This window comes from Nocardia sp. NPDC019323 (genome assembly GCF_044389845.1).
GTDB classification, from domain to species: Bacteria; Actinomycetota; Actinomycetes; order Mycobacteriales; family Mycobacteriaceae; genus Nocardia; species Nocardia implantans.
In genome coordinates this window covers 464,256-521,926 of the sequence record NZ_JBIRYN010000003.1, presented here as the reverse complement: position 1 = coordinate 521,926, position 57,671 = coordinate 464,256, and the positions used below count along the sequence as shown (strand labels likewise).

The following is a 57,671-nucleotide window of genomic DNA, read 5'->3' as shown; positions in this document are numbered from 1 at the left end:
ACGATTCCGCCCAGCGAGAATCCCACGCAGATGGCTCGGTCGATTTCCAACGCGTCGAGCACGGCCGCCACGTCGTCGGCGCAGTCCTCCAGGGTGAACCGCTGCGAGCGGATGCCGCGCCCGTGCCACCGCTGGTCGAACAGGATGACCCGGTACCGCCGCGCCAGCTCCGCCAACGACGGAAACCAGGTGAGGTACGCGGTGCAGGCGGTCGCGTGCAGGAGCACCAGCACGGGCGCGTGCTCGGGTCCGGGGATGTCGACCACGTAGGTCCGGCCCCGGCCCGCCAGATCGACCAGGCGGCCACCGGGCACCTCGGCGATGTCGGGCACCCGCAGGCGTCCGCCGAATCGCGTCACGCCGCGGCCGGAGTTCGTCATAGCGCACCTCCCGAGTGCTCACATGGGAGATATTTTAGAACACGTTCTACAGAGAGGCCCACCGCTGGTCGTCAGCCGAGGCATCCCGAGTGCCGCCTTCCGGGCGAGTTGTCCATTCCGTCGCGACCCATGACCGCCGACGCGGACGCGCCTGAACCTTCGCGCACCACGCGCGCTCCGTCAGGACCCGGCGAAGGGGACCCGGCCCAGACTTCGTCGAGGCGGCGTCGCAGCTCCCGTGAACACCACCCTTCTCCGTCGACGTACCGGCACGTTCGGATCCTTCGCGGCCACGTCGGCTCCGGATGGCCCGATTCGGGCATACGGACCGCTCACCGGGACGCGAAGACGATCGCGCCGTCACCGGCGACCGTCTGGGCTACTGTCGCGAGACGCGCCACCACGAGGCGTGTTTCTGTAACGTGTTACAGACGATTCGAGAGACGGAGGTACCCCGGATGGGGCGGTTGACCGGCAAGGTGGCGTTGATCAGCGGCGGAGCGCGCGGAATGGGCGCGGCGCACGCCAAGGCCCTGGTCGCCGAGGACGCGCGCGTCGTGCTCGGCGACGTGCTCGACGACGAGGGCGCCGCGGTCGCCGCGGAACTCGGCGACCACGCCGCCTACGTCCACCTGGACGTGCGCGAGCCGGACGACTGGCGCAAAGCCGTCGGCACGGCGGTGGAGCGATTCGGGTCGCTGAGCGTACTGGTGAACAACGCGGGCATCGTGAACGGCAACCTGCTGGTGGCTTTCGAATTGGCCGAATGGCAGCGGATCATCGACATCAACCTCACCGGCACATTCCTCGGGATGCAGGCCGCGACGCCCGCGATGATCGAGGCGGGCGGCGGCTCGATCATCAACATCTCCTCCGTCGAGGGCATGCGCGGCAGCCCCGGGCTGCACGGCTACACGGCCACCAAGTTCGCCGTGCGCGGGCTCACCAAATCCACCGCGCTGGAGCTGGCGCAGTACAAGATCCGGGTGAATTCCGTGCACCCCGGCCTGATCCGGACGCCGATGACGGAGAACATCCCGGATGATTTCCTGCAGATCCCGCTCGGCCGCGGCGCCGACCCGTCCGAGGTCTCCGCGCTGGTGACCTTCCTGGCCAGCGACGAATCGTCGTACTCGACCGGCGCCGAGTTCGTCATCGACGGCGGTCTGACCGTGGGCGTCCCGCACAAGAGCTTCTGACTCACCCGCGGGTGGCCAGCAGCGCGAGCGGCGGCAGCGCCACCAGCGCCACGGCCACGGTCGCGTTGCTCCACTTGTAGGCCACCAGCAGCGCGGCGAATTCGCGCAGGAAGGCGCTCGGCAAGTAGTAGAAGGCGGTTCCCGCGCCCGTCACCTCGGCGTCGAGGTCGAGGCGGCGGGCCAGGATCGCGGTGCGCAACATGTGGAAGTTGCTCGTCACCAGCACCATTCGCGTGCTGGGCCCGCGCTCGCCGAGCAGCCGCTTGGTGAAGAGCAGATTCTCCTCGGTCGTCCCCGACCGGTCCTCCAGCACCACGCGGTCTCCCGGCACGCCCCGACCGATCAGGTAATCGGCCATGGCCGATGCCTCGGAGACCTTCTCGTCGTCTCCCTTGCCGCCACTGGCGATCAGCAAGGGAGCCCGGCCCGCATCGGCTTCGGCACGGTAGACCTCGATCGCCCGATCCAGGCGTGCGGCCAGCAACGGCGGCACCTCGCCGCCGGCCAAACCGGCTCCGTGCACGACGATCGCGTCCATTCCGGGACGGTAGGGCAACAGTCCGTAGCAGAGCGAGTACAACAGGAACGCCGCGAACAGGAATCCGGCATAGCTGATCGCCATCGTCAGCGAGGCCAGAAGCACCATCAGCCAGACGTTCTCGGTCAGCAGCGCGAAGACGAGCACCACGTAGGGCGCCAGCAGGGCGAAACCGAGTCCGAGCGGCAATAGATTCGGAAGACGCCACCCCTCCCGCCGCACCAGTTGTGCGCCATTGGCGATGGACAACCCGGCCAGCACCAGCACCAGCACCGGCGACAGGAGCACCGTCAGCGGTGCGAGCACCACGGTGGCATCGCCCTCGGTGATCCGGCCGACCACCCAAGCACCCACGAACCCCAGTCCCAGAAGCAAGAACACCCCGTGCCCCAGCCGCCTGCGGTCCCTGCCGAATCGCACCGCGAACACACCGAGCAGGACCACGCCGACCAGCAGAAGCACCGGGCCACGGTAACCGAGGGGTGCGCGGCGCGCCGCCCCCGTCCACGAGCGGCGCGGCGACCTCGGCTTTTCCCGATCTTTCCCCTACAGTGTGCGAGTCCGGGCATCGGTCGTAGACGACCGGTGTCCGGCTGCATTCGGCTTCAGCACACCAGCGTTACGGAACAGCACGTTGTGATGAAGGGGAGTCGACGAAAAACATGCTTCGATTATTCATCGCCGCCGCGGCGGCCACCCTCTGTGTGATCGCACCGCAAGCCGCGGCGCAACCGATCTACCCAGCACCGGATCCCGATCCGTTCTACGCCGCTCCGGCCGGACTGGACCGAGCCGCACCGGGCGAGGTCCTCGCCGTGCGGCCGATGCCCGCCCTACCGACGTTCCCCGGCTCGACGGTCACGATGATCAAATTCCGCTCCACCAACTCGGCGGGCGAGCCGATCGCGGCCACCACCACCGTCCTGACCCCGCAAAATCCCGCTCCCGGTAGGCCGCTGCTGTCCTATCAGCACATCATCAACGCGCTCGGCACCCAGTGCACGGTGTCCCGCGTGCTCTACACCAGCGACCCCAACCTGGAGATCCGCGAAGCGCCCGCCCTCAACGCTCTGCTGCTGCGCGGGTGGTCGGTCGCTCTCCCCGACCACCTGGGTCCGACCAGCGCGTACGGCGCCGCGAAACTGGGCGGGATGATCACGCTGGACGGCCTCCGCGCCGCACGGCAGGTCGGGGAACTCGGCCTGGCGGACAGCCCGATCGGCCTGCTCGGATATTCCGGCGGCGGCATGGCGAGCGCATGGGCGGCCGCGCTGGCGCCCACCTATGCGCCGGAACTGCCGCTCGTCGGAGTCGCGTCGGGCGGGGTGCCGATGAATCTGGTCAAGATGATCGAGGGACTGGGCTATGCACCGCACGCGGTGTTCGGTCTCGCTTTCGCGGCCGCCCTGGGACTGGAGCGCGAGTACCCGACCCGGCTGCCGGTGAGCGATCAGCTCAACTCGCTCGGATTGTCGGTTCGCGGCCGAATCGCCAACAGCTGCACCAACGAGATCCTGCTGGTCGGGGCCGGGCGCGGCATCGTCGACGTCGCGGCCTCCAATTCGCTGGCCGACGACGAACGCGCGCGCAAGGTGCTCGAGGAGAACAGCCTGGAACTTTACGGAGACATCCCGGCCACGCCGGTCTACCAATGGCGTGCGGAGCAGGACTCTCTCATCCCAGTGGACTCGGTGGACAACACGGTGCGGCGATATTGCGCCGCGGGCACCCGAGTGCAATACGAGAAATTCCTCAGCCCGGATCATCTGTCCGCGGCGGTGCTCGGCATACCGTCCGCCCTCAGCTGGCTGGAAGCGCGCTTCAAGGGCGTTCCAGCGCCGAGCAATTGCTGAGTCCGGCCCGGCGGTAACTCACCGCCGGGCCGGTACCTGGCCGTCACCGAACGGCCATATCGCATCTCACGCCGTGAGTCAGGCGTCCTTGCCGCTCTCGTACGCGCTCTGGCGAGCCTCGTCCAGATCCGCTTCGGCGCGGGCCTTCTCGGCCTCGGCTTCCTTCTGCGCCGCATCGCGCTGGGATTCGGCCTTGTCCTGCTGAGCGCGACCCTCGTTCTTCAGGTCCGCGTCACCGGTGACGACGCCAGCGGCTTCCTTCGCCTTCCCCTTGACATCCTCGACAACCCCTTCGACAGCTTCCAGGGGTCCGCTCCGATGCTCCGGCATCACTACCTCCCAATTCCTCGTCGGCTGACATGCGTCGCATACCCGCCTCCGGCGCGGACAATCATGCTGTGACCGTCGCCACCGAACGGCGCATCGACGCCGGTGCGGCGGCTGCCCTCACCGATCGCGCAGCGCGGAGACGGTGGCGACGATCAGCCCAAGCACCAGGGCCGCGACGATACTCCCGGCGAAGGCGGCCACACTCGGATCTGTGAGCACAGCCGCGCCGGCGAACGTGACGGCGAATGGCAGGAGCAGGAACGAAATGAGGGCAATGGTGGTCTGATTGCGGCGATCGCGGTCCTCGAAGATACGTCGGCGTTCCTCGGTGCGGCGCTGCCGTGCCTTTGCTTCGGCGAGCGCCTCGTCTTCCAGACGAGCGCGACGAGCTTGCAGATAGCGCGAGATATCGTCCAGATCGGCGACAACCTGTGCGTAGAGTTCGGTCATCCGATGCTGGCGTTGGAAGGCACGCAGCACGTCCGCGACCTGCACCCCGCGTTCGGAGACGTTGTTCCACCATAGTTTCGCGCGCGTATCGAGGATCTCGGCTTCCAGCGTCTCGACCGGCCCCGCCCCGGTGCGGTCCACCCGGATGTCCGCGATGCTATCTGCGATGCGGTGCAAGGCGTTCAGTTGCAGTGAGCCGAGCAGAACGGCGTCCAAGTGGATCGACCGCACGTAAGCGCGTGCGACGGTGTGGAAGTCGGTGGTGTCGGTCGAGGTCAGCGCGGTGTAGTTCACACCGTCACGCAGAACGAGCGCGCGCCAATCGCCCGAGAGGTGGACGGTATCGTCGAAAATTCCCGGATCGCCAGGGTCGGGCAGGCCGTCGGCTACGGACGTGCCGGACGCCAGGAACCATTGCCACCGTCGCGTTTCCGACCAGCACCCCAGTGTCGTCGGGTCGGGAACCGGATCCGGCATCCGATCGCCTGCCCAGTGGAGGTGGCTGACGACGCGAGGTCGCCCGGACTCGAACGACACCTCGCCGACGAGCGCGGACAACCATCGGCGGCCGTCGCCGCGCGCTTTGGTCAATTCGGACAAGACCTCGACGGGCTGCTCCGACAGCTGTACATGCGCGACGGCGTAAGCACTTTCCGGACTCAGCAGCACTTCCCAGCCGTGGACGGTCGCACCGTGCAGGTCCGGCGCCGCTCCGATCGTCTGCCGGTACCAGCGGCCGGTGCCCCCCACCGCATACTGTGCGCCGTACAGCGCGTCGTGCACGCGGGCCGAGAAGTACCCGGCTCGAGCGGTGCGGTCGGCGACCGCCGCTTCGCCCCCGCGCTCGGCTACGGAGCCGATTTTCGGGATCGGCACCGGAAACGGGCCGGGGAACCAGCCACAGGCCGAGGGCGTGCGATCGGCCGTCCAGCGCACCTGGAAGATCAGGCATGCGAATACATCAGCGGCCACGGCTTCTCCTGATTTCGGCGGTCACCGGCCTAGTAGCCTTCGAAGGAGAACGCGGCGGCGAACTGCTCCGCTTTCGGGGACAGCGGTGCGTTCTCGAGCACGGTCTTGACGTTGCGCAGCACCTCGGCGACGCCGGTCAGCAGACCGACCTGCAATTTCGTCCATGACTCGGCGTCGTCGTTCGCGAGGACTTTCCTTCCGGTCAATCTGAGGCAGATTCCCCCGAGAATTTCGGCATCCTCCGGATTGATGGAGGCGTGACCGTCGTTGTTCCGGAACCGCCGGACGGCATCCATCCGCCAATCGCGAATCGCCTCGCGGACCCCGTCGATCGGATACCGATCCTCGGGCTTCTTGGGGAGCTCGCCCTTGAGTCGCTTGTCCAACGCCTCGCCGAAAGCCTGCTGGCAGTGAATGATCCAGGCCGTGAAGTCGTGCGCGCCGTGCAGCGGACGCCCGAGCCCGAGCAGCCTGTCTTCGTGCAAGGAACCGAACAGTTCATCCGCACCGCATCGGCGCGAGAGATCGTTCAGGTGGGTCCGCAGATCCAGCAACTCTTCGGACAGTTGCTCCAGTCTCCGCCTCGCCTCGCGATCGACTCGCAGACCCGCGGGATGAAGTATGTCGATCGTCGACTGCAACCTGCCGCCGCGAGGACCGGGTGGTTTGCCGACGTGGTGCGCGACGCCGGTGCCCAGATCCGCGAAATATCCGTGCAATACGTCCACACCGCCGGTCCGGCTCGGGTCGCCACCGCCCACCCGCACCAACTCCCGCAGCAGTGTGTGGTTCGGGATCAACCATTCCTGTGGATCGCCCTCGCCCGGTGGACGGTTCGTCCGCCACCAGCGCATGAAGGTGTCGCGCTCACCGATTCCGACGGCATGAAGGTTGATGCTCAGGAATTCGTGCAGTTCCTCCATCAGCGAGACGGGGTCGGTCACCGCGACCACGGCCTCTCCCGCGCTTTCCTCGCCCTGCTCGTGCCAGTCGGCTCCGTCACTGACCAGGACGATCAATCGGTCGTTACCCGGCACGCCATGGCGGTGCAGCAAGTCGGACGCGAAATGCAGTGCCTGCCCGATGTCGGTCGCCGCGTTCTCCGGTCGCAGCAGGCTGATAGCGCCCTGGAAGTCCCGCAGGGTCCGCTCGTCGTCAGGACCCTGGATCTCGGCCATGGAGCCCGACCGGGGAAAGACGCACATCGACGTAGTGGTGAATTTCACCAGAGCGATACGGGATACCCGGCCGGTGACATGCCGACGGATCTCGACCATATCCAGGAGGGAACGTTTCAGAGCTTCCATCCGCGAGATGAAGCTCGATCGCCGCTGCGACCCGAAACCGACCACCTCGGCCTGATACGCGATGTCGCTCCAGCCCATCGACCCGCTGCAATCGGCGAGGATCACGATATCGACCCCGTTGCGATTGCCGGCCAGGAACACGTCCAGTTCGGTCTCGGTGTCGATGTAGCAGAGGTCCGTCCGCTCCCGCCCGGAGCGGTCGAAAACCTGACGCACCCGGAACGACTCGCCGTCGGCGGATACCCACGGATCGCCGCCGAGATGAACCTGTTGTCCCACAAGGTCTTGCGCGTTGCGCAGCTGCTTGCACACGTCGTCCAGGCGGTTCTCGGTGAGCGGTTCCAGGACGATCCGCGCGGCCGGTTCGCAAGCCAGCGTGCTCAGGCGCCATCCGTGCTCATCAATCACTTCCAGCCGCAGCTGGTCCACCAGTTCCGTGCTGACGACGACGGACCCCTCCGGGACCGAAGGCGAGACGACGATCCGCACCGTCGCCTGCCGTGACGAGCCGGCGCCCACCTCGAAGACGCCGATCCGCGCGATGTCCGCCCCACCGGCCGTGCCGTGGCCGTCCACGGAGCGGACCGCGACGATATTCGCGCCGACGAGACCGTCGCCTTTCGCGACCTGCAATGTGTGCCGCCGGTTGTCCCATACGGTCGATGTCATCTCTCCTCCACTTTGACCTCGACACCGAGGGCTTTCGACGCCGCTCGACGCTCCGCGCCGCCGCGGCCGATGAACCTGCCCTTGTAGTCCGGCTCGACATGCACAAACAACAGGTTGGACCGAGGCCGGTAGTCCGAGAAGCCGATGTGGTCCGCGACCTCGGCGCGGCCGCGCGCCCGCAACCAAGCGGTGAGTCGATCGAAGAGTTCGCGGCCACGTCGCTCGGCTATGGCGGCGGCAGCCACGTCCGCAGCGCGAAGTTTCTCCTGTTCCTGCAACAGGCGACGCATCACGCTTTCCGTGCGGCTCTCGCGCTGGAGTTCGGCGAACATCCGGTCGATGGAAGCTATGTCCAGCTTGCGCGAGCGGGAGTTGATGACGATATGCCTGACGATCGTCAGCCGAGGCAAACTGATATAGGCGCGCTTGGCTCCGGTGCGCGGGCCGCGCCGGCGGTTCGCGGTTCCCGCCACGATCTGGAAGACGATCTGGCGGTCCTCCAGCGATTTCAATCGGCGCGCGTGTTCCGGGCACAGCCCCAGCCCTCGTTTGTGGGGGCCGAAGATCTGCCAGCGATAAGCGTGCTTGGCACACGCCGCGTTCCCGCAGGTCCTAGTCCTGCCGTCGGTGACGAACTCGCACGCGATGCTCCCGGTCGAGGTGCATCCCGGTCCGGCGCATTCCGGGAATTCCTTCCGGTAACAGTCCGGGCAGTACGACAGGTCGGCGGCGCCGGGATGCGCGACGCGATGCCGGTCACAGAAAGCGTTGCGGCCGCGGCAGTTGTCCCCGTTGCACCGGAACGTAGCCGCTGCTCCGCACGCGCAACTCGGCCGATGACGCGCACAGGTCGCGGTCATCCGGCCTTCGAGGACCACGGCGTGCTCGTCGCACACGCGTCCCTGCCGATCGCCCTGGTCGCATCCGGCGCACAGGAACGGCGCGTAGGTGACCCGGCCCGAGGCCGCGCAGGTCGTGCACTTGTGCCGGACCATCGCGGGTTCCAGGACGCCGCGTATGGAGAAGGTCGTGTCGGCGTCCACCCGGGCCGGAGCACACAGTCGATCCTGTACCCACAGCACGCAGGTCCGGTTGTCCCGCAGCGGGACGACGATCTTCTCGGTGCCGCGAAGACTTGCGCCGGCCAGCTGCTGTTCGATCTGCGTCCACAGCGCGCGTAATCCGGCCAGATCGGTCGGCGGATTGCTCGTCTGCCGGATATCCAGCACGACGTTGACGGGTTGACTCATGCCTGCGCCCCTCCGTCGGAGTCCAAAATGATCATTTCGACGTTGGCGCGGCGATCGGTCTTGCGCGCGTAGGTCTGATTGGTGATCAATCCGGCGCATACTCCTTTCGGCAGTCTGCGCGCCAAGCCCAGCAACGCGTCCACCGCGGATCTCCGTTCGTCCTCGGGCACATCGAGACGCACGCAGGCCCGGCCGTTGTCCGACAGCAGGCTGCTCAGCTCGTCCGGTACGCCATCGCCGATTTCCGCCGGTCCGCCGAGGACGAGCACCGTGGCGTTCGGCTGCCGCAGTACCCGGCGGATCTCCTTGCCGCGGCCGAGACGCGACAGCGCGGGCGCCAGATTGCGCGGCGGGCGGCCGGACAGCAGAACGCGCAGCCTGTCGTCCATGTCGCGCTGCTCGGTCAGCTCGTCGAACTCGCGAATGATCTCCTCGTCCGGCCTGCGCTGACGGGCGGGACGCACCGGCGCTCTCCGCCCGTTCGCCGCAGGATGCCTCGACCGCTGAGCGGCCAGTCTGGTTCGCCAAGCCGCCTCCAGAGTTCCCAGGCTGCCCGGAGCGACCTGCCTGTTGTGCCTGGTCACCTGGTCGTCCGCCAGCGCCGCCCGGTCCCGCAGCAGCGCCGCGAACTCGCTGCTTCCGAGTCGGTGCTTTCGGCCCCAGGCCGCGAGCAGATCGTTCTCGGTCTGTGCGTATTCCGGGTGCAGCGACGCGAGCGCCGGAGCGGAGAGCAACGGCAGGATCTCGCGCGGCTCGATCTGCATCGCGTACAGTTCGGCGCTCAGGTCCTCCAGCAGATCGGCCACCGATTCGGCCGCCGAGCGGCGAACGGTTCCCTGTTCCCGTTCCCGCGTCCTGCGCCGCTCGTCGGCTTCGTGCTCGAACTCCCCGCCCATGCCCTTGGCAATGGCGTTGGCTCGATTCCGATCGAGCATCTGTTGCCTGGGGGCGGACATGCGCCCTCCCTCGCGCCCCATCATCCGCGCGCGCACCGCAAGTGCCTGCAGCAGAACAGCCTGCGCTACAGCGGAACTCGGGAAAACCTGGGCATCGATGCATCGGAGGCTGACATTCGGAATCCCCAACTCGCCGTCGCCGACCGGATTCACGTCCATCACCGCGAAGCCCGATACGCGATCGTCGCGGCGCAGCGCCTGCTCGACCCGCCGCAGGTGCCGGACGGAGGCGGACGCGATATACCGAGTCGAGACCTGGTCTTTCGACTCCGCCAAACGGAGCGAACCACGGCCGGTGACGCGGCCCGCGACGAACAGCGCACGCCCACTGAGTGCGATGAGCTCCGGGACGTAGCGCCGGATCAGGTTGCTGAGGATCTCGCGTTGGAGATCATCGGCGACCTCGATGGCATGCCCGTCCTCGCACAGCAGGCGATGCGGCGCGGCGCCCCAGGAGACGCCCGACGGCAGCATCGTCCCACCGGCCTGCCGTACCCGCTCCGCGGCGGCGGAGACGGACTCGGCCAAGCCGTCGACAACCGCGGAACGCTGCGCGGGCTCGCTGACCCACACCGGTCCCGTATCAATCCACAGACAGCCAGGCCGATTCGCCTTCAAATACACTCGCGGAAAATCATCGCCGGATGGCGATGACGCGACAAATGACCGCTGCAATTTTCGATGTATTTCATCGACATCGTCCGCGGCGATCACGTAGCCCTTCAGAATTCGATGCCGCAACGGCGCATTTCTGTAAGCGCTCACGAGCACAATACATACCTCATCACCCCGGCGGAGATGCGGACATGTACGTCCCTGTCTCCGGTCATACTCTCAATCATGTTACCGCCGAGCTACATCGATGGAGGCAGATGAAAGAAGTTATTTCTCACCGAGACCGACAAGTGTCGAGCAATATCTTGCCGAGCATCCGCCTCCCCCGGCAAATTCCAATCGGCCTGCGGTCGGATCGCCCGCACCCGGACCCACGCCCAGCGTGCGAGACGATCCTGTCCACCTCCCGTCAGCCTTGCTCCCCGCTCTCCGCGACGGACAGCTCCACAGCCACGGGATCGCTCGGGCTGTCGGCGACCACCGCGGCCGCGTCGCCCAGTTCGGGCAGCGCCACCGGCGATTCGACCGGGTCTTCGGGTTCCGAGACCGTGTCTCGCACGGCTTTGGGTTCGTCCTCCGGCTGCGGCGCGGGGGCACCGGCGCACTCGTCGTCCGCCGGATGCAGCGCCGCCAGATCGGGCGCCCCCGTGAGATCCACCTCGGCTCCGACCGGGTTCCGCCCGCAGGTCGGGCATTCGGGGTCGCCTTGGACGCTGAGCCAAACCGACTGATACCCGTGCTGCGCGGCGGCGTCCCCGAAGAGCCGGGGGAAGAACTCGTAGCCGGGAACGGTGGAGAGGATGAGGAATTGGTACCCGCGCATCAACGCGGTGGACACGAGATTCCCGGCGGAATGGGCGGGCGCGCCCGCATGTCCGAGTTCCAGCAGTCCGATGGCGATCTTCACCGACGCCGTCACGATATGGCTGATGTCGGCGCCGAGCGCAGGCTCGGCGATCAACTGGCCGGTGCCGTAGTCGAGACCGGCTGAATCACGCTCCCGCGCCTGGCGATTGGCCGCCGCGCACCGATAGCAGCGGGTGATCCCGGGCACGGTGAACACCACCTCCCCCGCGTGTCCGCGCGCGTAGACGCCGCCGAAGACGGCGGGCACGCCGAGAGTCCACGCGCGGTGGTCGAGTTCCCGCTGCGCCTTCGGGTCGTCGGTGGCCGCGATCACCAGGTCGCAATCGCGGATCATGGTGAGCAGTTCGTGGTCCGGGACGTCGCTCAGTGCGGCAGTGCGGGTATCGACGGTCACGGCCGGGTTGATCGCCCGCAGATGGGAAGCCAGCGCCTCGGTCTTGGCCGAGCCGACATCGGCGAGGTCGTACACCGACCGGGACAGATTCTCCGGCGCGACCCGATCCGGATCGATCAGCGTGAACCGCTCCACGGACGCGCGCGCCAGCGCCTCCGCGGTCTGCGATCCGCCGGAACCCAGGCCGACGATCAGCACCCGCGCAGTCCGCAGCGTGGCAGCGGCCGCCCCGTCGAGGCGAGCCCGCAGACCCTCACGAGCGGCGTCTGATCCCTCGGAAGCGGATGCGTCCGAGGGAACGGTAGGGTGCCTGCCGGATCGCACCGTATCTCTCGCCATGGCCTCGTCCAGCGCGGACGCCAGACGCGATCCCTCATCGGTGTTGAGGCTCCAGGCCAGCGGCAACGCGACTGTGGCAGAGGAACCGAGGCCCGCGGCGATCTCCGCGAGCGGGCCGGGTCGTCCCGCCCGGCGGGTCAGCAGCACCAACGGCGGCACAGTGGGATAGAGCGCGGGAAACAACGCGGTGACATCGGCACTGCGCTCGCTGAGCGAAACGACGGCGTACAGCACACCGTCGATCGTGGCGTAGGAGACCGGCGACTCCACCCGCGCGCCGAGCCTGCGCGCGAGCAGGTTCGTGTCACGGAAGATCGGGATCACCCGCGGCCGTGCGGGTTCGACTCGCACCGCTCCGCGAACTCGCGCCTCCGCCACATACACCGACAGCGTGCCCGACCCCAGTGCCACCCGATGCTCATCCAGGAGCTGCCGTCCACCCGGCGAGGTGACGATGGGGCAGATCATCCGTCCGAGCCACGGCGCTTTGCCGAGTTGGTCGGCGAAGGCTCGATGATCGCCTGCCGAGGGATGGTCGATGCCTATCGGGTGCGAATGCACGATGCCCTTGAACTCGAGATTCGCGTCGGACCGCTCGGTCTGCGCGACCCGTTGCCGCAACGTCGGCGAGGGCGTGTACGTTACGCCGGTAACCGCGGCGTGGGGATCGGGAACGAACCGGGAGACCACCGGTTGCCCTACCGGCCCGACGAGGGCTCCGCCACGCTCGGGCGGATGGGCGGCGATGAAGCTGTCGATTTCCCAGAGCACGGTGTCGTGGAACGCGACCTCGAGGTTCGTCATGGTCAGTCCTGTCCGACGTTGAACTGGAACCCGTGGCCACGCCGATAGCACGACGCGCCCCGCGTCCACAGCGCCGCCTTCGCGTAGGTCGCGGCCATGCTGGGGTAGCCGCTGCCGTCCCGCTTGGTCAGGCAGAGTGTGCCGTCGGGCCAGAGGTGACTGCCGTGCGGGTCCACCGATCCGCCGAGGCGCGGTTCGACCAGCGCCACCCGATACACCCCATAGCCTTCGTGGTAGTAGAGGAACAGGCTGTATTTGTCGCCGAACTCGTTCGTGATGCTGAAATGCCAACCGTTGTAGGTCCCGTCCGAGACTCGAACGGTGTTGCGCGGCATATTGGACCGCACGAAACTCGACTCGGTCGCGATGCGGCCGGACGAGTAGAACGTGTCGCTGGTGACCTCGGCGATGCGCTCGCCGCCGGTGGCGTCATCGCCCATGAACAGCTCGCCTTCCCTGCCGACGTACACGTGCTTCGTCGGATCGTCCGGCTGCCCGTCGTTGCGCTGCGCCTCTTTGACCGCGTCTGCGATCGCGTTGAGATCGACCGCCATGGTCAGGCCGGTGACCGTGGCGAAACGCCCGGAATCACGGGTCCGGCGCCACGGCAGGCCATAGAAGGTGTCGCCGGTGACCTCGGCCACCGTTTCCCTGGCTGTGCTCTCGGCATCGACGATATCGATCGACCCGTCGCGCGCGACCTCGACCCGGGGATGGCGTCCGGGCACGGACGTCTCGGTCAGACCTCCGTCGACGACATCCTCCTCGTGCGCGAACGGCGGGCGCGGCACGATGTCGCTACTGGTCGGCGGACTGTCGAAGACCATGGAACGGGGTATCGGCGCGTCCGATTCAACCGGTTCCGAACGATCCCACGGGTAATCCTCATCTGTCATGGGGCAATTTTCGAGCTACAGCTAGGTGCGGCTCTAGAGGATTGATTCCCCCAAATATCTTGCCGCGTATGGAGCAGTGCCCGCAAAATTCAGCCGGTTCGCGGGCTCGCCCCTCGTTACGAACGTCCATCCACGAGCCGGATCCAAGCGCCATACCGGTGCATGAGCCAATACAGCCGCTGGTGCCCGTCTCGGGCCCGGTCTCCATCGGCCGTCGGCGGAACCAGTTGAGCAACCAACTCCGCGATGCTCTCGCTGACCTTCTTCTCCGTCGAGTACACCGCGCCCGCGATGGCGGCGGTCGTCGGGACGATCGATCCGGCCGCGACAACCTGGAGGATGCTCCGTTGCAAAGGCGTGCAGCGAAACGGGCTTCGGCGCGGTCGACGCGACACATAGGCGTAGACGAACGCCGCCGCCGTTCGATCCACCCTCTCCCCGTCGGCTCGGCCCGCGACAATTTCCAGCGCCCGTTCGATCGCCATGGTGGCCGGCTCGGCCGTCCCACGGCCGGCTTCGGGGCTTTCGAGCTTGCGTAGTTTGCGGTCGCTGAGCTTGGACCTGCGCTCCGACAACGTCACCACCCGGATGTCGGTCGCACCGAGCTCGAGTCCGGTCTCATAGGCGATCGCGTGCTGCGTCGCCACCGAAACCTCCAGGGTGGGAGCCACGACGGCCACTGCCACGTCCGGTGGCCGATCGAGCTGACCACGAATGGCGCGCGCTTCGACGACTGGGTCGTAGCGCAACCGGCTGTCGAAAGTGGCCTCGAAGACCACCGAGTAGTGCGTTCGGACGGGTAGGGCCGACCGCGCCGCGCCGCCGGACGGAGCGACCAGATCGACTCGGCGCCAACCTGATTCCACTTTGGGCACGAAGAACTCCGTCGCCGCCAGCCAGAACAGCACATGCTCGTCGGCCGAACTGGCGTCATGCGCGGTCGCCACTATCCGCGGCGGCGTGCCGGCGACCCGGGATCCGCGCGAGGAACGGCCGAGCCGTGCCTGCGCGGGCTCGACGTGGTCGCTGCTGGGTATCTTGATCACGTGGGTCACTCCCGTTCTCGGTTCCACCTGCGGCCGTTCCGGAGAACCAGATGGTTTCGAGCCTCGCGAGTCGACGAACCATATTCCCTGACAGCCCCATTTGCCCGGTCTGCCGCGCAGCACCCACGCGATGATGTCGCAGCCGACGCGGGCCCCGCCAGGCCGGACGTTCGAATGGGGAACACCGTAGCGCCCCGGGACAACCGGTCGGGTGGTAGCGAGGCCATACCTCGCTCGTAAGCAGCGCGGCCACGAGCCGCGCGAATTGTTGAACCCCGGTTATCGGCACCGGATGCGCTGGTCGCTTCTCCGGTGCCACGGACCTGGACGGTGCGGCCGACCAAGCCTGAGCCTGTGTCCTTCCGGTGACTCGCATCCTCGGCATCGGATGCGGGGTACGCGGGGACGGCGTGACGGCGACCTGTGTGGGTCCGCCGCCAGCTCCGTCGAGAATAGTCGGCGTGCGGACCGTCTTCGAGGTGCCCCGTACCGGGTTCCGCCGGAGACGCACTCGCGGCAGCGTGGCGAATCCGCACCCTGCCAGCCGGTACGTCATCTGACGAGCCCCTGTGACAGACCGATCGGAACCGAACGGACCGCCGTTACCGCCTCGGCGTGTCTACGGGAGTGTCGAATGCCGACCCAGCGGCTGTCCATACGCCGAAGGCCCTGGCCGTCGATGCGACCAGGGCCATCGCCGTGTGGGAATCCGTTAGTGCTTGGCGAGTACGGGAGCCGCGGACTCCGGCTCCTCCGCTCCCTCCGGTGCGGCGGACCGGCCCGGCAGCAGCACCGCCATGACGATCACGATCAGCGCCAGCGCCGCCGAGACGAGGAAGGCCAGGCGCATGCCGTCGAGGTGGGCGGCGACGAGGTCGGCGCCATCGGCCGCGAGCGAGGTGGCGCGCGCCGACATCACCGTCACCACCAGAGCGGTGCCGAACGCCGCGGCGACCTGCTGCAAGGTGCCGAGCATGGAACTGCCGTGCGAGTACAGATGCTGCGGCAGCGCACCGAGACCCAGGGTGAACACTGGGGTGAAGGCCGCCGCCAGCGACACCATCAGCACGATGTGCAGGCCGAGCAGCTGCCAGTACGGCATGGTCATCGAGATCTGGGTGAACCCGGCCAGCGAGGCGGCGATGCCGATCGACCCGGGAATCACCAGCCAGCGACCGCCGAACCGGTCGAACAGGCGACCGACCGTCGGTCCGAGCAGACCCATCGCCAAACCGCCCGGCATCACCAGCAGGCCGGTGGCCAACGGGCTCAGTCCGCGCAGGTTCTGCAGGTACAGCGGCAGCAGGATCATCGACCCGAGCATGGCCATGAACGCCACCGACATCAGGATCAACGCCTTGGCGTAGGTGCCCGACAGCAGAACGCGCAGATCGAGCAGCGGGGTGCCGGTGCGCTGCAAGCGCAACTGACGCCACACGAACAGGGCGATCAGCGCCGAGCCCACGGCGACGATGCCGATCGGGCCTGCGACGTCGTCGCTTTCGAATCGGCTGAGCCCGAACACCAGTCCACCGAACCCGAGCGCCGCCAGCGCCACGCTGGCCACATCGATCTGCCCGGCTTGCGGTTCACCGACGTTCTCCAGCTGCCGCAGCCCCAGCCAAGTGATCACACCCGCGATCGGCAGCACCAACACGAAAAGCCAACGCCACGACGCGATTTGCAGCACACCGCCGGAGATCACCGGCCCCATCGCGGGCGCCACCGAGATGGCCAAGGTGACATTGCCCATCACTCTGCCGCGGTCGTGCTCGGCCACCACCGTCATCAATGTGGTCATCAACAGCGGCATCATCACCGCGGTGCCGAAGGCTTGCACGATCCGGCCGAGCAGCAGCACCGCGAACGACGGCGCGATCGCCGACAACGCCGTGCCCGCCAGGAAGACGCCCATCGCCGCCGCGTACGCCTGCCGGGTCGACACGCGTTGCAGGAACCAGCCGGTGGTCGGGATGACCGCCGCCATCGTCAGCATGAACGCCGTCGACACCCACTGCGCCGCCCGGTCGGTGATCGCCAGATCCGACATCAAGCGCGGAATCGCGTTGATCATGATGGTCTCGTTCAGGATCACCACGAAGGTAGCGAGAACCAGCACCCGGATGACGGTCGGCGTCCGCCCTCCCGAAGCTGGAACGGATGGTGCGGCGGACATCGGATACCTCCGGAGGCATGGGTCGTTGACAGAACATGTGGCCCGTTGCCGAGTCACCGGATCGCGTCCCGGCGCCACAGCTGTAGAGACGTCGTCACTCGGTCGAACTCATCGGGCGCGGGTCAGTATTCCGCCCGGCACCGACACAAATCACCTGGTTTTCCCGCCGCCCGAGTCCGCAATCTACCCGTAACCCGCTGGTCAACAGCTCGCGCCCGCAGCCACCGAGACCAAATCGTGAGCCTGGTCACTACCTCGGCACGCCCGGCAGACGGCCACGGGCCGTCACGGCGCCGACATCCGTGCGAAGACCGCGATGTCATCCGGAGCGTCCTCGGCGCGATCCGCAGTCGCGGGGTCGTTCAACAACCCCCGCAAAGCGGGGATGACACGCTTTCCATCGATAGCTCGATGGATGCGAGCGACATGCCAGAGGGCCGTGGCCGCAACCCCACGCACATGGGAGTCCCAATCGCCGAGCAAACCCAGAGCCCGATCGGTCACCCACGCGGCATCCGAATCATGCAGTGCCACCCGCGGAATCGCTTCACGAACAGCCGCGCTTTCGTCGGATGCCAACATTGCCATCCCCTCATCCCGTGGGATCGGCTCCAGCCTTCGATACACAGCCACAACAGTTCACCCTCTTGGAAGGAGGCAATTGACGTGAACCAGCCTGATGAGCAACCCTGTGACGCGGATGGATACCCGAAGCACCCGCAATAGACGTTCGGCGCTTTTCTGGGGTCGAATACGAAATCGGCCCCCAACCTCGGAAAACCCGCGGGTCAGGGGCCGTTTGCTCCCCCATCTGGACTCGAACCAGAAACCTGCCGATTAACAGTCGGCTGCTCTGCCAATTGAGCTATAGGGGATTGCCCTCGGCTCGTCCGGTTGGTATCGGGCGGGCCGAGGAGAAACTCTAGCGTATCGCTGGGCGGGAGCCCAAATCGCGTCGCTACCTGCTGTCTTGTCCGCCGGAGGCGGGGTGTCGGCACCGGGTGTCCGGATCGACAGGCGTGTGGGGCGTCGGGCAGGATGGGGGCGGCGAACTGGCAACTGGGAGGAGCACATCGAGATGCTGCGGTTGATCATCGGCGTGGCGGCCGGCTACGTACTCGGCAGTAAGGCCGGGCGGGCTCGCTACGAACAGATCAGCGCCGCGACCCGCGCGCTGACCGAGAGCCCGGTGACCCGCAAGCTCGTGCTCGTGGGCAGGCAGAAACTGGCGGACAAGCTCAGCACCCGCCCCCGCCTGGAGCCGATGGAACCGATCGATGAGCGCACCACCGTCCTGGTGCCGCACGACCAGCTGCGTCGCTGACCTCACCCGCGACGTGACCGGGTCGGCGCTACGCCCCGGTCGCGAAGTCCCCGTGGTTGCCCATCGCCTGGGTGAGCAGGCTCTTGCGGTACTGCTCGAGGGCGACGAGGTCGCCGAAGAGGGCTAGGTAGGCCTCCGGCTGTTCGGTCGAGGAGATCCGCTGCAGCCTGGACTTGAGCTCGGCGATCTGCCTGCCCACCCAGGCTTCCTGGGTGCGGGCGAGAACGCCGGAGACGAAGCGCGGGATATCGGACTCCGACTTCACCGGCAGCGGCTCGGCGGCGAGTTCCGAGAGCAGCGCGCGCATGGTCAGGTCCTCGGTGCGGTCGGCGACGGCGTTGACCCATTCGGCGCCGCCGAGTCCGGCCGCCGTGCCGCCCGCCTCGGCGATCAGGCCGCGCAGCACCGCGTAGGCGGGGTGGGTGAAGGCTTCGGCCTCGAGCGCGTCGAAACCCGCTCCGGCCATCGCCGGGTATTGGAGGGCGGCCGCGAGCACCTGGCGCTGCGGCAGCAGGGTGGGATCGTTCGGATTGGGCCGCGCGGCGGGATGTTCGGCGACCACCTCGCGGGGCGCGGGCGTGCGCACCGTGCCGGTCCGCCCGCCGCCGTTGCGATGCCGCTTGGCTTCCTCGCCGACGCGGCGCACGACGGTCTGGATGTCGTCCCAGCCGACCCAGCCGGCCAGTTTGGTGGCGTAGGCCTTGCGCAGGGCGTTGTCCTTGATCTGCGCGACCACCGGCACCGCCCGGCGCAGCGCCTCCACCTGCCCCTCCGCGGTGTCGAGGTCGTGGTCGGCCAGCAGGCCGCGAATCACGAACTCGTACAGCGGAGTCCGGCGGGCGACCAGATCGCGCACGGCGGCGTCACCGGAGTGCTGCCGCAGTTCGCACGGGTCCTGCCCGTCCGGCGCGATCGCGATGTAGGTCTGACCGGCCAGCTTCTGATCGCCCGAGAAGGCCTTCAGAGCCGCCGCTTGGCCCGCGGCGTCGCCGTCGAAGGTGTAGATGATCTCGCCGCGCCAGAAATTGTCGTCCATCATCAGGCGGCGCAACAGGGCGAGATGCTCGTCGCCGAACGCCGTGCCGCAGGAGGCGACGGCGGTCTTGACCCCGGCCAGGTGCATCGCCATGACGTCGGTGTAGCCCTCGACCACCACCGCCTGGTGCCCCTTGGCGATCTCGCGCTTGGCGTGATCCAGGCCGAAGAGGACCTGAGATTTCTTGTACAGCAGGGTTTCCGGCGTGTTGATGTACTTGCCGGGCATGGTGTCGTCGTCGAAGAGCTTGCGGGCGCCGAAACCGATGACGTCACCGGACAGGTTGCGGATCGGCCACAGCAGCCGCCGGTGGAAGCGGTCGATCGGGCCGCGCTGACCTTGCCGCGACAGCCCGGCCGCCTCCAGCTCCTTGAAGTCGAACCCCTTGCGGAGCAGATGCTTGGTGAGTGTGTCCCACCCGGCCGGTGCGTAGCCGCAGCCGAACTGGTGCGCGGCGGCGGCGTCGAAGTTGCGATCGGTGAGATATTTGCGCGCGGCTTCGGCTTCCGGCTCGCGCAGCTGGGCGATATAGAACTCGTGCGCGGCGGCGTTCGCCGCGACCAGCCGGGACCGGGTGCCGCGGTCGCGCTGCACCGAGGTGCCGCCGCCCTCGTAGTTGATCCGGTAACCGATCCGGTCGGCCAACTGCTCGACCGACTCGACGAATCCGACGTGCTCGATCTTCTGCAGGAAAGCGAACACGTCGCCGCCCTCGCCGCAGCCGAAGCAGTGGAACAGGCCGTGATTGGGTCGCACGTGGAATGACGGCGACTTCTCGTCGTGGAACGGGCACAGGCCCTTCATGGAGTCGGCTCCGGCGCGCTTGAGCGCCACGTACTCCCCCACCACGTCTTCGATCCGGACGCGCTCGCGTATTGCCGCGATATCGCGATCAGGAAGTCGTCCGGCCACGGCAGAGAGTCTAGGCGAAGGCGGGGCCGACGCGCCCGGTCGGCTCCACACCGCGATTTCCGGCGGCCCCGCCCGTCACGAGCGGTCCAGTTCCGCGCGGATCGCCGCGACCGTCTCGGCCAGACGTGCCTGGTGAGAGCCCTGCCAGTAGATCCGGCCGCAAGCGCGGCACTGCCGGAAGGTGTCGTAGTAGCGACGCGTGAGCGGTTCCAGACGGTCCTCGACCTCGGCTTTACCGACCTCGGCGACGACGCCGCCGCAACGTAGGCAGCGGGTGAACGGATCCAGGCGCGCGGCGAGGTCGAGCCGCCGGATCAGCTCCACGACCTGGTCGGCCGGCCGGTCGGATCGGATGTAGACGCCGTGGGTGACATTGCGGCGCTTCAACAGCCCCCGGTCACGGGTGAGCAGAATCCGATGCTCGGCCGCGGACGCCTCGGCGAGTTCGGCGTCCCCGGCCGCCCAGCGGCAATGCACGTCGAGACCGAGCAACCGCATCAGCTTGGCTAGACCACCGAGATTCACGTCCGCGAGAAAGCGGGGCTCGCGCAGCGGATGCGGGCGCACCAGCGTCACCCGGCCGATGTCGAGTGTTTCGAAGACGGGGTACGCGGTGATCCGCGCGCCGGGGCGCGGGCGATGGTCGAAGTCGACCGGTTCTCCGTCGACCAGGATCAGATCGATCTCGGTGTGCGGAATGCCGGCGGCCTCGATGACGTCCTTGACGGTCTGGTGCGGACGGCATGGCCGTCGCAGCACGGTGTATCGTTCGCCGGGCCGCAGGAAGTCGTTCAGTTCGGCGTATACCCGCAGATCGACGCTCATTCGACGAACAGCGCCATCGACGCCGTGAACCCGTGCAGCGCGTTGCGGCCCGCGATGGGCCCGATCTCACCGGCGGCGAAGAAGCCGGCGAGCGGGATGCCGTCGAGCAAGTCCTCGATGGTTGCGGCGTCGTGGTCGGCCACGCCGAACATCCGGCGGCCGCGTCCGTTGCAGGTGAACAGCAGAGCGCCGGCCGGAGGTCCGGGCAGGTCGGTGCGTGCCCGCGCCAGCGCCGCCCGCAGGTCGTGGTCGGCTCCGATCGCGTCGCGGACCTGGAACTGGACGGTGGTGCCGACTTCCACCACCTCGCCCACCTCGATCGCGCCGCTGGACGGATCGGCGCCGAGCAGGCCGCGGATCAAGAAATCGCCCTGCCCCGGCTCGGCCAGATGCTCGTCGACGACGAAGCCGATCTGCAGGCCGCGCGCCAGCTGTTCCTGCTGGTCGGGCGGCAGCACGGCGACGATCTGACGCAACCGCTCGATCGGGGGCAGGCCGCCGAGCCCGGTGATCACCATGCCGTCCGCGCCGGTGACGGTGTAGGGGTGGCCGATCGGACGGCAGCCCTGGGACACGATCGGCACGTTGTGCAGGCCGGGAAGCCGCACGCCGACCGCGCCCGAGGTCACCACGGCGTGATCGCGGAACAGGCGGCTGCCTTCCGGGCCGTGGCCACCGCTGACCAACCCGCCCATCACGACGGTGCCGGGCAGATCCGTGTTCACGTACTCCAGCAGCAGATCGGCCGGGAACGAGTAGGGGTCGGGCAGCAGCAGGTGGAAGTCGCGTGCGGCCTTGTCGAAGCGATAGCCGGCGAGCAGCCCTCCGCTGGCCGTGCGCAGGAAGTCCAATTGGAAGGTTTCGGCGGCGGGCAGTCCGGAGGCCAGCCACACCGCCACCGCGGGCTCGTCCTCGATCTCGCGGCGACCCGCCACCACCGCTTGGGCCACGCATCCGATCAGGGCGGGCACCCGGACCGTCCGGTGGACGCCGGAGAGCACTTCCACGGCGTCGTCGGTGTGCGCGCGGGACGCGAGCAGCACAGCGAGGGACGGCGCCGCGCCCGCGATCTCGTCGCGGGCGCGCGCTGCGGCTTCCATGCCCGCTCGCCGCGCATCCGGCGCGGTGGAGAGCCCTACTCCGATCCGCACCCCTCTATGGTAGCCAACCTGGGAAGATGGCGAATTCAACTGTGGCACAATGGATTTCACGAGCCAGGCGAAGCCGGTCCGCCAGGTGACGGCTCGGACCACCGGTTTCCCCGCGCCACGATCGCAGCGGCAAGGTGGCGGGAAGGTTGCGAATCGATAGCTGTTCGGCCGCGGCGGGCGCATCATCCATGCTTCCCAGCCCGGAGAGGTCAGGGAGATCTGAGCGACAATGGCCGCAACCACAGTCTGTTCTCGATGAACCGGGATCAGAATGTCGGCGCAGGCCGGCGCACCGCGGCAAGACCTGATGAGGACAGGCGGGAGACATCGTGAGTCAGCCGTCGCGGATCGACACCGGCGAGCTGCGCGCGATGGTCTCGACCTTGGAACGGCTCATTGCCGACGCTTCCCGGACGGTCGGCCAACTGAAAGCGGCCATCGCCTCCGCTGAAGGGCTCGTCGGCGGCGACCCGGTCGATCATGCCGAAGCATCGCCTGTCCTGGGGCCCGCGGTGCTCGCGGCGGAATCGTCGCCCGAGCCGAAGGCGATGCCGACGCCGTGGTCCCGTAAGAACCAGGAGACGCCCTGGTCAAGGCGTGTGGTGCGGCCGTGCCCGACGGTGCAGAGCACACCTGTTCACGTATCCGCGCCCCGCGAGATCGGCGTCCCGTCAGCGGAGGTCTCCGCGCCCGCACGTCGATCGGCCGCGGCCGGCCACTCGGATTTCCAGCCCGCAGGTCGTCGAACCGATGCCGTCGACGAGCCGGCATCGGTCCGGCGCGCAGTTGCCGCCGACGGCCCTCCCCCCGCCGCCGCCGCGGCGTCGAGCCGTGGGACGGACCGGGGCGAACACTCCGTGCCTCGCCGGCGCACCGATGCCGCATCCGCCCACCGGACGGACACTCCTGACGGCTCCCCTCCGGATGGGTCGGCCGGCGCCGCACCCAGCGTCGGAAGAGCGCACCGCGCCGAGGACCTCGCACCGATCGGGAGTCCGCGGCACCAGGTGTCAGCTCCCAGTGCGGCCGGTGGCAGTCGTCCCCCTCGCCCGCACATCGACCTGGACGACTCGGTGCGGCTCGTGCGACCAGAGGCCCCCGCGCCAGCTGCGCGCAGCGGGACGGCACCGGGCCAGCCGACCGACTTCATCGACGCCTCCGCAGCGACCGATTCGGCCGGCGCCGCCGCGGAGGGACACCGGTCCCCCTCGCGATGGACCGATGCCCGAGACGACCATGAACCCATCCAGCAAGCGGGTGCCGCGCATAACCGGGCACCGGCTCGCCAGAAGGACATCCAAGAAGCCTTCGCGTCACCGCGACATATCGCTGCCGCTGACGGCTCCCCGCCTGCCCCGGAGACCGGCCCTGCACCCCACCCGGAGCAAGTCCCGCAAACGACGGAACCAGCGCCCCCGGAACGAACCGGCATCGCCGACGACCCCGCACCCGTCGTGCCGAACGCCCGGCGCGGCGCACCGATCGAAGCCGCAGACGACGACGTACTCATCGAAGAAGCCGACGATCGTCCGGCGGTCACGCTGCGGGACGACACCACGATCGGCACCGCAACTACCCCGCCGCCCGGCATCGCAGACGACTCCCCACCCGATTCAGAGCCCCCGTACCTTCCGGTCCCCATCACGTCCACCGACCAGTCCGGGAGATCGAGCGAGTTCGCACGTATCCGAAGAACCGAGCCCGAGGCCACTCACGGATACGATGCGGCGTCCCTGGTCCCGTCCGACCGTGCGGCCGATTCCGCAGCCGGTCACGTCACCGACACCACACCTACGCCTTCGACCGATAACGCGGATCTCCCCCAGCGGATGATCAGCGAGAACGACGCGGACCCCGACATACCGACGAACCTCGCCGAGCAGCAGGCGCCGAACCCGCGGACAGCCACCACACTGCGCCCCGACCCCATTCCTGAACTCGACGCCCCAGGTCATTCCGCAGCCGAGCAGCAGACAACCGCAGCGCCAAACCAGTCGAGCGGCAACGCAAACCTTCCCAGCCGCCAACCGATGATCAATGCCGACGACTCGCTACCTCACCGCCACAAGGAGGCTACCGAGCAGACGGCACCCGCCCAGGCAGCCACCACGCCCCTCCCCGAACCCTCCGGCCAGATCGACGCCACAGACCACCCCGCAGCCGAGCAACAGACAACCGCAGCGTCAAACCAGTCGAGCGGCAAGGCGATCCTTCCCGACCACCAACCGATGATCAATGCTGACTCGGTACCTCACCTCCGGAAGACCGCTGCTGAGCAGACGGGACCTACGACACCCGTCCCCGAACCCGCCCATCAGATCGACGCCACAGACCACCCCGCAGCCGAGCAGCAGACAACCGCAGCGCCCGATCACTCGAGCGGGAACACGGCCCGCTCCCAGCCCACGACCAGCACCGGCGACTCGGTACCCGATCCGCCGAGGGATACCGCCGAGCAGGCGGCATCCGTTCCGGCGGCTACCGCACCAGGTCCCCAGATCGATGCCACGGATGATTGCGCGGCCGAGCGGCGGGCAGGCTCCGCGCCGGGCCGGCAGGCGGACGCCACTGATGAACCCGTATCGCGGCGAACGATCGGGAACGCGCCCGGCTCGGCTGCTTGGCTCGACGCGCTGCGCTTCTCCTGGCTCGATTCCCCGAACGGCCCACCGCCCGCCGGCGCTGGAACGACGGACGCCTCGGGCCACCAGGCGGGATCGCCCCCAGGGGCCGGGGAGGCAGGCAGCGTCGCTCAGCAGTTGGGCAGCACAGACAACTCCGGAGCCCGCCGGAGCATCGGCCACCCCTCGAGCGGCGGACGGAGCGATCCCGCGCCCGAACACCCCGGGACCGCACCCAACCGGAAACCCGACGCCGCCGACCAGCCGACGCAAACCGAAGTCAGCGCTACCGGACACCCTCGGCACGCCGCTGACGACGCCGATTCCATCGGCATCGCTAAAAACCCGACGCGGTCACCCCGAACAGACGTCACACACCCTCACCGGGCCGCCTCGGCCGCAACAAGCGCGGAGAACTCCACCGCGGTGCACCGCAGCGAGTCGGCGACTCCGCGGCGGACCGGCAGCACAGGCGGCGTACCGGTCCAACGCCCCGGCCCCGCATCCCCCCGGAAACACGAGCGCGCACTCATCGAGCGCGGCGATTCCGCACGCCGCCCCGCAGTCTCCGAGCAGACCGACGCTCCCGACCCGTTCGAGGCGCTTCGCATCGCGCGGGAGATGTCGGCGCGGCACGGGGTGGAAGTCGTCGGGTTCGATACCGCGAATGTCGATCTCCAGGTGATCCGTGAGATCGCGTCCGCCATCGATGAGCTGCTCACGAAATACCCGATGCCGCTGCGGGGCGTCGAACTGACCGCTGACACGGAGCCTCGCCCGCGACCGGAGCGCGACCCCACAGCGGCGCAGTCGGCCGACGCCCCGATCTGGTTGCTGCTTGACCACGCGGCCTTGTCTTCGCCGCGGTCGGCACCGGTGGAGACGCGCAGGATCTTCCGGCGCCGCGGGCCTGCCGAGCGGCCCGTGTACACGGCGGTGGTGCGCGAATTCGCGGGGGCGCTCGATGTCGCCGGTGCGTTCCGGGCTCGGCAAGAAGCTCTGCGAACTCTGATCAACGAGTCACTGCGCGGCGGCGGCGGTGGACTCGGACTGCTCGACCCCGGCCGCGCCTTGATCGACGGCTTCACCGAGGTGGTGCTGCGAGGCGAGCGAGCCAGCGCGACGGCCAAGGAATTGCACGGCGCGCTGGTCAAAATGGCCCGAGTGGAGTCTTCCGACGACCTGTCGGCGTGAGACTGGATGGGCAGTACGCATAAAGGGCGCAGCCGGACGCAGTCCGCCCTCAGTCCCGCGCACGGCCGCAGCGAAGGCGGAGGTACGCACAATAGGCGCAGCCGGACGCAGTCCGTCCTTATTTTCCGCGCACGGCCGGAGCGAAGGCGGAGGTACGCCTTAGACGTTCAACTCCCCCGCCACCCGCTCCAACCGGCTCTCGGTATAGGACGCGATCTGATCGACCACGACGCGCACGCGGGCGGTGTCGTCGGACGCGGCGTTCCAGAACGGCAGCAACAGCGGGTCGAGACTGCCGGGTGCGGTGGCGAGCAGGCGCTCGGCCACGGCGAGGACGCGTTCGCGTTGTGCGGCCTGCCGCAGCCGATGCGCGGGGTCGGACATCACGTAGCGCAACGCGACGGTCTTCAGCAGCGCCACCTCGGCGGCGACGATGCGCGGCACCTCGAGATCCGCGTGGTATCTGGACAGCGGCTGCGGCCCGGCCGCCGCGCGCGTCGCCATGATCGCCGCGGTGGCGAAGCGGCCGACGAGTTCGCTGGTGAGACGCTTGAGCGCGACCGAGGCGGTGAACGTGCCGTCGTATCCGGACGCCGCCGCGACCACCGGGAGTTCCGACAGCCGTTGCGCGGCGGCGATCAACTCGTCGGCGGCCAGCGAGTGCTGGAACTGGCCGAGCGCGGCCAGCGCGTCCTGTTCGGCCGGGTCGGCCAGCGCGCGCAGATCGATCCGGCCCGCGATGACGCCGTCCTCGACGTCGTGCACCGAGTAGGCGACGTCGTCGGACCAGTCCATGATCTGGCATTCGAGGCTGCGGCGCCCGTCCGGCGCGCCCTTGCGGATCCACTCCAGGCGCTCGGTGTCGACCTCGTAGGCGCCGAACTTGGTGCCGGGACCGGTTCGCCCCCAGGGGTATTTGAGCGCGGCGTCGAGCGCCGCGCGGGTGAGGTTGAGACCCGCGCTGGCGCCGTCGGGCTCGAGCACTTTCGGTTCCAGGCGGGTGAGGATGCGCAGGTTCTGCGCGTTGCCTTCGAATCCGCCGAAGGCGTCGGCGAAGGCGTCGAGGGCCTTCTCGCCGTTGTGGCCGTAGGGCGGATGGCCGATGTCGTGGGCGAGGCCGGCCAGGTCGACCAGGTCCGGGTCACAGCCGAGACCGTCGGCGATGCTGCGGCCGATCTGGGCTACCTCCAGGGAATGGGTGAGCCGGGTGCGCGGGGTGTCCGCCTCGCGCGGACCCATGACCTGCGTTTTGTCGGCCAGTCTGCGCAGCGCGGCGGAGTGCAGCACGCGGGCGCGGTCGCGGGCGAATTCGGTGCGGTGGCCGGTCTCGAACTCGCTGCGCGGAGGGCCGAGTCCCGCGGTCTTGGCGCCCTCGACGACGAGGCGTTCGGTGTCGTGATCGGTGTACCGGGCGCTCATCGAGGGCTCACTGTCCCGCCGTGTAGGTGAAGTCCGCCGAGAAGTGGGTGAGCTGGTACCACAGCAGGGCGCCGGTCTCCCTGGCGATGCCGTGCGCCTGCGATTCCCTGGTGTAGACGGCGGGGCCGGTTCTGGTGGGGGCGGTCCAGGCCGCAAGCCCCTCGTCGCGTGCCATGGTTCGGGTGCGCAGCGAGTGCCACGGATCGCTGACCAGCACCGCCGACGACATGTCCCGCGCGCGCATCGCGGTGACCACCGCTTCGATGCTGCGCAGCGTGTCCGATCCGGTTTCCACGGCGAGGATCTTGTCGGCGGGCACGCCGCGCGCCTGCAGATAGTTCTTGCCGGAGGCGGCCTCGGTGAAAATATCGCCCTCCTGTTTGCCGCCCACGGTGATGACACGGGGCGCGACACCGGCCCGGAACAGCTTGTAAGCCTGGTCGAGTCGCGCCTCGAACACCGAGGACGGCGTTCCGGAATACTGCGCCGCGCCGAGCACGACGATCGCGTCGGCCTTCGTGTAGTCATCGATGCGCGCGACCTGCCACACCCGGAAGGCGGTCCCGCCGACCAGCACCGCGCCCATCACGACGGAACCGACGACCAGCCGCCGCGTCCAGCGCAGCAACCCGGCGCCGAAGCCCTGTGGCCGGGCGGATTCGGGCGCGGGAAGGGCTCGGGTGCGCATCGTTGGCAAATCCACTCCCCAAGTCTGCCAAAAGCGGCGCGGGCCACCGACCGCTTACCGCCAGGGGCGGCTACCAGCCGCGGTCTCGCCAGGCCGGAAGGCTCGGACGCTCGGCGCCGAGCGTGGTGTCGTCGCCGTGGCCGGGGTAGACGACGGCGTCGTCGGGGTAGCGGTCGAAGAGCTTGGCCGACACGTCGGTGAGCAGCGAGGTGAAGTCCGCCGGGGAGGTGGTGCGTCCGACGCCGCCGGGGAACAGCGAGTCCCCGGTGAACAGATGCGTGCGTCCCGCCCCGTCGGTGAGCGCGAGAGTGATCGAGCCCGGCGTGTGACCGCGCAGATGGATGACCTCGAAGACCAGATCGCCGATGGTGACGGTGTCGCCGTCGGCGAGCAGCCGATCGGGGCGGACCGGCAGCGGGTCGGCGTCGAGCGGGTGCGCGGCGGTGGGAGCGCCGGTGGCCTCGGCGGTTTCGCGCAGCGCCAGCCAGTGGTCGCGGTGCTGATGGGTGGTGACGATCAGCCGGATCTGGCCGCGCGCCTCCTGCTCGACCAGGGCCGCGATGCGGTCGGGCTCGTTGGCGGCGTCGATGAGCAGGGCCGCGCCGGTGCCCGCGCACTGCACCAGATAACAGTTGTTGTCCATGCCGCCGACCGACATCTTGACGATGCGCGCGCCGGGGACATCCCGCTGCTGCGGGTTCGAATCCGGTGACACGTGGCCGCTGTAGGGGCGATCGATGGTGATCACGAAACGATGCTATCGAGCTAGATTCGTGCCATGTCACTGCCGTCGCCGATCCGCTTCGTTCGCTTGCTCGCGATCAGCGTCCTCCTGGCCGCGATCGCCCTGCTGGGCGCTCCGACGATCGCGGCGGAACCGCCGCTGCGCATGAACACCTATGTGGAGAATCCGGCTGGCGTGCTCGATCTGAGTCAGCGCGATCGGGTGAGCGGCGCGGTGGACCGGCTCTACGCCGACCAGCAGTTGCGACTGTGGGTGGTGTACGTGCGCGGCTTCGACGGGCTCGATCCGCGCGACTGGGCCAGGCGCACCGCCTCGATATCCGGGTTCGGCCCACGGGACCTGCTGCTCGCGGTCGCCACCGAGGACCGCGCGTACTGGCTGGAAGGCGAAGTGCCCGGCGAGGTCAGCGATGCCGAACTCGACGACATCCTGATCGGCGAGGTGGAGCCCGCCCTGCGGGACGGACGCTGGGCCGACGCGGGAATCGCGACGGCCGACGGGCTCGACGCCGCCATGCGCGGCGGCGGCGTGAACGTCCGCGCCTTGCTCGTCCTCGGCCTGCTGGTGGTGCTGGTGGCGGGCGGCCTGGTCTGGTACGCGCGCAAGCGGCGGCGGGAACGGTCCGCGGCCGAGCTGGCGGTGGCGCGGCAGCTGGATCCGGAGGACACGACGGCGCTGTCGGCGCTGTCGACGGAGGCGCTGCAGGCCCGGTCACGGGAGACGCTGGTGGAGATCGACAACGCGATCCGCACCAGCGGCGAGGAGCTCGAGCTCGCCACCGGGGAGTTCGGCGCGACCGCGACCACCCCGTTCCGCAACGCTCTGGAGAATGCGAAAGCCGCTGCGGCTCAGGCATTCACGATCCGGCAGCGCCTCGACGACGCGATTCCGGAGACACCCGACGAACAGCGCGCCCTGCTGGTCGAGCTGATCGGCAAGGTGGGGCGCGCCGACCGGGAACTCGACGCGCAGGTCGCGGAATTCGACGCCATGCGCGATCTGCTGCTCGACGCCCCGGCTCGGCTGGACGCCCTCACCAGGGACGTGGTCGAGGTGACCGCCCGGATTCCCGCCTCGGAAGCCGAGCTGAGCCGGCTCGCCGCCGCCCATCCGGCCAGCGTGCTCGCGCCGATCGAGGACAACGTGCGGATGGCACGCGAGCGCCTCGCCTTCGCGGAGCAGAACGTGGACGCGGGACGTTCCGCACTCGCCGAGCCGGTCGGCGAGCAAGGCGGCGCGGTCGCCGCCATTCGTTCCGCAGAGGCCGCGATCGGCCAGGCCCGCTCCCTGCTCGACGCCGTCGACAACGCCTCCAGCGCCATCCAGCAGGCCCGCGACGGCCTGCCCGGCGCGCTGGAGGAGCTGCGCCGCGACCTCGCCTCCGCCGCCGGACTCGGCGACTACGGCGGGCGGGAGCTGGCCGACGCCCGCGCCGCCGGGCAGTCGGCACTGGAGCAGGCGACGGCCACGGGTGACACCGATCCGCTGAGCGCCTTCCACGACGCGGTCACCGCCGACGCCGATCTCGACCGTGCCGTCGCGAGCGCCACCGATCGCAAGCTCGCCGCCGAGGACCTGCGACGCAGGCTCGATCGAGCGCTCGCCGACGCGGGCGTCCGGATCGGTTCGGCCGCCGACTATATCGGCACCCGGCGCGGCGGCATCGACGCCGAAGCGCGCACCCGCCTGTCGGAAGCGCAGCGCAACCTCGACGAAGCGCGGCGTTCGAGCACGAGCGATCCCGCCGCCGCCCTGCGGCACGCGCAGGCGGCGGCGGATCTGGCCGGGCGCGCGCTGCAAGCGGCACAGGCCAGCGTGCGGGCGTGGGAGGCCGAACGGATGCCCGCCGCAAGCGCCAACACCGGGGCGGTGCTCGGCGGCATCCTGCTCGAAGGACTGCTGCGCGGAGCGGCCGGCGGCGCCGTACGCCCCGGCGGCGGCTGGAGCCCCGGTTCGTACGGTGGTTCGTCCGGCTCCCGGCGCATCGGCCGCGGCGGGAGATTCTGACCTCGGCTCAGCGGCCGTCCGCACCGGTCAGTGGGCCCCGGCCGCCGACAGGGCGGTCAGTTCGGCTCGCACCGCCTCCGGGAGGCCGTCGGCGTGCGCGCCGCCGCCGAGCACGCCGACGGTCAGCTCCTGCGCGAAGGTGTAGGCGAGATAGGTGACCGCGGCCGACGCCCCCGCGGATGGGCGGGGATGGGCCGAGACGTAGACGATCTCGTAATCGGTGAGTTCCAGCCCGGCGGGTGTGCGGAACGCGGGGACGACGCCGGTATTGGTGACCGCGATGTGCCCCGCCAGCGAATGAACCCTCTTGGCTCCGTAGTAATCCGGGAAATGCAGCACGGACTGCTGCACGACCCCTTCGGACAGGTCACGGGTCAGCCGAGCCGAAATACGCTGTGCCAGTTCGACCGGGCTGGCGGCCGGGTCCACTTCGTCGGCGAAGGAAGCCTGTCCGGCCATGTTGGTGCCCGCGGAGGCGGCGACCGGCGGATCCAGCCGGTTGCGCAGGTCGACCGGATACAGGCAGCCCAAAGTGGTCGCGCCGCCTGCTGTCTCACGGGCATACGCGCGCAGCAGCGCGGCGGTGAGCAGCCCGTTGACCGTCGTACCCGACTTGCGCCCCAGTTCTGCGATCCGGGCGGTGGCCGCCCTGTTCAGCCGCACGCGCACCGGACGGGCGAGCGTGCTCGGCGCGGGTTTCGCGTCATCGGACGGCGCTTCCCGCGCCTCTGGCGGAAGCGGCACGGTCACGTCCTCGAATCCCGACCTCGCGGTCGCGGTGATGCCTCGCGCCGCCACATACCACTCCAGAGATTGTGGAATCCCCTGTGGCGCAACATGACTTGACTGGCCCTCGACATGGCCGGTGTAGAAATCCCACAGCCGGGACAGCAGTTCCACGCAGTGGCCGGCGTCGGCGACGCTGTGATGAACGAACAGCGTGACACGCCACTCGCCCCCGCCCGAGCCGATGACGTCCAGATACGCCAGTTGAACCGCCGGATCCATGGCGGGGACACCGATCACCGCCGGATCACCCTCGCGTACGGCGACCGGGACCAACGCCGTCTCGTCCGCGGCGAACAGATACCCCTGCCCCGCAACGTCTTCCACGATTCTGCAACCGATCACCGGATATCCGCGCCGCAACGTCGCGAACGCTTCCCGCAGCGTCGCAACGTCGAGCGCTCCCCGCACCGACACCGAGCGGCCCGTATAGGTGCCGTGCCGCACGAACCGCTGCTCCGACGGCGCCAGCACCCGAATCGGAGCGTCCTCATCCCACACCACACGGCAAGGGTGCTGCACTACCGGCACAGGCGCAAACCGACCGGGCGGATACGGAAGACTGCGGGTATGAGTCTCGCGGCGCATCTGGAACAGATCGGCCTTCCCGCGGTGGAGGAACAACTCGCCCATCCCACCGTGCTCGGTATCGCCAAGGGCACCCTGCCCGAAGCGGTGTTCCGGTCCTGGCTGGAGCAGGACTACCTGTTCCTGCTCGATTACGTCCGGGTGTTCGCCCGGCTCGCATGGCAGGCTCCGGCAGCCCATCTCGGCGATCTGGTCGATCTCGCGCACGCCACCTACCACGAGGAGCTGTCACTGCACCGGTCGCTGGCGGCCGAGTTCGGCGCCGACCTCCACGGCGCGGTCAAAGGCCCGGCGTGCGCGGCGTACACGGCGTTCCTGCTCGACTCCGCCGCGTCCTACGGCGAAGGCCTCGCCGCGCTCTACCCCTGCATGTGGGGATACTCCACGCTCGGCACGCGGCTGGCCCAGCACCCGCCCGCCGAACCGCGCTACCGCCGCTGGGTGGACACCTACGCCGATCCCGGATTCGCCGCCCTCACCCGCCGCTGCGCGCAGATGATCGACGAGTCCGGGGCCGACCCGGCGCGGGCGGAAGAGTTGTTCCGCGCGGGGCTCCGGCACGAACTGGCGTTCTGGGACGTCCCGCTGACCTGAATCCTGTTGCCCACCATGTTCGCACCGCGCCGTCGGCCGGGTGGACCTACGCTGACATCGTGAGTCAGGACCACGTGCGAGCCTCCGACGCGGATCGGGAGAAGATCATCGACCGGCTGCGCCTCGCGATGAACGAGGGCAGGCTGTCGCTCGCCGAATTCGACGACCGGCTGCAACAGGTGTACGCCGCCAAGACCTACGGCGAGCTGACGCCCTTGCTGTCGGACCTTCCCGCACAACGCGAAGCGCGGCCCGCGCGCGCCAAGGGCATCCCGCAGTGGATCACGATCATGTGGACGCCGTGGGTGTTCGTCAACGCGCTGTGCGTGGCGATCTACCTGGCCACCGGCGCGGGCTACTTCTGGCCGTTCTGGGTCGCGGTGCCGTGGGGCCTGGCGTTGCTCATCCCGACCACGATCGGCATCGTCACCCGCAAGAAGGACTGAACGACGGCGCCCCGCCACGGGGCGCCGTGCCGGGGCTCAGGCGCCGATCAGGTGCTGCGCCAGATAGCCCTCGACCTTGTCCAGCGCGATGCGCTCCTGGGTCATCGTGTCGCGTTCGCGGATGGTCACCGCCTGGTCGTCGAGCGTCTCGAAGTCGACGGTGATGCAGAACGGCGTGCCGATCTCGTCCTGGCGGCGGTAGCGGCGGCCGATGGCGCCCGCGTCGTCGAACTCGACGTTCCAGTGCTTGCGCAGCTGGGCGGCCAGGTCCTTCGCCTTCGGCGTGAGATCGGCGTTGCGCGACAGCGGCAGCACCGCCGCCTTCACCGGCGCGAGGCGGCGGTCCAGGCGCAGCACCGTGCGGGTGTCGACGCCGCCCTTGGCGTTGGGCGCCTCGTCCTCGGCGTAGGCGTCGACCAGGAAGGCCATCAGTGAGCGGGTCAGGCCCGCGGCGGGCTCGATCACGTACGGGATGTAGCGCTCGTTGGTGGTCTGGTCGAAGAAGCTCAACTCGGTGCCGGAGTGCTCGGAGTGCGTCTTCAGGTCGAAGTCGGTGCGGTTGGCGATGCCTTCCAGCTCACCCCACTCGTTGCCCTGGAAGCCGAAGCGGTACTCGATGTCGGTGGTGCCCGCCGAGTAGTGCGACAGCTTGTCCTTCGGGTGCACGAACAGCCGCAGGTTGTCGGCGGAGATGCCGAGATCGGTGTACCAGGAGAACCGCGTCTCGATCCAGTACTTGTACCACTCCTCGTCCTCGCCGGGCTTGACGAAGTACTCCATCTCCATCTGCTCGAACTCGCGGGTGCGGAAGATGAAGTTGCCCGGGGTGATCTCGTTGCGGAAGCTCTTGCCGATCTGCGCGATGCCGAACGGCGGCTTCTTGCGCGCGGTCGTCATCACGTTGGCGAAGTTCACGAAGATGCCCTGGGCGGTCTCCGGGCGCAGGTAGTGCAGGCCCTCCTCGGACTCGATCGGGCCGAGGTAGGTCTTGAGCATCATGTTGAAGTCGCGCGGCTCGGTCCAGCGGCCGACGGTGCCGCAGTTCGGGCACGCCACGAGTTCCATCGACACCGTGTCCGGGTCGTCGATCTTGTTCTTCAGCGCGTACGCCTCCTGCAGGTGGTCCTGCCGGAAGCGGTGGTGGCAGTGGAGGCACTCCACCAGCGGGTCGTTGAACACCCCGACGTGGCCGGAGGCGACCCACACCTGGCGGGGCAGGATCACCGAGGAGTCGAGACCGACGACGTCCTCACGGCCGGTGACCATGGCGCGCCACCACTGCTTCTTGATGTTCTCCTTGAGTTCGACGCCCAGCGGCCCGTAATCCCATGCCGACTTGGTGCCTCCGTAGATCTCACCGCACGGGTACACCAGACCCCGGCGCTTGGCGAGGTTGGCAACGGTGTCCACCTTCGACTTGGGTGCCACGCGAGAATTCTCCATCCACTGCGAGTCGGATTTCTGCATTGCCCCGACACGATAGTTTTGTGTCGATGCTGCGATTGTGCCCAGCCTATCGGCAGTCGCCGCAGTGGTTTCAACCGCACGGTCCGGCGTGCCTGTTTGACATGCGCACCTGTGCATACGCAAACTGGTAATGCTTTCCATTAAGGAGTTGGTGACATGACCGCCGAGACCGCCGCGGCACCGCCGCACAACCCGTACCGGTCGCCGGGACCGGCGCCGGTACCCCCGCGAACCGTGCTGGAGGACGCGGGCGAGCTGTTGCGGGCGCTGGCCGCGCCGGTTCGGATTGCTATCGTGCTGCAGTTGCGTGAATCACCGCGGTGTGTGCACGAACTGGTCGACGCGCTCGGTGTCACGCAACCACTGGTCAGTCAGCATCTGCGTATCCTCAAGGCCGCCGGTGTCGTGCACGGTGAGCGTTCGGGTCGCGAGGTGCTCTACGAACTCGTCGACGACCATCTGGCCCACATCGTCGTCGACGCCGTCGCGCACGCCGAGGAAGGGTGATTCGTGCCAGACAACACGGCCGTCCCGCAGAAACCGGTCGGCATCCGCAGCACCAGGCAGCGCAGCGCCATCGCCGCGCTGCTCGGTGACATCGATGAGTTCCGCTCCGCCCAGGACCTCCACGACGAGCTGCGCAAACGCGGCGAGGGCATCGGGCTGACCACGGTGTACCGGACGCTGCAGTCGCTGGCCGACGCGGGCATGGTGGACGTGCTGCGCACCGACTCCGGCGAGTCGGTCTACCGCCAGTGCTCCACCGGCCATCACCACCACCTGGTGTGCAGGCATTGCGGCCGCACCGTGGAAGTGGAGGGTCCGACCGTGGAGGCGTGGGCCGAGTCGATCGCGAGCGAGCACGGCTTCACCGAGATCAGCCACACCCTCGAGGTGTTCGGCACCTGCACGACATGCGGGACGGCGCGCCGCCGCGACCGGTGAGCGGCCCGATTCCCGGCGTGTCGGGTTAACGCGCCTGCGACCAGCGGAGATTCACCGGCGAGATCCTCGGAGTGCCAGGACGATCCCGGCTCGATACGAAGGATTCGCCATCTGCTGGGGAGGCAGCGTGTCAACGACCATCGATTCATCCGTACGCCCGGTGCGCCGCCGGGCCGTGACCGTCGCCGGGGCCGCGCTCCTCGTGGCCTCGGCGCTGTTGCTTCCGGCGTGCCAGGACGAGGACGGCACGCCGGTGGCCGTCCCGTCGACCACCGCCATCGGAGTCGCCGCCGGCCCGACTGGGCAGTCGACGGTCCGCACCGTCGGCAAGACCGGCTGGTACGACGGATTCGACATAACCGTGCAGAGGGCGACCGTGGCGCCGGACGAATACGGCGGCGCGAAGGTGCGCATCGACATCACCTACAAGAACACCACGCTCGACGACCACACGCTGAGCATCACGCCGTCGCTGCTGGTCGGCAAAGAGGTGGACGGCGGCGCGATCTTCGACAGCCCCACGGTGCCCGGCAACGGCTCGGCCACCGGCACCGCGACCACGTCGCTGCAGTCGGTCAAGGACGCCGAGCACCTCATCGACACGATGACCGTCGTGTACGGCCAGGCCGCCGACAACCAGACCAAGATTCCGCTCGCGGCGGCGGGCAAGGTGGACAGCGTCCAGCCGAAGGCGCTGACCGTCACCGGCACCCTGGTGCAGGACCAGACCACCATCCAGGTCACCGGCGGACGGATCAGCCCGAGCTACACGAAGAACGAGAACGGTAAATCGGATCTGGCGCTGCGCGTCAAGCTCGTCGGCGGGCCCGGCATCGCGGCGGGCGGGACGAACATCTATTACGACTACTTCACCGTCCGCACACCCGACGGCCAGACCGTGCCCGCCGACGTCCGCGGCCCGATCAACGAGTTGCTGAACGCGAACGAGACCATCGACAACCCGAAGAACTACGTGGTCTTCGTGGTGCCGTCTCCCGGCACCGGCCCTTACACGGTGATCTACAACCCCCAGAAGGAAGAGGGCGCCGCCACCGCACCCACTCTGTCGTTCACGGTGGGCTGAGCGCCCGCAGCCGCCGCTCCGCACGGACGAGAACGGCTGCGATGTATCGCCGGAAACGCCGACGGCGGGTCGCCCTTTTGCGAGGGCGATCCGCCGCGGTGACCGGCTCAGCCGACCGGCACCGCATCCCGCGCCGGAGCCTGCGCCTCGGCCGGACGACCGCGCAGTGCGGCCACCCCGAGCAACCCGAGGGCGGCCGCGCTCCAGACCAGCAGCACCACCAGCGGTCCGGTCGCGGCGGCGCCGTCGAAGAACGCGACCGAGCGCAGCAGCGACGCGGCGGCGCCGGGCGGCAGCAACTGGCCGACGGCGCCCCACGGCTGCGGCAACAGCTCCGGCGCCGACGTGGCCGCGGAGAACGGATTGCCGATCAGCAGCATGGTGAGCGCGGCGATGCCGATGCCGGCTCGGCCGATGACGGCGGCGAGCCCGACCACCGAACCGGCGACCGCGAACGACACCAGCCCGCCGACCGCAGCGAGCACCGGGTACGAGCCGGGCACCACCGACAGCCAGCCCTGGATGATCGCCATGCCCAGCAGTCCGCCCGCGACGCCGAAGGTGACCAGCCCGAGCACCTTGCCCCCGATCGACGGGATCAGCAGGGCCAGAAGCACCCCTGCCGCGATGCCGGACATCACCAGCGGCAACACCATCGCGCCGAATGCCGCGCCTCGCGGATCGTCGGAGTCGGCCGCCACCACGTCCTCGACCCGGGCGGCGGGCGCGCCGGAGAGCTGCTGCCCGATCTGGGTGAGCTGCTGTGCGACCGCGGGACTCGCGCCTGAGGCGACCAGTACGCGCGGCGGCCCGTCGCCGGTGACGATCGCCCCGTAGACCTCGCGGTCCTCGATGGCGGCGCGGGCGGCGGCCTCGTCCGCGGGCGTGCTGATCTCGAAGGCGCCCGGACTGTGCTCGGCGAGCTTGCCCGCGACCATCGCGGCCTGTGGACCGGTGACGGCAAGCGGCAGGTCCCGAGGCGCGATGTTCGCGGCGGGCCAGGCGAACGCGATCAGCATCAGCGCTTGGAGCAGGGTGGCGCCGAGGCCGAGAGCGAGCGCCCGCTGCGTGCTGTTCATGGCCTTCTCCCTTAAAAATCGAATGCTCGTTCTTTATTGGGGCTACCGTCGCACGCGACTGGGAAGTTGTCAAGAACGGATATTCGTTTTATTTTTGACCCGTGCCCCGAGTCACCGAAGAACACCTCGAACGCCGCAGGCAGCAGATCATGGACGCAGCCCGGCTCTGCTTCGCCCGCAAGGGGTTCTACGAGACCTCCATGCAGGACGTGTTCGCGGAATCGGGCCTTTCGGCCGGTGCGGTCTACCGCTATTTCAAGAGCAAGGACGAGTTGATCACCGCGCTGGCCACGGAGACGACCGTGGCCTTGCGCATCGCCATGGACCAGGCGATTCGCCGCGATCCGCTGCCGACGCCCGCCGAACTGATCACCATGATCGCCGAGGAGGTGGTGCGGCGCAGCGGGCCCGACGGCCCGGTACGACTGGCGCCGCAAGCCTGGGCCCTGGCCCTGGTGCATCCCGGGGCGGCGGTCATGGTCCGCGAGACGATGCTCGCGATGCGCGCGCTGTGGGTGACCTACGCCGAACGCATGCGCGACAAAGGCTGGCTCCCCGAGGACGCCGATGTCGACGCCGTGGCCAAGGCGATCATCGGACTGCTGCCGGGTTTCATCCTCCAGCACCTCATCCTCGGCGACCTCGACCCGCAGACGCTGGCGCTCGGCGTGCGGACCCTGCTGCCCTACGGCGAGCCCACCCGATAGCCTCCGGCTCGCGCAGCCACCCACGACCCGGCACGGCTGTCACGACTTGGGCATGACGAATGTCGTGCCTCAGGGCACCAGGCCCTGCCTCGCCCGGCTCGCGTTGGACAGTACGAGCAGCAGCATGGTGGTGAGCGCCTGGTCGTCCAGTCCGGCGGCGGGGAAGGTGTAGCGCAGGATGACGTCGGCCAGCCCGCCGCGGGCGATCACGGTGAGCGAACCGAACTGCAGCGCGTTGTTGCGTTCGGCGACCCGCTTGTGCAGCTGCGCTTTCAGCGGACGGTCCCAGGCGAGCACGCAGGTGAGGCTGAGCACGTCCAAGCCCGGCGCCAGATTCACCGCGCGCAGCGACGAGAGGGCGCCCTCGTATTCGAAGCCGAGCGACCCGTCGGCGTCGACGCGTACGTCGATGCCGTAACTCGACAGACAGGCCCCGGCCCGCGCCTGCAACTCCCGGTCCGGGGTCACCGCCGCGCCCATGTCCGCGCCGCCGTTCACTTGGTGCCGCCGAAACGGCGGTCCCGCGCGGCGTACTGGAGGCACGCCTCCCACAGGTTGCGGCGATCGAAATCGGGGAAAAGCGTGTCCTGGTAGACGAATTCGGCGTAGGCGGACTGCCAGATGAGGAAGTTGGAGCTGCGGAACTCGCCGGAAGGACGCAGGAACAGGTCCACATCCGGCATGTCGGGCTCGTCCAGGTATTTCGCCACCGTGGCCTCGGTGACCTTCTCCGGGTCGATCTCGCCCGCCGCCACCCGGCGCGCGATCTCCCTTGCCGCGTCGGCGATCTCGGCGCGGCCGCCGTAGTTGACGCACATGGTCAGCGTCATCACCGTGTTGTTCTTCGTGAGTTCCTCGGCGACTTCCAGTTCCTTGATCACGCTGCGCCACAGGCGCGGTCGCCGCCCCGCCCAGCGCACCCGAACGCCCATCTCGTGCATCTCGTCGCGGCGCCTGCGGATCACGTCGCGGTTGAAGCCCATGAGAAAGCGCACCTCATCGGGGCTGCGCCGCCAGTTCTCGGTGGAGAAGGCGTAGGCCGACAACCATTTGACGCCGATCTCGATGCAGCCCTCCACGGTGTCCATCAGCACCGCCTCGCCGCGCTCGTGCCCGGCGGTGCGCGGCAACCCGCGCTCCTGGGCCCAGCGTCCGTTGCCGTCCATGACGAGCGCGACATGGTTGGGCACCAGTTCCGGCGGCAGCTGCGGCGGCCGGGCTCCCGACGGATGCGGCGCGGGCGGACGCACGGCGCCCGCAGGCGCGGAGTCGGTCGCGGTGGCGGAGTCACGACGGAGAATCACGGCCTCTATCCTGCCTGATCGCCCTCGCCGACCCCACTGCCGCGTTGCTTCCTGACGAATTCCACGGTTCCGACCGGCACTGGTGACTTATTCTTTTCCCTATCGTGATACTGGGGAGGGGTTTCTCGAACGTGACCGATTTACCAGGCACCGGGACCGCGGCGGGTTTCCGCGCCACTCGTGAGTTGCTCGGCCTTCCGGTCCCGTGGTGCGCGCGGTTCTTCGCGGTCGCCGAACGCACCGTCGAGCGGTGGGAGAAGGGGGCCTTCCAGATCCCCGACAGCGTGGCCCGTGAGCTCGCCGCCATCGCGGACGAGACCGAGCAGGTGGTCGAGGCCATGGTCGATGCCATCGACGCCGGGGAGATCTCCCCCCGCCTGCACACCTACCGGACCAACGACGACTACGCCAAGCACGAGCCGGACACCCGCTACCCGGCCACCTGGCATCGCGCCGTGTGCGCCCGCGTCATGAACGAGCTGCCCCAGGTAGAGCTCCAATTCGTGGAGTAAGCGGCGGCCTCGCCTGAACCCTCGCTACCTCAACCCCGCGCGGGCAGGGGCGGAGTCCGTGCGTCTTTGGATCGCTCGATCAACGGCAGAGTGCGCAGCTGGCGTTCCAGATGCCACTGCAAGTGCGCCGCGACCAGCCCGCTGGCCTGCTTGCGCACCGCCTCGGGCGTCGCCTCGACCCGCTCCCACTCCCCCCGCAACAACGCGACCAGCAAGTCGAGCACCCCCGGAGCGGGCGTCGCCGCACCCGGCGGACGGCAATGCACGCACACCGCGCCCCCGGCCGCGACATGGAAGGCCCGATGCGGGCCCGGTGTCGCGCATTTGGCGCATTCGTCCAAGGCGGGCGCCCAGCCGGCGAAACCCATGGCGCGCAACAGGAACGCGTCCAGGATCAGTTCGTGCGGGCGCTGTTTGGCCGCGATGGCGCGCAGGGCGCTCGCGGTGAGCGCGTGCAGCCGTGGCGCGGGCGCGCGCTCCTCACCCGCCAGGCGCTCGGCGGTCTCCAGGACGGCGCACGCGGTGGTGTAGCGCCCGTAGTCGTCGATGATGTCGGCGGCGAACGCCTCCATGGTGTGCACCTGGGTGACGGTGTCCAACGTGCGCCCTGGGTGCAGCTGCACGTCGATGTAGGAGAACGGCTCCAACCGCGCCCCGAACCTCGACTTGGTCCGCCGCACCCCCTTGGCGACCGCGCGAACCAGCCCGTGCTGTCGCGTGAGCAGCGTGACGATGCGGTCCGCCTCGCCCAGCTTGTGCTGGCGCACCACTACCGCCTCGTCCCGATACAACCGCACAGGTGGAGTCTACGGACCTCCGTCACCGGGCCAGGAAGTGCCAGCCGAACCATGCCCACACGAGGACGGCGGTGATTCTTGCCGGTCGTGTGCTGGTCAGGTAGGCGATCGTGTCTCCAAGCGTCGCGACCAGGTCCCGGCGCAGGTGCGTGAGCACGGTCATGGCGAGCGCTGCCGCGCAGAGCAGGGCGAAGCCGAGCAGGGCGATGGATCGGTCGCTCATCTGGACACCAGCCACCAGCCGGCCGCGAGCCACACCGCCCATCCGGCGAATCGCAGCGGCCAGTGTTCCAGCGCCGGGTCGAGCAGCGTGGACAAAGTCGGGTGTTCCTGACTCGGCTGGTTCAGGGCGGGCTGCCGCAGCAGTGTGTAGGCCTCCCACCCCGACGCCGCGACCAGCAGCGCGGACCACACGGCGACGCCCCGCCTGAGCGGGGCGGTGCGCGGAGGTCGCTGGATTCGACGGCGCGACGTCAGTGCCACTCCGGCGAGTGCCGCGATCGCCACCATCGCGGTCGCCTGCCAGCTGAACGGCCTGGTCGCGGCGCCGCATGCGGCCAGAACGAGCCCTACGGCCTGCGGCGTCGCACGCCGCCGGAATCGATGTGCCGAGCGCGCTGGTTGCTCTGTCACACGCGCAGGATAAGACCCCGGGGGGCGGAATCGGGGCAGGTGACAATGTCGCCCGCGTGGCTTTCGGTGAGCCGACGCCCCCGCTCCTGTCCTGGCCCAGCGTGGCCGGCCCGGTTCAGCCGTCGGCGCGCAGGAGGCCGGAGATCAACAGCAGCACCGATTGCTGGGTCTGGGCGCGGGCGAGATCGGGGTCCTCGGCGTGCGCGACGATGAGGGCGGCCTCGCTGACCACGCTGACCACGAGCTGGGCCAGGACGGGAACGGGGGCGTCGGCGATCAATCCGGCGTCGCGGGCGCGCTCGAGTTGCGCGGTGATCAGGCCGAGACCGTGGGCGGATTCGAATTCGCGCCAGGCCTGCCAGCCCAGCACGGCGGGGGCGTCGGTGAGCGCGATCCGCAGCATCGCGGGCCGCTGGCAGATCTCCAGGAACAGGCCCAGCCCCACCGTCATGCCTGCCATCACATCGCCGGGATCGACCGCGGCGATGGCGTTCTCGATCTCCTCGGTGATCTCGACTTCGATCTGCTCCAGCACCGCGAGGAACAGTCCGCGCTTGTCGCCGTAGTGGTGGTGCAACGCGCCCCTGGTGACGCCGGCCTCGGTGACCAGCTCCTCGGCGGAGGTCCCCGCGAAGCCGCGCTCGGTGAACAGGCGGCGTCCCGCCTGTTCGAGCGCGGCCTTGGTCGCTCGGGAGCGGTCTTCCTGGCTACGGCGTGGCATGCAGCCGAGTGAACTCCAGAATTGATTCGGCGAGCAACTCGGGCTGATCCTCCGACACGAAGGTGTAGGAGTCGTCGATGAGCTTCAGCTGCGCGTTCGGCAGGTCGTGGGCCAGGCGTTCGGCGAACGACACCGGGAACAACCGGTCCTCCCGCGCCCAGGCCAGCAGCACCGGAATGTCGACCTCGGCGAAGTGCCGCGCGGCCTCCAGGGTGTACCGGCGATGCGCCGATTTCAGGAAGCGGCGCAGGTCTTTGCGGATCGCGGCGGACCTGCGGCTCGGCAGGAGATAGGAGTCGACGATCTCCGGCGGGACGGGCCGCTTGGTGACCCAGCCGAAAGCCAGCGGCAGCCGGTGCAGCGCGCGGATGCGCAGCAACTCCGTCAGGGGTCGCAGCGAGCCGGGAATCCTTGCCAGCAGCGGCAGCGCGGTGAACGGCTGTGGCAGGAAGCCCTCGTAGCTGTCCACCGAGGCGAGCACCACCCGGCCGACGCGGGAGCGGTCGCGGGTGAGCAACACCTGGGTGATCGCTCCGCCGGTGTCGTTGGCGACCAGGGTGACGTCGGTGAGGTCGAGGCGTTCGAGGAACGCGGCGATGAGTTCGGCGACACCGGTCGGAGTCAGCTCCGCGTCCGGCACGGGGATCTCGTGCGAGCCGAGCGGCCAGTCCGGCGCGAGACAGCGGTACCCGGCCGCCGCGACGACGGGCACCACCTTGCGCCAGACGTCCGCGTTGACGAGCAGGCCGTGCACGAAGACGACGGGGGCGCCCTCCCCCGTCTCGTAGTAGCGAATGCGGCCGCCGGGCAGGTCCACTTCGTGGGTGCGGCCGAGTGCTGCGCTGGTTGCCATGGGTCCTCCCGGTGATCGCTGTTCCAGACCACTGTTACATACATACGGTATGTATGTCTAGGCGCCGGATCGGCTGAAGACCGCGTCGACCGCGTCCTTCGACGCCGACACCGCGTTCGCCAGGGAGGCGATACCCGCGACCGACTCTCCGAGCGCGTAGAGGACCCCCGCGAGCACGATCCGATTCGGTCGCTCCTTCGCCGCCTCGGCGGCCGCCCGTCGAGTCGTCTCCTCGACCAACTCCCGTTCCGCCAGGTCGATGTCACACCGGCTGATCCGGTCGAGCAGATCGCTCAGGACGGAACGCAATTCCCCCACGGCTTCCGCAGTTGCCACATTGTTGTTCCTGGTGCGCCTTCGGCGGGCACGCCCGGAACACCTACGGCAGAAGACGTGGTGGTCACGGCTGGAATGCTGACACTCGGCGCATCGCACCTCGCCAGCCAAGCATTTGCCGAAATCGAGCCGAGCGGAATCCGGATGCCGTACCAACTCTGACCGGTTACCGGCGGCACCCGGGTTCCATCCGGCTCGACACGTGTCCTTACCGGCAAGATCTTGCCGACGCGATGGCGCTAAGAACTCGCGAGCATCGCCAGGAACTCCCCCTCGCCCATTTCGTTCCAACGCCCATGCGCTCCGGCACGCCTACCCGGCAGCAGCGTCTCGAGATCGACGCGGTATCTGCCCGACGACAGCCCGCTGCCGCAGGCGATCAACCGTCCGGCCAGGCCGGCCAGCGTTCCCGCGAGCGTGACCGCGGTGGCCAGTTGCGGCCACGCGGGCAGGGTCCGGCCGACTTCGGTCAGCGAATAGCGGGTGCGTGCGGTGATGTCGGGGCCGACGATGGCGGTCGCCAGCGCGATCCGCCGGGCCGGATCGCGCAGTTCGGCGGTCGTCAGTTCGGTCAGGTCCCCCGCTCGGCCATGGGACAGCGGATAGTCCGGTTGCAGGTCGTAGCGCTCCACGTCCACGAAGGCGTTGTCGCCGTGGTCGGTCGCCATGACCACGGGGACGCCGAGCGCACGGGCTCGCCGCCGGATGTCCACCTTCAGCGCGAGGTCGTCCATCTCCTCGATGAGCACGGTCAACGGCGCGGCTGCGCCAGGACCGGCCAAGTAGTCCGAGGCGTGCTCCGGTTGGTAGCCGGCGGGGAAGGCGGCGATCTCGGAGTAGGGGTCCAGCTCCAGTGTCCGGCGTTGCGCCAGCGTGAGTTTGGACTCGCCGAGGTCGCACACCGACGCCTGGAGCCGGTTCAGGTTGGTGCATCCGAGCGTGTCGTGCTCGGCGAGCCGGAATCGGCGGGCGCCCGACAGCGCGCAGACCGCGAGTGCGGAAGCCCCCACACTCAACCCCGCGACTCCGACCACGGCGCCGGACCAGGCCCGTTGCTCTTCGCCGGTGAGCAGGTGCCGGTTCCTGGCGGTGCGCAGCCGCCAGAAGTGCTCTCGATCGGGCAGTTCGACGACCGTCCGCCGCCACGGGTACACGACGTAGCGGCTGATCCGATCGACCGCGACGCCGGCCAGGTAGTCCCTCAGCTCCGCTTCCGCGGCCGCGGTACCCGCGGCGAGATCGGGCCGGTCGATCAACGCGAGTTCCCTGGCCGCGCCGGCCCACCCGTCGACCAGCCGGTACCCGGATCCCGGCGCGCACAGTTCGGCGATGCGCCGCCGGTCGCGTTCCGGATGCAGTATCTCGATCATGACCGGACCCCCGTCCACCTGTGCTTGACGCCCGTCTCGAAGCCCGCGCTGCCAGGGCTGTGCAGGGTGATCTCCGGCTCGGCGGCCGGCCCGAGCGTCCGGTGCAGGCGCCGGTACTCGCTGTTGGTCCGCGCCAGCGCCTCGACCACCTTGCGCCGCAGCAGCGCGGTGAATCCCGGTGCGGGACAGACGCCGTCGCGCAACTCCACACGCAACCGCAAGGTCTGCTCGAACCGTGCGTCCGCGTCGGTCGCCAGCACGAACTTCCCCGTCACCGTCGGACCGATGTCCGGGTCCTCGAGCGCGGCGCGGACGTTCTCCGGGTAGATCTCCAGCGCGTAGAACGACGCGGCGACATCGGTACGGCGGTGCAGGGCGAGGAACCCGCAGGAGTCGGTGGAGGTACGGACCGGCATGCGGTGCCCGTGCGCGTCGAGAACGGCGGCGAGGTCGGCGGCGGAGAAGATCCGGCCGACGTCGTTGATCCGGTAGCGCAACAGCGGGATCGCGGTATCGGCGCTGAACAGGAACCGGCCTTCGGCGTCGGCCTCGGTGTACCGATAGTCCGCGTCGTACTCGACGAAGGTGGGTTGCAGCTGCGCGTCCGCGAACAGCGCCTCGCTCAGCGCGGGATCTGCGGCGGCCGCGCGACGGACGGCGACGCTGGTGGCGGTCTCGCAGCCCATGATGCCCGCGTCGGCGGTGCCGTAGACCACACGGATCTCGCCGGGCTGCCCCGGCTTACCGATCCGGTCGAGCACGTAGTCGCGCCATTCTTCGGTGATGGCCTCGCCCGCCAGGAGCACGCGCAGGTTCTGGCGCAGCACCGCCGCGGGCGCACGATCCAGGACGTCCTTGACGAACGGCGGGTAGCCGGCGAGCACGACCTGGTCGTAGTGCGGCCCCAGTTCGGCGATGTCGGCCAGGATCGTGTCCGGTTCGATGCCGGGCGCGATGGTCGAGATGCGGTGCCCGCGTTGCCGCAGCGCCGTGGCCGCCGCGTAGGTGTAGGTACCGCCGATCCAGTTGCCCATCGCGAACCCGACGACCAGCAGCGTGGAGCGCTGCCGCGTCTGGAAGCTGTCCCGGAACACCCGTGCGTAGAGTTCGACGGCCTCTTCCTGGGCGACCAGATCCCTCGGCCAATAGCTGGGCCTGCCGGTGGAGCCGGAGCTGCACGACCAGGTTCCGGCCGCACCCACGTCGCCGTGCCAGAGCAGCATGTTCACCGGGTAGTGCCGCAGATAATCGGGTTTGGTCATCGGCGGTAGCGCGGCGAAATCCTCGACGGTGCGGATGTTTGCCGGTTCCACTCCGCGGCGCGCGAGAAAGTCGGCGTAGGCCGGAACGTGAACGGCTGCCCTGCGGAAGGTGTCGAGTGCGCGCTCGAATCCGGGTCGAGACCCGGTCGGCAACAGCAGTGACGGTGCGGACATGGTGGTGATTCCTTTCCCTCCCCACTCCGGCGATTCGCGGTGCGCGGTCGCGCCGTGGGTTCGGAAAACAGCGTCTGAGCACGGCGTACGGCCGGGAAAGAAGTCAATACAAGGTCCATACGACACGCGGCGCCGCAGCCTGGATCTCGCTAGACTCCCGTCATGAGCGATGGGGGCGCGGCGGGGGTCGATCCTGGAACGATCTGGACGCGAGAGGAATTCGCGGCGGCTTTCACGCGTCTGCGCACCACTGCCGGGCTCACCGTCCGGCAGGTCGTCGACCGGTCCGGCGGCCTGCACGGCACGGTTAGCGGATGGTTCGCCGGTCATCATGTGCCGACCGAGCAGAACGAGCGGATGTTCCGGGAGGTCCTGACCGTCTGCGGGGTCGGCGACCCGCAGGAGCAACAGCGGTGGCTCGCGGCGGTCCGGCGGGTGCGCCCGACGAGCGGACGCAGGCGCAGCCAGGGCCCCGTGCCGTACCGCGGGCTGGAACCTTTCCAACCAGACGACGCCGAATGGCTTTTCGGCCGCGCGGAACTCACCGCGGCACTGCTCGAGCGCGTTTCGGCACTGGCAGGAGCCGAACAGCGCATCCTGATCGTGACCGGCGCTTCCGGCTCGGGCAAGTCGTCGCTGCTGCGCGCGGGCCTGCTCCCCGCCCTCCAGCGCGAAGGCCGCACCGCGGCGGTCGTCACCCCGGGCGCCCACCCGGCACACGTCCTGCGGGAGTCGGCAGGCGTTCTGGTCATCGACCAGTTCGAAGAGATCTGGACGCTGTGCCTCGACGACGACGAACGGTCCGGCTTCCTGTCGGCGGTCGCCCGCGACGCCTGCGGCCGGACCTTCGTGCTCGGCCTGCGCGCGGATTTCTATCGCCACGCCGCCGAAGAGCCGTTCCTGCACCACGCGCTGGCGCGGCATTCGGTCCTGGTCGGCCCGCTGAGCAAGCAGGCCTTGTGCGACGTGATCATCGAACCGGCGCGAAAGGCGAACTGGACCGTCGAAGACGAACTCGTCCAGCTGCTGATCATGGAGCTCGCGCCGCGCGGGTCGTCCGAAGCCCACGACCCGGGCGCGCTGCCGCTGCTGTCGCACGCCCTGCTGGAGACCTGGCAGCGGTCCAGCAGGCGAAAGATGACCGTCGCCGACTACAACGCCGTCGGCGGTATCGCGGGCGCCATCGAGCAAACGGCGGAAACGGTGTATCGCGGGCTCACCGAGCCGCAGCGGCAGATCGCACGCCGCACGTTCCTGCGCCTGCTCAACATCGACGACGACATCACCACCCGACGCCGGGTGCAACGCCAAGAGCTGTTCTTCGACCACGATTCGGTGGCGAACGTGAACACCGTGATCGAACGGTTCGCCGCGCACCGCCTGCTCACCGTCGAGGAGGAGACCGTCACGATCACGCACGAGGCGCTGATCGGCGCGTGGTCTCGCATGCACGGCTGGCTCGAGCACGACCGGGAGAGCCTGGCGGTGCACCGCCGCCTGACCCAGGCCACGCAGGTCTGGCTCGACAACAACGAGGACACCAGCGCGCTGCTCGGGCCGGCGCGGCTGGAATTCGTCCAGGAGTGGACCCGCAGCGACGGGCATCTCCGCGACCTCAACCAACGCGAACGCGACTACATCGCCGCCAGCATCGCCCACCAGGCGGAGATACGGGCCAGGGAGCGCCGCCGCACCCGGATATTGCAGCGGATGGTCGCCGGTCTCGCGACCGCGCTGATCGCGACGATCGTTTTGACCGGTGTCGCGCTGGTGGCCCGATCCAACGCGGCGCACGCACGAGACGAGGCGTTGTCGCGCCAGGTCGCGCTCCAGGCGCAGCGGCTGCGCGGCACCGATCCCGCGTTGTCGGCGCAGTTGGCACTGGCGGCGTTCCGGATCCAGCCGACGCTCGAGGCCCGTTCCGCGCTGTTGGACAGCACCGCGGTGCACACTCCGACCCGGCTGCTCGGTCCGGACGGCGGCACGCTGGTGGCCACCGACCGGTCCGGCGGCGTGCTGGCCGTCGGCCGCAGCGACGCCACGATAGATATTCATCTCTTGCGCCTTGGCAACGGCCCCGGCCGGCGGGGCGCGGCGGACTTCCGCGGCCGCATCCCCGCTCCCGCTCCCGACGCGGTCCTCGGCTCGGTGACGATGACGCCGGACGGTTCGCTGCTCGCCGCGGCATTCGGCGACCACATCGATCTGTGGGATCTGGCCGACCCGAACGCACCCCGGCTGCTGGTCACCCTCGCGGGCGCCCGGTATCGCACCGCGGGCATCGATCCCGGCAAACGTTCCCTCGTCGCGACCACCACCGCATCGGAGATCGTGCGATGGGACATCACCGACCTCCGGCGCCCGGTCCGGCTCCCGGACCTGCGACTGCCCGCGGGCGCTCCCGTCGTCGCGTTCGCCCCGAACGGCAAACTGCTCGCCGCCGCGGGAAACGCCGGAGCGCTGCGCATCTGGGCCGCCGATGCCGTCGAGGACATCCCGCTGGCGGACGTCGCGCCCGACAATTCCCCGGCGCAGGCGCTGTCGCTCCGGTTCAGCCCGGACAGCACCGTGCTCGCGGTTCCCGGCCGCGCCAACGAGGTACGCCGCTGGGATGTCCGCGACCCGGCCCGCCCTGCGGCACAGCCGTCGCTGCGTGGATTCACCAGTTACGTCAACGACGTGGCCTTCAGTCCGGACGGCACACGGCTGGCCGCGGGCAGCTCGGACAACAAGACGCGCGTATGGCGGCTGGACACCGACCAATTGGAGATGGAGCTGCCCAACCCGGTGATCGTCGTATCCGTACGGTTCGCGCTGGAGGGGCGCGCGGTGGTGACGGGCAGTCTGGACGGCACCGTCCGGATCTGGCCGCTGCCCGGGCCGATCCTGCGCGGCGCGCAGAGCGTGGTGTTCCAGACACCCGTCGACCGCAGCGGGAAACTCATGCTCGTCGGCACCGGTGCTTCCGACGGCAACGCCCATCTGTGGGACCTCGGCGCTCCCGAGACGCCGGTGGAATACGCGGCGCTGCCCGTCGGTCCGGACGAGCGAAGCTGTGGAGCGGTCGCCCTGGCCGGCGATGGTTCGACGGCGGCGGTCGGCACCCGCGCCGGTTCGGTCCTGCTCTGGGATCTGCGCGATCCGGCGCATCCGCGGTTGACCGCGAAGGTGGCCGCCGTCGAAGGCATCGTCTCGGCCATGACCTTCACGCCCGACGCCAAGACGCTCGTCGTCGCGGGACAGGACGATCCGACGGTGACGCTGTGGGATCTCGGCGATCTCGCCGTGCCGCGGCGGCTCGGCTCGCTCTACACCGGCCCCGGCCTGCCTGGCATCGCGGCCGTCGACGCGGCAGGAACGCAGCTCGCCATCGCCACGTCCAACGAGTCGGTGTACCGCTGGGACATCCGTGATCGGACGCGGCCGCGTGAACTGCCGAAGCTCTCCGGTTTCACCAACGACCTGGCCGCCGTGGCCTTCAGCCCCATCGCCCCGATTCTCGCCGCGGGCAGCATGGACCACACCGTCAAACTGTTCGACCTGTCCGATCCCGAAGCGCCTCGCCATCTGTCCACGTTGACCGGCGCCGCCGACGCGATCATCACCGTCAACTTCGGCCCCGACGGCAGGCGGCTCGTCGGCGGCGCCAGCGACAACGGCATCTGGGTCTGGGACATCGCCGACCCGCGCGCTCCGCGACGGGTGGCGGTGCTCGACGCGTACACCGGGCGGGTCAACGATGCCGTGTACGCGCTGGACGGCCGTCTGCTGCTCGCCGCGGGACCGGACCGGGTCGTGCGCGTCTGGGCGACTGACGTCGACCAAGTCGCCGCCGACCTCTGCGACAGCGGCAGCGGGCCGATCACCGCCGTCGAATGGCAGCGGTACCTGCCGACCATCGCCCAGCGAGGTCTCTGCGCGAAGTAGCGCACCGGCGAGCAAGATGTTGCACAGCCCGGCCACCGTCACGCAATTGGTTACCGAAGCTGCTGCGCAGCAAGCACTTTCATGCGTGACGAGTTGTGCGAAATGCCAGATCCGATAACGATCGGCCCCTTGTTACCGCCTTCGCGCGGTCCATACTTGATTCCACTTCCATCACCGCCGACGCGACAGAGAACTCTCCACCGGGGGCCCACGAGAGGGGAACCATTCATGCGACTTCTCGTCGCTTCACCGCTCGGAGATGTCATCGAACCGACCCTGTCGGCGGCGTTTCCGGCGGCGAACGTCATCGTCGCTCACGACCGAGCGGAGGTGGCCGGCGCTCTCGCCGACAGCGCGAGCTTCGACGTGGTGCTCGCGGACCTGGTGTGGAACCACCCCGAGCAGGAATTCCGCTTCGACGGGTTGGACGTCGTGGACATGGTGCGCGCGAAATCCGCGCGCACACCGGTCCTGCTGGCCGGGCAAGGGCACAGCATGGAGCAGGATCATCTCGACGAGGCCTATCACCGCGCGGACGAGATCGCCGGCGTGCACGAGAAAGCAGCGGGGATTTCAGCACTGCTGTCGGCAATCCGGCACGTAGCCGATGGGAAACACCTTCCGCGCCGACCTCCGCCGAACGGCGTCCCGTCACTCTACGAACTCTTCACCGGCCCTGAAGGCCAGATCGCGGGACGGCTGGCCGGAGCGATCGCCGCAGGCAACACCTGGGATCCGGGCTCTCTGGCCGCCGCGGCGAACGTGGGCGTGGACACGGCCCGTTCGATCGCCGACGGCCGTCTCGGGTGGATCATCGCGCGACGTGGCGAGAGCGATTCCCGAGGAGAGCTGACTCCCGCCGTCGTGTACCGCTGGTGCGGAATGCACGCGCGCTATCTGGTGAGCTGGTGCCGCCGCAACGGGCACACGGAAGTGCTGACCCGGTGACGCCGGATCGCAAATCTCCGGTCTCAGGCGAATCGCGGACCGAGGACATCGGCATGCCCGTTCCGGCGGCACCAGCTGATGAGGTAGTGCGCGTGCTCACCGCACCAACGGAAGACCGCGCCCTGGGTCAACGGCGTTCCCTCCGGCAACTCCCCGCGAGCGAGGATGATCGGCCCGATATACGTGTTGGCCGCTTTGTTGGCCGTATTGAGACCGACGCTGGCGACTTGCGCGAGAGAGTTGTAGTCCCACGCCGACTTGGACGCGATCGCACCGGCGAGCCGGCCCGCCGTCTCGCCACGCTGGTCGGTGAACAGGGTGCACAACGCGGGCGGCCCCTGCGGCGGCGGCGCGATCCGCCTGCTGCGGCCGGTCGCGGCGCGTTCGATGGCCTCGAGCAGCGCGGGCACGCCGGACGACTTGTCGTAGAACTCGGCGATCTCCGCGGTGCGCAGCCGCGCCTCGTCGAGGTGGTCCCGCTCCATGCTGTGGCCTTGGGCGGCGAGCAGGACCTCGCTCTCGCGTTTGGTGTCCCGGAGCAAGTCGAGAACATCCAAACCGTCGAATCGGTACTCCATTTCGGGCTTGTTCCAGATCAGATCCGAAATGACCACATCGAACCGAAAACGTCCCACGATTTGACTGCGCACCTCGTCGACATCGGAGGCGATCGCGACCGTCGATGCCGGAAAATGTTGCTTCAGCGTCGGAGCGATGATTCCCCCCAGTGGCGAGGCGACGAGTACTCGTAAGCTCGGTTCCATCACGCGATCTTCAACGCTGGGGATACGCAGGGGCAAGATCTGAAAGCCCTTTCGAACCAGTAGGTTTCGAATTTCGGTATTCCTGGCAAGATCTTGCCCACCCCGCCGTTTCGCGAGTTACTTTGCGGCAAACGTCTATTTGGTCAAGTGATTAGTCGCACGATCGGCGCAGAGGCAAATTTTCGGCACCGCCGCGTGTTTCGATATTCGGACGGTCATCGGACGCCGCACCGGTGTGCGCGCACCGCGGGCAACCATGCTGCCTCCGGCTGACCATTCGACGACAACCCGAGGAAACCCCTGTAGATGGTCATCTTTCTGCTCTATGCCCTGTTCCATCTGGTCCTGCTGGGATCGGCGATGCTTTTCATCGTCTACTGCTTTCGAGTGGTGCTCGAACCGAACGACCTGATGGAATCCACCATTCGCGGCTGCATGCTGATCGCGGGCGGACTCGTCGTCCTGGCCACCCATGTCGCCGGACTCACCGTCGCCGAGTTGGCCGTCAGCGCGCTGTCCAACGCCACGCCCATCGCGCTGCTCGCGGGCACCGTCCTGCCCGGAATCGCGGGCGCCGCCGTCGGCTGGTACTTCGTGCACGTCTTCCCCAAAAGCGAAGACATCGCCAAACGCATCACCATCTTCATCGGCGCCATCTCGATCATCGAATTCCTCTTGGTGTACGCCCAGGCCATCCGCACCTCGGGCCTCGCGATGGGGACCGCAGTGATCCCGAATGTCGCCTTCGTGGTCGGAATCATCATCTACGTCGGCATCACCTACACCCATCAACCGGACCGCACCGACGGACGCCCCGGCGATCATTCCGACCGCCGGTTCGTCCGGTGACGCGGGCAGCCGAGTAGAGGAAACACAAGATGGACGTGTTCTCGAAACGTCGTTGCCCCTATTGCGGTCACGTGGTGATGCTCGGTGAACTGCCGATCGTCGCGACCAACCGCGTCAAACGCAGACCGGTGGGAAACGGCGGCGGACAACAACTCTTCGCTCCGGCCGTGCACGTCCCGGTGTACGACGTCATCCGCAGCTGGCCCGTCGTCGTCGAAGCTCCGCTGAACACGACCGCCGAACGCCTGCACAACCGGGTGCTCCAGAAGGCGCTGCCGCCCGCACTCCCCCTGCTCAGCGACGTCGATCCGGCGCTGGTTCCGCGCCGCCTGTGTCATCGGTGTGCCACTCCGATGCCGGAGGACATCGACAACTACCCGATCTACACCATCGCGGTGGTGGGAACCAGCGGAGCGGGCAAATCGCACTACTTGACGAGCGCGCTGCGCGAGGCCGTCTACCGGCAAGGGCTGGAGCACTGCGACTTCACGGAATTCACCTTCGACAACGACAGCGGCAACCGATTCGACAACGACTACTTCATACCGGTGTTCCGTCAGCGATTTCTGCTCGCGCCCACCCCCGAGGGCACGGACGTGGCACGTAATCCGCTGGTGTGCAAAGTGGCTGTGGGACAGAACGATCCGGCGCTGGTCCTGTTCCACGACGTGGCCGGGGAGGACTTGGCCGATCCGCGCCGCCGCGCTTCGACCGCGGGATTCGTGCGCCGTGCGGACGCCACGATCTTCCTGATCGATCCGCTGTCGCTGGATCGGCCCGACGGGCGGCCATGGCCGGTCGACGGCGCTGTCGACACCGCCTACGCCAATCAAGCGAACCTGCTGAACGCGTGCATGGAAGAACTCGATCACGCGCATCGCCGGCAGACGCCGATCGCGATCGCGCTGTCCAAATCCGATCTCGTGGCGAACGCGCTGGGACGCCCGGTCGCGTTCGCCGCGCCTGCCGACATGAGTTCCGTCGCGGCATGGCGCAAGGACGCCGAGTGGATCGACCAGGAGGTCCGGCAGGTCCTGCGCGAATTCGGCGGCAACGACGTGGTGGCGGCAGGCCGGCGGCGGCCCGGGGACCTGGTCTCCTTTCACGCCGTCGCCGCTATCGGGGATACCCCGAACGCCGACACCATCGACGTGCTGAAGCCGGTGCGCTGCCTGGATCCGCTGCTGATGGTGCTGCTCCGCTTGCCCGAGATCAGCGGTCGCCGCGGATGACAGAGCTGGAGCAACTTCTGTATACGCGCGTACCCCGCGGCGCGGCGGGCCTCGGCCTGCAACCTGTCGCGGCGTCACGCGGATTGGCGGATCGCGAAGACGTGCTCACGCGAGCCGCGGTGCGACTGTGCCGATACACCGCTCCCCGGGGCAGTCATCGCGATTCCGCCACGCCCGTGTCCTACGGGTGGACGGACTTCGAGGGGATGCGGTTGGTGTTCCGCCGCGGCCATCTCGGGCTGGATACGACCGGACGCCCCGGCAACTTCTACGCCCACGTAGTGGCCGGACCGGCGGCGGCACTTCCCGTGCACGAACTGGCGGCGCGTTTCGACTCGCCGTTCTGGTGGCGGGGCGAATTACCGGTGGGCCCCGTTCTGCCCCGAATCGGCCTGGGCGAGATTCCCGCCGCGCCGCTGCGGGCGCTCCACCCGGAAGAGCTGTCGGACGTCGTCGCTGCGATTCTGGCGCACGACGGGCAACTGCCGGTGATCCTGCGGAAACCACCGGAGGTGATCGTCGCCGCGTTCGCCGAATTGGCGTGGCGGCTCCCCGAGGTAGCCGAAGGGCTCACGCTGTCCACCTACGAAACCTCCCGTTTCGTCGACGAATTCGATATCACCGGTATGGCGGTCACCGAACGGTCGCCGCTGCGAGCCCAGGCCGATCAGCCCTCCTATCCGGCTACCCGAGTCAGCCATGCACGTCTCATCCTCTCCGACGACGCGGGCCAGCGCGCCGTCGTGCGCGCTGCCGTCGGCGCAATGCGCAGTGGTGACGCGGCGAATGGCGAAGGCGTAACGCTCGATGCCGTCCTGCGCTGCATCACGGTGCTCACCACCGGGACGCCGGATCACGATCTGCTGCTGCCCGTGCTCCGCCGCGAAGGCGGCCTCATGACGGTGCTGGCGCTGCCGAACGGCAGCGACATCCTCGTCGCTCTCCTCCTGGATTCCGGGTCGCCGGCGTGGGAAGCACTGCGACAACTCGATTCCGTCCGCGCGAATCAGGCCGGCGAGGTGGCAACCCGATTGGGGCGGGAGATAGCGGACCGATCGACCGCGCGCATGCTGGGCGAGTATGTGCACAAGATCGGGCGAAGTCTCCACCGGTACCGTGACATCTGTTTGCTCGAACTGCTCCGCCGCTTGCCGCCCCATGTCCTGCACACCGCCGACCTCACCTTCGCCGACCGGCGCGTGTTGCTGCACATCGCGGGGCGCTGCGCGGACACCACCGCCGTCATCGGCCCTCTGCTCGACACCACCGTCGCCGATTGCCTGCGCATCGCGGACGATGCCGGACTGCCGGTCCGGGTGCGGGCGACCGCGCTGGCACGCGCGTTCTCGGCCACGCGCAAGGACCCCGCGACGACCTTGGCCCGGCTGCGCCATCCCGGAGACCTGGCCTCATCCTTCGTCGAGGCGCTACCTTCCGTCGCACCGCTGTGCGAGGCTGTCGGCAAGCTGGATCAGGTGCTGGCCTACAGCGTCGCGACAGCTACCGCGCAGGCGCTGGATCCGCGTGAGCGCCACCTGCTTCTGGGCACGGTTCTGCCCCGTCTCGATGCCGGCCGCCGCCCCGGATTCCTGGCCGGAGCACTGACCGCAGCACCCGAACCCGATCCCGCATGGGACGTCGTCATCTCGACCGTCATAGGCGAGTATCTGGTGGTTCGCGGCCAGGACGGACGGCGGCCCGCCTGGGTGACGGAGGACATCACCTACCTCGCCGGTCTGGGTTACGGCCCCCGCTCCGCCGCGTGGCGTCAACTGCTCAGCGCGCCTCACGCCACCGACCTCGGCGACGCCTTGGGGGCGGCCGCCGATCCGGCGCTCGTGCGTTATCGGCCGGTGACGGTGCCGATGCTGCTCTATCGCTACCGGCTGCTGATCAGGACCCCGCGGGAAGTGGACCAGGCGATCGGAGATCTCACCACCCGAGGACTCGCGGCCGGCGAGCGAGACGCCCTCGACCTCTTGATCGACGCCTGCCTGCCCGGTGACGCGGCCCCGTTGGCAGCGGCGATCCTGCGTCATGTTTGCTCCCGCCTGGCGACGGGCCACCGCGACTTCCACCTTCGACTGCACCCTCGGGCTCGCGGCTTGCGGGCGCGAATGACCGCGATCGCCGCCGTCGTCGGGTACGTGGAAGTCGGAGCCATCCTCGGCAAGGAGATCGAGGACGCGAGGGTGCGGGCTTGGCTGTACGACATCTATCAATCCATCGCACCACTCCCGGGGCAAGCCCTGCCCGAGCGCCATTGGGGATGGCGCACCTTCCGGTGAGTTTCCCGCAGCGCCCCAGACCGTCGAAAACGGAAATCCGATCGAAAGGATCGAACAATGCGCAATTCCCTCCGCGTGGCCCTTCCGCTCTCCGCCGCGGCGGTGTTCCTCGCCCTGGGCGTGCCGAGCGCATCGGCGGCGTCGACCACCGTGAGCGGCACGATCGGTTGCATCAACAGCGCCTCGCCGGTCGGGGTGTGGATCCAGGCCAAGACGTCGAAATCCGGATGGGCGCAGACCAAGGTCCCGGTCCGGCTCGGCGGCCACTCCAAGGTCGACTACTCCTTCACCCTCGACAAGGGCGGGGACTATCAAGTGCACGTCGGGTGCGGGGGCACGCCGCAGAAGTGGGCGAAATCGCTGAAATCGAAGGATGTCTCGGGCACCAAGAACGATTTCCTGTGCAACGACATGGACCGGCTGTCGGTGGCCGCGTTCAACGCGCTGGTCGGCCGCATGTTCGGCAGGCCCGATCTCACCCAGGGGGTGCCATACGGCGAATGCAAGCACATTCGCTGACGCGAGCCTTCCACTCGTGGCGCGAGCACTGCCAGCGGCTTTCGTCATGCAATGCAATCTGGACGATTGACCAAATTGGCGCTACCGTCTGGTTGACCACGACGAGACGGAGCTCACATGACGGTGTCCGATCCTGCTCACGCGCCCGACACGCGGGAGCTGGGCCTGGCCGAACTGGCGTCCGCGATCGCGGGCGGCGCGGTCACCTCGACCGCCGCGGTCGGCGGCGCGTTGGACCGGATCGACGCGGCGCAGGGCACCCTCAACGCCTTCCGAGTCGTGCGCCGCGAACGGGCGCTGGCCGAGGCCGCCGAAGCCGACCGGCGACTGGCCGCTGGGCAGCGATTACCGCTGCTCGGCGTGCCCGTCGCGGTCAAGGACGACACCGACGTCGCAGGTGAACCGACCGCCTTCGGCTGCGGCGGCGACTTCGCGCCGAAGACGGAGGACGCGGAATCGGTGCGGCGTCTGCGCGCCGCGGGCGCGGTGATCGTCGGGAAGACCAATACTTGCGAACTCGGGC

Annotated in this window: 51 protein-coding genes and 1 tRNA gene (2 of these 52 cut by a window edge); 19 read left to right on the top strand and 33 right to left on the bottom strand. The window is 68.7% G+C overall.

Features of this window, described 5'->3' with window-relative positions; genetic code table 11:
* Positions 1–380 carry the start of an alpha/beta fold hydrolase gene (locus ACH49X_RS15350; protein ID WP_195077670.1) on the bottom strand. The gene continues 517 nt to the left of window position 1, outside the view, so 380 of the gene's 897 nt are visible here — the first part of the coding sequence; its start codon is at positions 378–380; its stop codon lies off the left edge, out of view.
* A gap of 458 nt (positions 381–838) precedes the next feature.
* Here ACH49X_RS15350 and ACH49X_RS15345 point away from each other — a divergent pair, with 458 nt between their 5' ends.
* Positions 839–1,579: a glucose 1-dehydrogenase gene (locus ACH49X_RS15345; protein ID WP_195077669.1), complete on the top strand. Its 741-nt coding sequence runs from the start codon at positions 839–841 to the stop codon at positions 1,577–1,579.
* A gap of 1 nt (position 1,580) precedes the next feature.
* Here ACH49X_RS15345 and ACH49X_RS15340 read toward each other — a convergent pair whose 3' ends face one another.
* Positions 1,581–2,579: a YdcF family protein gene (locus ACH49X_RS15340; RefSeq protein ID WP_357205248.1), complete on the bottom strand. Its 999-nt coding sequence runs from the start codon at positions 2,577–2,579 to the stop codon at positions 1,581–1,583.
* Positions 2,580–2,779: 200 nt separating this feature from the next.
* Between ACH49X_RS15340 and ACH49X_RS15335 the strand changes: the two genes are divergently transcribed.
* Entirely contained in the window at positions 2,780–3,970 is a 1,191-nt protein-coding gene (locus tag ACH49X_RS15335; protein WP_357205246.1) for a lipase family protein, read from the top strand.
* Positions 3,971–4,048: 78 nt separating this feature from the next.
* Here ACH49X_RS15335 and ACH49X_RS15330 read toward each other — a convergent pair whose 3' ends face one another.
* The 11 genes from ACH49X_RS15330 to ACH49X_RS15280 all read right to left on the bottom strand — a co-directional run bounded on the left by ACH49X_RS15330 (position 4,049) and on the right by ACH49X_RS15280 (position 17,916).
* Positions 4,049–4,300: a CsbD family protein gene (locus ACH49X_RS15330; RefSeq protein ID WP_195077666.1), complete on the bottom strand. Its 252-nt coding sequence runs from the start codon at positions 4,298–4,300 to the stop codon at positions 4,049–4,051.
* A gap of 117 nt (positions 4,301–4,417) precedes the next feature.
* On the bottom strand, positions 4,418–5,533 hold the full coding sequence (locus ACH49X_RS15325) for a hypothetical protein (RefSeq protein WP_357205243.1): 1,116 nt from the start codon (positions 5,531–5,533) through the stop codon (positions 4,418–4,420).
* Positions 5,534–5,751: 218 nt separating this feature from the next.
* A complete protein-coding gene (locus ACH49X_RS15320) occupies positions 5,752–7,698 on the bottom strand; it encodes a vWA domain-containing protein (RefSeq protein ID WP_357108796.1) in 1,947 nt (648 codons plus the stop codon).
* Entirely contained in the window at positions 7,695–8,948 is a 1,254-nt protein-coding gene (locus tag ACH49X_RS15315; RefSeq protein WP_357205240.1) for a KH domain-containing protein, read from the bottom strand. The genes ACH49X_RS15320 and ACH49X_RS15315 overlap by 4 nt, the downstream gene beginning before the upstream one ends.
* Positions 8,945–10,477 carry a hypothetical protein gene (locus ACH49X_RS15310; RefSeq protein ID WP_357205237.1) on the bottom strand — a complete coding sequence of 511 codons (1,533 nt, stop codon included), beginning with the start codon at positions 10,475–10,477 and terminating at the stop codon, positions 8,945–8,947. The genes ACH49X_RS15315 and ACH49X_RS15310 overlap by 4 nt, the downstream gene beginning before the upstream one ends.
* A 451-nt stretch (positions 10,478–10,928) precedes the next feature.
* Entirely contained in the window at positions 10,929–12,923 is a 1,995-nt protein-coding gene (locus ACH49X_RS15305) for a ThiF family adenylyltransferase (protein WP_195077661.1), read from the bottom strand.
* Between the two features lie 2 nt (positions 12,924–12,925).
* Positions 12,926–13,819, bottom strand: coding sequence for a hypothetical protein (locus tag ACH49X_RS15300; RefSeq protein ID WP_195077660.1), 894 nt, complete (start codon positions 13,817–13,819; stop codon positions 12,926–12,928).
* Between the two features lie 116 nt (positions 13,820–13,935).
* Positions 13,936–14,988 (bottom strand): hypothetical protein, encoded by a 1,053-nt coding sequence (locus tag ACH49X_RS15295; protein WP_357205234.1) that lies wholly within the window; start codon positions 14,986–14,988, stop codon positions 13,936–13,938.
* A 589-nt stretch (positions 14,989–15,577) separates the two neighbouring features.
* Positions 15,578–17,041, bottom strand: a complete 1,464-nt coding sequence (locus ACH49X_RS15290) for an MDR family MFS transporter (RefSeq protein WP_357205232.1) — start codon at positions 17,039–17,041, stop codon at positions 15,578–15,580.
* 285 nt (positions 17,042–17,326) lie between these two features.
* Positions 17,327–17,629: a hypothetical protein gene (locus tag ACH49X_RS15285; protein ID WP_357205229.1), complete on the bottom strand. Its 303-nt coding sequence runs from the start codon at positions 17,627–17,629 to the stop codon at positions 17,327–17,329.
* Between the two features lie 214 nt (positions 17,630–17,843).
* Positions 17,844–17,916 (bottom strand) — tRNA-Asn (locus ACH49X_RS15280).
* Positions 17,917–18,119: 203 nt separating this feature from the next.
* On the opposite strand from ACH49X_RS15280, the gene ACH49X_RS15275 reads away from it, so the two are divergent.
* Complete coding sequence (locus ACH49X_RS15275; protein WP_039796811.1) at positions 18,120–18,365, top strand: hypothetical protein; 246 nt, start codon at positions 18,120–18,122, stop codon at positions 18,363–18,365.
* Positions 18,366–18,393: 28 nt separating this feature from the next.
* On the opposite strand, the gene dnaG is transcribed toward ACH49X_RS15275, so the two are convergent.
* The 3 genes from dnaG to ACH49X_RS15260 all read right to left on the bottom strand — a co-directional run bounded on the left by dnaG (position 18,394) and on the right by ACH49X_RS15260 (position 22,289).
* Positions 18,394–20,313 (bottom strand): DNA primase, encoded by a 1,920-nt coding sequence (gene dnaG / locus ACH49X_RS15270; protein ID WP_195077655.1) that lies wholly within the window; start codon positions 20,311–20,313, stop codon positions 18,394–18,396.
* Between the two features lie 75 nt (positions 20,314–20,388).
* Entirely contained in the window at positions 20,389–21,138 is a 750-nt protein-coding gene (locus ACH49X_RS15265) for a Mut7-C RNAse domain-containing protein (protein ID WP_357104701.1), read from the bottom strand.
* A complete protein-coding gene (locus ACH49X_RS15260) occupies positions 21,135–22,289 on the bottom strand; it encodes an FIST N-terminal domain-containing protein (protein WP_357104698.1) in 1,155 nt (384 codons plus the stop codon). Before ACH49X_RS15260 ends, ACH49X_RS15265 begins: the two co-directional genes overlap by 4 nt.
* A gap of 329 nt (positions 22,290–22,618) precedes the next feature.
* Here ACH49X_RS15260 and ACH49X_RS15255 point away from each other — a divergent pair, with 329 nt between their 5' ends.
* On the top strand, positions 22,619–26,104 hold the full coding sequence (locus ACH49X_RS15255) for a hypothetical protein (protein ID WP_357205226.1): 3,486 nt from the start codon (positions 22,619–22,621) through the stop codon (positions 26,102–26,104).
* 159 nt (positions 26,105–26,263) lie between these two features.
* Here ACH49X_RS15255 and ACH49X_RS15250 read toward each other — a convergent pair whose 3' ends face one another.
* The 3 genes from ACH49X_RS15250 to ACH49X_RS15240 form a co-directional block, all read right to left on the bottom strand.
* The gene (locus ACH49X_RS15250; RefSeq protein WP_195077651.1) at positions 26,264–27,523 is read right to left on the bottom strand and encodes a deoxyguanosinetriphosphate triphosphohydrolase; all 1,260 of its coding nucleotides are present in this window, start codon (positions 27,521–27,523) and stop codon (positions 26,264–26,266) included.
* A 7-nt stretch (positions 27,524–27,530) separates the two neighbouring features.
* Positions 27,531–28,211 (bottom strand): YdcF family protein, encoded by a 681-nt coding sequence (locus ACH49X_RS15245; RefSeq protein WP_195077933.1) that lies wholly within the window; start codon positions 28,209–28,211, stop codon positions 27,531–27,533.
* A 70-nt stretch (positions 28,212–28,281) separates the two neighbouring features.
* The gene (locus ACH49X_RS15240; RefSeq protein WP_323123901.1) at positions 28,282–28,959 is read right to left on the bottom strand and encodes an MBL fold metallo-hydrolase; all 678 of its coding nucleotides are present in this window, start codon (positions 28,957–28,959) and stop codon (positions 28,282–28,284) included.
* A 30-nt stretch (positions 28,960–28,989) separates the two neighbouring features.
* On the opposite strand from ACH49X_RS15240, the gene ACH49X_RS15235 reads away from it, so the two are divergent.
* On the top strand, positions 28,990–30,963 hold the full coding sequence (locus ACH49X_RS15235; RefSeq protein ID WP_357205223.1) for a TPM domain-containing protein: 1,974 nt from the start codon (positions 28,990–28,992) through the stop codon (positions 30,961–30,963).
* Positions 30,964–30,990: 27 nt separating this feature from the next.
* Here the strand turns inward: ACH49X_RS15235 and ACH49X_RS15230 are convergent, their stop codons facing one another.
* Entirely contained in the window at positions 30,991–32,253 is a 1,263-nt protein-coding gene (locus tag ACH49X_RS15230; protein WP_357205220.1) for an acyltransferase, read from the bottom strand.
* A 66-nt stretch (positions 32,254–32,319) separates the two neighbouring features.
* Here ACH49X_RS15230 and ACH49X_RS15225 point away from each other — a divergent pair, with 66 nt between their 5' ends.
* Together ACH49X_RS15225 and ACH49X_RS15220 are read left to right on the top strand one after the other, a co-directional pair.
* On the top strand, positions 32,320–32,931 hold the full coding sequence (locus ACH49X_RS15225) for a TenA family protein (RefSeq protein WP_195077648.1): 612 nt from the start codon (positions 32,320–32,322) through the stop codon (positions 32,929–32,931).
* Positions 32,932–32,990: 59 nt separating this feature from the next.
* Positions 32,991–33,377 carry a DUF1707 domain-containing protein gene (locus ACH49X_RS15220; protein WP_357104681.1) on the top strand — a complete coding sequence of 129 codons (387 nt, stop codon included), beginning with the start codon at positions 32,991–32,993 and terminating at the stop codon, positions 33,375–33,377.
* Between the two features lie 36 nt (positions 33,378–33,413).
* On the opposite strand, the gene ACH49X_RS15215 is transcribed toward ACH49X_RS15220, so the two are convergent.
* Positions 33,414–34,805, bottom strand: a complete 1,392-nt coding sequence (locus ACH49X_RS15215) for a glycine--tRNA ligase (RefSeq protein ID WP_323123903.1) — start codon at positions 34,803–34,805, stop codon at positions 33,414–33,416.
* Positions 34,806–35,000: 195 nt separating this feature from the next.
* On the opposite strand from ACH49X_RS15215, the gene ACH49X_RS15210 reads away from it, so the two are divergent.
* From ACH49X_RS15210 to ACH49X_RS15200, 3 genes are all read left to right on the top strand, one after another.
* Positions 35,001–35,351 carry a helix-turn-helix transcriptional regulator gene (locus ACH49X_RS15210; RefSeq protein WP_039796803.1) on the top strand — a complete coding sequence of 117 codons (351 nt, stop codon included), beginning with the start codon at positions 35,001–35,003 and terminating at the stop codon, positions 35,349–35,351.
* A 3-nt stretch (positions 35,352–35,354) separates the two neighbouring features.
* Positions 35,355–35,789, top strand: coding sequence for a Fur family transcriptional regulator (locus ACH49X_RS15205; RefSeq protein ID WP_195077646.1), 435 nt, complete (start codon positions 35,355–35,357; stop codon positions 35,787–35,789).
* Between the two features lie 127 nt (positions 35,790–35,916).
* Positions 35,917–36,873, top strand: a complete 957-nt coding sequence (locus ACH49X_RS15200; RefSeq protein WP_357205217.1) for a hypothetical protein — start codon at positions 35,917–35,919, stop codon at positions 36,871–36,873.
* Positions 36,874–36,980: 107 nt separating this feature from the next.
* Here ACH49X_RS15200 and ACH49X_RS15195 read toward each other — a convergent pair whose 3' ends face one another.
* Positions 36,981–37,952, bottom strand: a complete 972-nt coding sequence (locus ACH49X_RS15195) for a hypothetical protein (protein ID WP_357205214.1) — start codon at positions 37,950–37,952, stop codon at positions 36,981–36,983.
* Positions 37,953–38,053: 101 nt separating this feature from the next.
* On the opposite strand from ACH49X_RS15195, the gene ACH49X_RS15190 reads away from it, so the two are divergent.
* Positions 38,054–38,659 carry a TetR/AcrR family transcriptional regulator gene (locus tag ACH49X_RS15190; RefSeq protein WP_357104671.1) on the top strand — a complete coding sequence of 202 codons (606 nt, stop codon included), beginning with the start codon at positions 38,054–38,056 and terminating at the stop codon, positions 38,657–38,659.
* Between the two features lie 69 nt (positions 38,660–38,728).
* Here the strand turns inward: ACH49X_RS15190 and ACH49X_RS15185 are convergent, their stop codons facing one another.
* Positions 38,729–39,139: a YbjN domain-containing protein gene (locus tag ACH49X_RS15185; RefSeq protein WP_195077930.1), complete on the bottom strand. Its 411-nt coding sequence runs from the start codon at positions 39,137–39,139 to the stop codon at positions 38,729–38,731.
* Between the two features lie 14 nt (positions 39,140–39,153).
* Complete coding sequence (locus ACH49X_RS15180) at positions 39,154–39,963, bottom strand: isoprenyl transferase (protein ID WP_195077642.1); 810 nt, start codon at positions 39,961–39,963, stop codon at positions 39,154–39,156.
* 131 nt (positions 39,964–40,094) lie between these two features.
* Between ACH49X_RS15180 and ACH49X_RS15175 the strand changes: the two genes are divergently transcribed.
* Complete coding sequence (locus ACH49X_RS15175; RefSeq protein WP_195077641.1) at positions 40,095–40,475, top strand: DUF1870 family protein; 381 nt, start codon at positions 40,095–40,097, stop codon at positions 40,473–40,475.
* Positions 40,476–40,504: 29 nt separating this feature from the next.
* On the opposite strand, the gene recO is transcribed toward ACH49X_RS15175, so the two are convergent.
* From recO to ACH49X_RS15135, 8 genes are all read right to left on the bottom strand, one after another.
* Positions 40,505–41,272, bottom strand: coding sequence for a DNA repair protein RecO (recO, locus tag ACH49X_RS15170; RefSeq protein WP_195077640.1), 768 nt, complete (start codon positions 41,270–41,272; stop codon positions 40,505–40,507).
* Between the two features lie 22 nt (positions 41,273–41,294).
* Complete coding sequence (locus ACH49X_RS15165) at positions 41,295–41,495, bottom strand: DUF6186 family protein (protein WP_195077639.1); 201 nt, start codon at positions 41,493–41,495, stop codon at positions 41,295–41,297.
* Entirely contained in the window at positions 41,492–41,905 is a 414-nt protein-coding gene (locus tag ACH49X_RS15160) for a hypothetical protein (protein ID WP_357104665.1), read from the bottom strand. Before ACH49X_RS15160 ends, ACH49X_RS15165 begins: the two co-directional genes overlap by 4 nt.
* 115 nt (positions 41,906–42,020) lie before the next feature.
* Entirely contained in the window at positions 42,021–42,626 is a 606-nt protein-coding gene (locus ACH49X_RS15155; RefSeq protein ID WP_357104663.1) for a TetR/AcrR family transcriptional regulator, read from the bottom strand.
* A complete protein-coding gene (locus tag ACH49X_RS15150; protein ID WP_357205211.1) occupies positions 42,613–43,479 on the bottom strand; it encodes an alpha/beta hydrolase in 867 nt (288 codons plus the stop codon). Before ACH49X_RS15150 ends, ACH49X_RS15155 begins: the two co-directional genes overlap by 14 nt.
* 57 nt (positions 43,480–43,536) lie before the next feature.
* Positions 43,537–43,815, bottom strand: a complete 279-nt coding sequence (locus ACH49X_RS15145) for a hypothetical protein (RefSeq protein WP_357104657.1) — start codon at positions 43,813–43,815, stop codon at positions 43,537–43,539.
* Positions 43,816–44,054: 239 nt separating this feature from the next.
* Complete coding sequence (locus ACH49X_RS15140; protein WP_357205208.1) at positions 44,055–45,185, bottom strand: ThiF family adenylyltransferase; 1,131 nt, start codon at positions 45,183–45,185, stop codon at positions 44,055–44,057.
* Positions 45,182–46,621: a phenylacetate--CoA ligase family protein gene (locus ACH49X_RS15135; RefSeq protein ID WP_195077633.1), complete on the bottom strand. Its 1,440-nt coding sequence runs from the start codon at positions 46,619–46,621 to the stop codon at positions 45,182–45,184. Before ACH49X_RS15135 ends, ACH49X_RS15140 begins: the two co-directional genes overlap by 4 nt.
* Positions 46,622–46,783: 162 nt before the next feature.
* Here ACH49X_RS15135 and ACH49X_RS15130 point away from each other — a divergent pair, with 162 nt between their 5' ends.
* On the top strand, positions 46,784–50,548 hold the full coding sequence (locus ACH49X_RS15130; protein WP_357205205.1) for a hypothetical protein: 3,765 nt from the start codon (positions 46,784–46,786) through the stop codon (positions 50,546–50,548).
* 228 nt (positions 50,549–50,776) lie between these two features.
* Positions 50,777–51,496, top strand: a complete 720-nt coding sequence (locus tag ACH49X_RS15125) for a response regulator transcription factor (RefSeq protein ID WP_195077631.1) — start codon at positions 50,777–50,779, stop codon at positions 51,494–51,496.
* Between the two features lie 23 nt (positions 51,497–51,519).
* On the opposite strand, the gene ACH49X_RS15120 is transcribed toward ACH49X_RS15125, so the two are convergent.
* A complete protein-coding gene (locus tag ACH49X_RS15120; protein WP_195077929.1) occupies positions 51,520–52,260 on the bottom strand; it encodes a response regulator transcription factor in 741 nt (246 codons plus the stop codon).
* Between the two features lie 306 nt (positions 52,261–52,566).
* On the opposite strand from ACH49X_RS15120, the gene ACH49X_RS15115 reads away from it, so the two are divergent.
* From ACH49X_RS15115 to ACH49X_RS15095, 5 genes are all read left to right on the top strand, one after another.
* Positions 52,567–53,109, top strand: coding sequence for a hypothetical protein (locus ACH49X_RS15115; protein WP_357104643.1), 543 nt, complete (start codon positions 52,567–52,569; stop codon positions 53,107–53,109).
* A 29-nt stretch (positions 53,110–53,138) separates the two neighbouring features.
* Positions 53,139–54,341, top strand: coding sequence for a hypothetical protein (locus ACH49X_RS15110; protein ID WP_357205202.1), 1,203 nt, complete (start codon positions 53,139–53,141; stop codon positions 54,339–54,341).
* Positions 54,338–56,629, top strand: coding sequence for a hypothetical protein (locus ACH49X_RS15105; RefSeq protein ID WP_357205199.1), 2,292 nt, complete (start codon positions 54,338–54,340; stop codon positions 56,627–56,629). Before ACH49X_RS15110 ends, ACH49X_RS15105 begins: the two co-directional genes overlap by 4 nt.
* A 57-nt stretch (positions 56,630–56,686) precedes the next feature.
* Positions 56,687–57,148: a hypothetical protein gene (locus ACH49X_RS15100; RefSeq protein ID WP_195077627.1), complete on the top strand. Its 462-nt coding sequence runs from the start codon at positions 56,687–56,689 to the stop codon at positions 57,146–57,148.
* A 117-nt stretch (positions 57,149–57,265) separates the two neighbouring features.
* Positions 57,266–57,671: the beginning of an amidase gene (locus ACH49X_RS15095; RefSeq protein WP_357205197.1), read on the top strand. 1,022 nt of this gene lie beyond the right edge of the window; 406 of the gene's 1,428 nt are visible here — the first part of the coding sequence; the start codon lies at positions 57,266–57,268; its stop codon lies off the right edge, out of view.

What these genes read in the sequence shown, in the direction of transcription:
- ACH49X_RS15150 (WP_357205211.1), bottom strand. Translation starts at nt 43,479, where the DNA reads ATGGCAACCAGCGCAGCACTCGGCCGCACCCACGAAGTGGACCTGCCC.
- ACH49X_RS15210 (WP_039796803.1), top strand. Translation starts at nt 35,001, where the DNA reads ATGACCGCCGAGACCGCCGCGGCACCGCCGCACAACCCGTACCGGTCG.
- ACH49X_RS15100 (WP_195077627.1), top strand. Translation starts at nt 56,687, where the DNA reads ATGCGCAATTCCCTCCGCGTGGCCCTTCCGCTCTCCGCCGCGGCGGTG.
- ACH49X_RS15345 (WP_195077669.1), top strand. Translation starts at nt 839, where the DNA reads ATGGGGCGGTTGACCGGCAAGGTGGCGTTGATCAGCGGCGGAGCGCGC.
- ACH49X_RS15330 (WP_195077666.1), bottom strand. Translation starts at nt 4,300, where the DNA reads ATGCCGGAGCATCGGAGCGGACCCCTGGAAGCTGTCGAAGGGGTTGTC.
- ACH49X_RS15245 (WP_195077933.1), bottom strand. Translation starts at nt 28,211, where the DNA reads ATGCGCACCCGAGCCCTTCCCGCGCCCGAATCCGCCCGGCCACAGGGC.
- ACH49X_RS15315 (WP_357205240.1), bottom strand. Translation starts at nt 8,948, where the DNA reads ATGAGTCAACCCGTCAACGTCGTGCTGGATATCCGGCAGACGAGCAAT.
- ACH49X_RS15320 (WP_357108796.1), bottom strand. Translation starts at nt 7,698, where the DNA reads ATGACATCGACCGTATGGGACAACCGGCGGCACACATTGCAGGTCGCG.
- ACH49X_RS15105 (WP_357205199.1), top strand. Translation starts at nt 54,338, where the DNA reads ATGACAGAGCTGGAGCAACTTCTGTATACGCGCGTACCCCGCGGCGCG.
- ACH49X_RS15235 (WP_357205223.1), top strand. Translation starts at nt 28,990, where the DNA reads ATGTCACTGCCGTCGCCGATCCGCTTCGTTCGCTTGCTCGCGATCAGC.
- ACH49X_RS15120 (WP_195077929.1), bottom strand. Translation starts at nt 52,260, where the DNA reads ATGGAACCGAGCTTACGAGTACTCGTCGCCTCGCCACTGGGGGGAATC.
- ACH49X_RS15135 (WP_195077633.1), bottom strand. Translation starts at nt 46,621, where the DNA reads ATGTCCGCACCGTCACTGCTGTTGCCGACCGGGTCTCGACCCGGATTC.
- ACH49X_RS15165 (WP_195077639.1), bottom strand. Translation starts at nt 41,495, where the DNA reads ATGAGCGACCGATCCATCGCCCTGCTCGGCTTCGCCCTGCTCTGCGCG.
- ACH49X_RS15115 (WP_357104643.1), top strand. Translation starts at nt 52,567, where the DNA reads ATGGTCATCTTTCTGCTCTATGCCCTGTTCCATCTGGTCCTGCTGGGA.
- ACH49X_RS15290 (WP_357205232.1), bottom strand. Translation starts at nt 17,041, where the DNA reads ATGTCCGCCGCACCATCCGTTCCAGCTTCGGGAGGGCGGACGCCGACC.
- ACH49X_RS15265 (WP_357104701.1), bottom strand. Translation starts at nt 21,138, where the DNA reads ATGAGCGTCGATCTGCGGGTATACGCCGAACTGAACGACTTCCTGCGG.
- ACH49X_RS15155 (WP_357104663.1), bottom strand. Translation starts at nt 42,626, where the DNA reads ATGCCACGCCGTAGCCAGGAAGACCGCTCCCGAGCGACCAAGGCCGCG.
- ACH49X_RS15285 (WP_357205229.1), bottom strand. Translation starts at nt 17,629, where the DNA reads ATGGCAATGTTGGCATCCGACGAAAGCGCGGCTGTTCGTGAAGCGATT.
- ACH49X_RS15225 (WP_195077648.1), top strand. Translation starts at nt 32,320, where the DNA reads ATGAGTCTCGCGGCGCATCTGGAACAGATCGGCCTTCCCGCGGTGGAG.
- ACH49X_RS15125 (WP_195077631.1), top strand. Translation starts at nt 50,777, where the DNA reads ATGCGACTTCTCGTCGCTTCACCGCTCGGAGATGTCATCGAACCGACC.
- ACH49X_RS15250 (WP_195077651.1), bottom strand. Translation starts at nt 27,523, where the DNA reads ATGAGCGCCCGGTACACCGATCACGACACCGAACGCCTCGTCGTCGAG.
- ACH49X_RS15110 (WP_357205202.1), top strand. Translation starts at nt 53,139, where the DNA reads ATGGACGTGTTCTCGAAACGTCGTTGCCCCTATTGCGGTCACGTGGTG.
- ACH49X_RS15185 (WP_195077930.1), bottom strand. Translation starts at nt 39,139, where the DNA reads ATGGGCGCGGCGGTGACCCCGGACCGGGAGTTGCAGGCGCGGGCCGGG.
- ACH49X_RS15335 (WP_357205246.1), top strand. Translation starts at nt 2,780, where the DNA reads ATGCTTCGATTATTCATCGCCGCCGCGGCGGCCACCCTCTGTGTGATC.
- ACH49X_RS15300 (WP_195077660.1), bottom strand. Translation starts at nt 13,819, where the DNA reads ATGACAGATGAGGATTACCCGTGGGATCGTTCGGAACCGGTTGAATCG.
- ACH49X_RS15140 (WP_357205208.1), bottom strand. Translation starts at nt 45,185, where the DNA reads ATGATCGAGATACTGCATCCGGAACGCGACCGGCGGCGCATCGCCGAA.
- ACH49X_RS15195 (WP_357205214.1), bottom strand. Translation starts at nt 37,952, where the DNA reads ATGAACAGCACGCAGCGGGCGCTCGCTCTCGGCCTCGGCGCCACCCTG.
- ACH49X_RS15130 (WP_357205205.1), top strand. Translation starts at nt 46,784, where the DNA reads ATGAGCGATGGGGGCGCGGCGGGGGTCGATCCTGGAACGATCTGGACG.
- ACH49X_RS15275 (WP_039796811.1), top strand. Translation starts at nt 18,120, where the DNA reads ATGCTGCGGTTGATCATCGGCGTGGCGGCCGGCTACGTACTCGGCAGT.
- ACH49X_RS15305 (WP_195077661.1), bottom strand. Translation starts at nt 12,923, where the DNA reads ATGACGAACCTCGAGGTCGCGTTCCACGACACCGTGCTCTGGGAAATC.